This is a genomic window from Streptomyces sp. NPDC006487, from assembly GCF_042870555.1.
In the GTDB taxonomy this organism is placed as follows: Bacteria; Actinomycetota; Actinomycetes; order Streptomycetales; family Streptomycetaceae; genus Streptomyces.
In genome coordinates, this window is record NZ_JBIAHN010000008.1 from 1 (window position 1) to 55155 (window position 55155).

A 55155-nucleotide genomic window follows, 5' to 3' on the forward strand; every position below is an offset into this window, starting at 1 on the left:
CGCGAAGGCGGCCTCCACGGCGAGCGGGCCGCCGCCCAGCACCACGACGGCGCCGGCCGGTATCCGGGCCGCGTCGGGGGGCCCCCGCCGGGCCGCGCCCCCCCCCCGCGGCGCCGCCCCCGCCCCCCCCCCCCGCGGCGGGCGGCGCGGGGGCGCCGCCGGGGGCCCCCCCCCCCCCCCCGGGGGGGCGCGGCGCCCCCGCCCGACGGGGGGGGGGGGCCCGGGGGCGCGGGGGCCCGGGGGGGGGGGGGTTTTTGTCCCACCCCCCCCCCCCCCCCGCCCCCGCACGGGTCAACTCACCTCGGCTCAGGCGTCGGACGTCAGACCTCAGACGCCGATGTTCTTGCCGTCCTTGCGCCAGACCGAGACGACCGCCGGGCGGACGATCTTGCCGGGACCATCGGGCCACACGGACTGCGGCTTCTCGACGGACGCGCCGTCGATCTCGCCCGGGTGCTGCACGGAGACCAGGACGCGCTTGTCCTGGATGAGCGGGCCGCAGGTCTCGGCACCGCGCGGGACGGTCAGGAACTGCTTCAGCTCACCGCGGCGGTCACCGGCGGTCGCGACACCGAACAGGCCGTCGTGCGAGCCGAGCTGGTTGCCGTCCGTGGAGATCCACAGGTTGCCGTGCGGGTCGAACGCGACGTTGTCCGGGCAGGAGATCGGGCTGACCTTGTCCTTCGGGAAGCCCGCGAAGTAGGTCGCCGGGTCGTTCGGGTCACCCGCGACCAGGAAGAGGCGCCAGGCGAAGCCGTCGCCGGCCGGGTCGTCGAAGTTCTCGGCGAGCTCAAGGATCTGGCCGTGCTTGTTCAGGTTGCGCGGGTTGGCCTCGGTGGCGCCTTCCTTGCCCGGCTTGCCGCGGTCGGTGTTGTTCGTCAGCGCGATGTAGACGCGGCCGGTGCGCGGGGACGGCTCGACGTCCTCGGGACGGTCCATCTTGGTCGCGCCGACCTTGTCACCCGCGAGGCGCGTGAAGACGGACACCTCTTCGGCGGTCATGCCCTCGACGTGCGAGACGTTCCCGGCGGGAGAGGAGGTGAGGAGCTTGATCCAGACGCCGGAACCGTCGAACTCGCCGTCGGAGGGGAGCTTGCCGGTGCCGTCGAACTCGGCGACCGGGGTGTCGCCGGTGAGCTTGGCGACGTAGAGGGTGCCCTCGTCGAGCAGCGTGAGGTTGTGCTCCTTCGCCGCGCGCGAGGCGCCCTTCTTCATCTGCTTCGAGGAGACGAACTTGTAGAAGTAGTCGAAGCGCTCGTCGTCGCCCATGTAGACGACCGGGCGGCCGTCCTCGGTCAGGCGGGGCTGCGCGGCCTCGTGCTTGAAGCGGCCGAGCGCGGTGCGCTTGCGCGGGACGGAGTTCACGTCGTACGGGTCCAGCTCGACGACCCAGCCGAAGCGGTGCGACTCGTTGGGCTCCTGCGCGACGTCGAAGCGCTTGTCGAACCGCTCCCACTTGCGCTCGGTGGCGCCGGCCGTCACGCCGTAGCGCTTCAGGCGGGCCGCCTGGGTGGGGTCGGTGACCAGTCCGGCGTTGCCGAAGTACTGGTTGAAGTTCTCCTCGCCGTGGAGGGTGGTGCCCCACGGGGTGGTGCCGCCGGCGCAGTTGTTGAGGGTGCCGAGCACCTTGGTACCGGTGGCGTCGACCGAGGTCTTCACCAGGTCGGTGCCGGCGGCCGGACCGGTCAGCTTGAACTCGCTGGTGGCGGTCAGACGGCGGTTGAGGCGGTGGCGGCTGACGGCCGTCAGCTTGCCGCTGCGGTGGTCCTCCTGGACCGCGACCACGGACAGGCCGTGCGCGGCCCAGGCGATCTCGACCTGCTCGCGGGTCGGGTTGGCCGCGTCGTACGCCTTGAACATGAGCTGCTCGTCCGTGTACTCGTGGTTGGCCACGAGCAGCTGCTGGCGCTCGTAGTCGCCGCCGAGCGGGAGCAGGCTCAGGAAGTCGTTGTTGTAGCCGAACTGGCCGGCCTGGGCGGCGGCGGTCTGCTTGTCCGGGTTGAAGCCCGGCGCACCCTTGACGATCGGGTCGCCCCAGCGGATGACCACGTTCTGCTCGTGGCCCTCCGGGACGGTGACCTGGTCGACGGTGTTCGGCGCGACCGGCTTGAAGCGCAGACCGCGGGCACCCTCCGCGTTGACCCCGGCGGCGCCGGCGCGCTGCGCCTCGACCGTCGGGTCCGCGGAGGCGGAGGAGCCGTTGCCGCTCAGGGTGATGGCCGTACCGGCGGCCGAGGCGACCGTGACGACGGCGGCGGAGCGGAGCATCGCGCGGCGGGAGTAGGCGCGGGCTATGACATCACCGGCGTACTCGTTGTCGCTGGTGTTCGGCACCTCGTGGAAGCAGGCGTCGCCGCAGCGGTAGCGGCAGGTGAGAGCGGAACGGCCGCCCCCGTGAGAAGTGCCGATGAGCGGCAGGAGCTTGCGCACGAGTGTCCTCCGTAGATGCACGGTCCCCGACAACGTGTCGGAACAATCCGTCGGTGACGCTATGGGCGGGTTGCGCCGAAGCGGCGGCCGATGGGTGAACGCCGGGTGAATCCGGCACGTCGGGGCGGCAGTTCGGGGGCGGAACGGGTGTGTTTGCGCAGTGGGCGCCACGAAAGGTGCCCCTCCCGAAGTTCCAGCCAAGGGGCCGATAACCTTACGTGTCCACTCTGGGCAGGGATCTACCGCGCCTCACGGACAAATGACGCACGCACTCATGCGAAAGGCCTGGCCCATGGGTATTCGGAGCTTGTTGCGCAAGGTGTTCGGACGGACCTCTGAATCGGTTCCGGAGACGACCGGCACCCCTTCGGCGGCCCTCCCGAGCCAGACCGAACGCACCCCCCTGGACGCGGCGGCCGAGCTGGTCGCCGCCTCCTTCGACAACCCCACTGTTCCCCCGCAGTCCACCCCCCGGGACCTCGAACCGGGCACGGTGCTCACCGCCCCGGCCCCGGCGTCCAACCCGGACCCCACGGTCCCGGAGGCCCGCCGGTCCTCCACCGGGGGTTCGCCGGCAACCCCGGCGGCGCCGCCCACCACGACGGCCCCGGCCACCACCGAAGCGGAGCCCGTCTCCGCCGAAGCGGAACCGGCCGCGGAGGAGACCCCGATCGCCGCAGCCGAGGCTGTCACCGAAGCCGCAGCCGAGGCTGTGGCCGAGGCCGAGGCTGTGATCGAAGCCGAGGCCGAAGCCGAAGCGGAGGTTGTGGCCGAGGTCGAGGCCGAGGTCGAGGTCGAGGTCGAGGCCGAGGCCGAAGTCGAGCCCGAGGCTGTGGCCGAGGTCGAGGTCGAGGTCGAGCCCGAGGTTGTGGCCGAAGCCGAAGCCGAGGTTGTGGCCGAGGCCGAAGCCGAGCAGCTCGACGCTCCGGCGTCCGAAGCCGAAGCCGAAGCAGCCACCCCCGAGGGCGAGCCGGTCGCCGCCGAGGCCGAGCCGGCCCTGGCCGCAGTGCCCGAGGAGGAGCCCGCCGCCGAGGCGGACACCGAGCCGCAGGCCGACGTAGCGGCCCCGGAAGCGGACACCGAGACCGAGGCGGAGCCGCAGGCCGCCGCCGAGGCCGAGGCCGAGCCCGTGGCGGCCGACGCCGCCGCGCCGCAGGCGCAGGACACCGCCCAGGCGGAGCCTGCCGATACCCAGGAGGCCGAGGCCGAGCTCCTCCCCGCCGATGCCGCCGAAGGCGGCCCCGCGCACACCCTCGCCGCCCTCAAGCGGCAAGCGCCCCCGCTCGCGGCCGCGTACAAGGCCGCCGGACAGGTCCTGCGCACCAAGGGGAAGGCCGGCGCCCGCGCCACCGTGTTCCTCGTGCTCGACCGGTCGGGCTCGATGCGCCCGTTCTACAAGGACGGCAGCGTCCAGCGCCTCGCCGACCACACCCTCGCCCTCGCCGCTCACCTCGACGAAGAGGCCACCGTCCGTACGGTGTTCTTCTCCACCGAGCTGGACGGCACGGCCGACCTGTCCCTCGACGCCTACGACGCGGCCTGGGTCGAGGCCCGCCACGCGGAGCTCGGCCGGATGGGCCGCACCAGCTACCACGTCGCCGTGGAGGCCGTCGTGGAGCGCTACCAGAAGGACGGCGGCGAGGGTCCGGCCCTGGTCGTGTTCCAGACGGACGGCGCGCCCGACAACGTCCGCCCCGCCCGCCAGGCGATCGCCGACGCCGCCACCGCGGCCCCCGGCATCCACTGGCAGTTCGTCGCCTTCGGCGATCACGATGCCAAGGCCTTCGACTTCCTGCGCAAGCTGGACGCCGACAACGCCGGCTTCTTCCACGCCGGCCCCGCGCCGGCCGAACTGACCTCGGCGGCGCTCCTGAAGGGCCTGCTGGACCACATCTAGACCCAGCGGCTCAAGACAGCCGAATGAGACCGCCGCCCTCCATGGAGGGCGGCGGTCTCATTCACGGCCGTCAGGCCGGTGAGCACGTCACTGGTGGGGCTTGACCGCCTTGTCGACCGGCTCGGTCGTCTTCGTCTCCACCGGCTTGCGCAGCGCGATGTTCAGCTCGCGCAGGCGGGACTCCTCCAGGATGGTGGGCGCGCCCATCATCAGGTCCTGCGCGTTGCCGTTGAGCGGGAAGGCGATGGTCTCGCGGATGTTCGGCTCGTCGGCGAGCAGCATCACGATGCGGTCCACGCCCGGGGCGATGCCACCGTGCGGCGGGGCGCCGAGGCGGAAGGCGCGCAGCATGCCCGCGAACTCGCGCTCGACGGTCTCGGCCTCGTAACCGGCGATCTCGAAGGCCTTCAGCATGACCTCGGGCTCGTGGTTGCGGATGGCGCCGGAGGACAGCTCGATGCCGTTGCAGACGATGTCGTACTGCCACGCCAGGATGTCGAGCGGGTCCTTCTCCTCCAGGTCCTTCATTCCGCCCTGCGGCATGGAGAACGGGTTGTGGGAGAAGTCGATCTTGCCGGTCTCCTCGTCCGCCTCGAACATCGGGAAGTCGACGATCCAGCAGAAGCGGAAGACGTCCTCCTCGAACTGTCCGGCGCGCTTGGAGGCCTCGACGCGGACGCCCGCCATGATCTTGGAGACCTCGTCGAACTCGCCCGCGCCGAAGAACACGGCGTGACCGGCGGCCAGGCCGAGGCGCTCGGTGAGGACCTTGACGTTCTCCTCGGTGAGGAACTTGGCGATCGGGCCGGTCAGGCCGCCGTCCTCGCCCACGCGGACCCAGGCCAGGCCCTTGGCGCCCAGCGAGATCGCGTACTCGCCGAGGCCGTCGAAGAACTTGCGCGGCTGGCCGGCGGTGTCCGGGACGGCCAGGGCGCGCACGTGCTTGCCGGCGAACGCCTTGAACTCGGAGCCCTCGAACACGTCGGTGATGTCGACGAGCTCCAGCTTGGAGCGCAGGTCGGGCTTGTCGTTGCCGTACTTCATCATCGACTCGCGGAAGGGGATCCGCGGGAACGGGGAAGTGACCGGGCGGCCCTTGCCGAACTCGGTGAAGATCTCCGTCATCAGCCGCTCGATGGGCTGGAAGACGTCCTCCTGCTCGACGAAGGACATCTCGACGTCGAGCTGGTAGAACTCGCCCGGCGAGCGGTCGGCGCGGGCGTCCTCGTCGCGGAAGCAGGGCGCGATCTGGAAGTACCGGTCGAAGCCGGAGATCATCAGCAGCTGCTTGAACTGCTGCGGCGCCTGCGGGAGCGCGTAGAACTTGCCCGGGTTCAGGCGGGACGGGACGACGAAGTCACGGGCGCCCTCGGGGGAGGTCGCGGTGAGGATCGGGGTCGCCATCTCGTTGAAGCCGAGGGCCACCATCTTGGAGCGGATGGAGGCGATGACGGCCGAGCGCAGCATGATGTTGCGGTGCATGCGCTCGCGGCGCAGGTCGAGGAAGCGGTACTCCAGGCGGCGCTCCTCGTTCACCCCGTCGTCCGTGTTGATGGTGAAGGGCAACGGGGCGGAGGCGCCGAGCACCTCGACCGCGGTGACCTCGACCTCGATGTCGCCGGTGGCGAGCTCGGGGTTGACGTTGTCCGCGCCGCGGGAGACGACCTTGCCGTCGATGCGGACGACGGTCTCCTTGGTGACGCTGCTGAGCGCCTCGTTCGCGGCGGTGCCGGGACGGGCGACGAGCTGCGTGATGCCGTAGTGATCACGCAGATCGATGAAGAGGATGCCGCCCAGGTCGCGCCGATTGTGCAGCCAGCCGCTCAGCCGGACGTCGGAGGCGACGTCGGAGGCACGAAGCTCGCCGCACGTGTGGGACCTGTACCGATGCATCAGTCATCCAGTTCTACGTGATACCAGGGTGGATTCAACCGTCCCAAGGTTACCGTCCGGGACGCGAGCCCGTGCGGGGCCGCCCGACGGGGTGGTGAACAGGCACGTCAGGCGGATGACCTGTAAAGATGACCGGGTGCGCACAGAGGACGTCCTGGCCGCCATCGCGACCGGTTTGTGGCGATGGGACAACGCGTCCGGGACGGTCACCCTCGACAGCGAGGCCGCCCGGCTGCTCGGGCTGCCCGCCGAGCCCGTCGCGCTGCCCGAGGTCGCCGTGCGCTCGCGCTTCCACCCGGTGGACTGGAACGAGATCAACGGCATCGTGAACCTCGCGGTCGCCGAGGGCACCCTCGCCGAGGCCCGGCTGCGGATCATGGACGAGGACGGACGGGTGCTGCGGACGGTGCGCAGCCGCTCGAAGCCGCTGGAGAACCGTGGCGCGGACGGCCGCCTCGACTACGAGCTGATCGGCACGATCCAGGAAATAGCCGAAGCCCAGCCCGGCACCACCGCCGTGCACACCCCCATCACCGGCGACTGGCGCCGCTCGCGCGAGGCGTTCCTGCTCGACGCCGGGCGGGCGCTGGCCGAGGCCCGCTCCACCGCCGAGGTCCTGCGGGTGGCGGCCTCGCTGTCCATGCCCGGGTTCATCCCCGACGGTCTGGCCGTCTTCGGTGTGTCCGGCGACCGGCTGTCGATCATCGGGCACCACGGGCACGATCCCGGGGACGAGGGCCCCTTCGCGGACATGCCGCTGCAGACCGACTACCCGGCCGCGGAGGTCGTCCGTACCGGGCGGGCGATCTACCTCCCGAGCCCCGACGACTACAAGCGGCGCTTCCCGGCCACCTGGCCGCTCGCCCAGCGCTTCGACCGGATCTCCTGGGCCTTCCTGCCGCTGATCGTCGCCGGCCGGACCATGGGCGCCTGGATGGCCGCGTTCAAGCACCCGGTGTCCTTCTCCCCCGACGAGCGCTCCGTCCTGACGACGGTGGCCCGGATGCTCGCGCAGGCGCTCCAGCGCGCCGGAGTGGCCGAGTCCGAGCGGGAGCTCACCACGGGCCTCCAGCGCTCGATGATGCCCCAGCTGGGCCCCGAGATCCCCGGGATGACCCTCGCCGCGCGCTACGTGCCGACCGGCGGCGGGCTCCAGGTCGGCGGGGACTGGTACGACATGATCCCGCTGCCTTCGGGACGGTTCGCGCTGGTCATCGGCGATGTCCAGGGCCACGACGTCCGGGCGGCCGGGCTCATGGGCCAGCTCCGGATCGCGGTGCGCGCGTACGCCTCCGAGGGCCACCGGCCCGACGCGGTGCTCTCGCGCGCCTCCCGCTTCCTGGCGGGCCTGTGCTCGGAGCAGGACACGGGGCCCAGCACGGGGCCGGGCATCGTCGGGGAGACGGGCGGGTACTCCGATTTCCAGAGCCCGCGCTTCGCGACCTGCCTCTACGTGGAGTGCGATCCGCGGACCGGCCTGCTCGAGGTGGCCCGCGCCGGGCATCCCGACCCGGCCGTGCGGATGGCCGACGGCACGGTCCTGATGCGGCCCACGGCGGGCGGGCTGCCACTCGGCATCGTGCCGGACACCGACTACCCGACGACGCGGTTCACCCTGGAACCCGGCGAGACGATGATGCTGTGCACCGACGGGCTCATCGAGACGGGCGGGCACGACCTCGACACGGGCTGGGCCCGGCTGCGGGCCATCCTGGAATCGCAGACCCCGTACGCCGCGCAGGACGCGGACCCGGAGCCCCGCCACCTGGAGCGGCTGGCCGACCTGCTGGTCCAGGCGGTGCACGGCCCGTCCTCGCACCACACCACCGGCCCGCTGGCCGACCGGCGCGAGGACGACATCGCCGTGGTCCTGCTCTGCCGCGAGGGCGAGGGCTGCGGCTGCGAGACCCCGCTGCTGCACCCGTCGCGGCCGGCCCGGCGCACCATGACGACCGTCGCCCAGGCGGAGCCGGAGCGGGTCGCCGGGGTCCGCCAGCAGATCCGGGAGCTGCTGCACGACTGGGCGGACCCGGAGCAGGTCGACGCGGCGGTGCTGATGGTCTCCGAGATGCTGACGAACGTACTGGTCCACACGGACGGGGACGCCGCGCTGGTCGCCGAGGCCGTGGGCGAGCTCGGCTCGCGCCGGCTGCGGGTGGAGGTGGCGGACGCCTCCGACGAGCTGCCGCACAAGCGGCACCCGGGAGAGATGGCGTCGAGCGGGCGGGGCGTCCTGCTGCTGGAGATGCTGGCGGACGACTGGGGCGTCGACCCGCGCGGCGAGGGCAAGTCCACGTGGTTCGTGCTCCTCGAACAGTCCAAGCCCGCCGAGGCGGGGAGCGACTCCTAGTACAACCATCCGGTGGCGTGAGCGGTCCCTTCACCGGTCGGTCCAGTGACCGGCCGATGAACGGATCCCCGGGGGGACACATGAACAAGCGCATCAGCGCCGTGCTCTGCACGGCAATCGCCACGGCGGCCGTACTGGCCGCGCCCACGACCGCCCAGGCGGCCGATCCCCATCCGACGTTCTTCGTCATCTCGGCCGACTCGGGCATCCTGCTCAAGTTCCCCACCCCGGAGCAGCCCAAGGGCCTCAAGGTGCACCTGCGCCCGAAGGGCACGTCCACGCCGGCCGCCACCCTCACGAGCTTCTCCGAGACGGAGCGCTGCGAGTCGATGTGCGACTCGGACATGCCCGAAATGACGAAGTACCTCACGACCGGCCCGCTGCGCCTCGCCGACCTCGGGCAGTACGCCGTCGACGTGGAGTACGTGGGAACCGAGGGCGAGCCCGTCCTCCACAAGGACCGCTCGGCCCTGAGCTACGTCCCGCGGCCGGTGTTCGAGAAGGTGAACTACTCGAACGGGGTGTCGCTGGCGAAGCGGGACGCGGTCGTGTCCGGTGACATCAAGATCTACGACCCCCGCGACAGCTCGCTGAAGCCGTTCGCGGGCGGCACGGTCACCCGCCGGATCGGCACCGTCGCGACGCCGGTCACCGCGGACGCGCAGGGACACTTCGAGTCCAAGGTCGTGATCACCGGTTCCGAGCCCGTTCACGAGGACCACATCGATTACGGCTGGTACCACGTGCACGTGGACCTCGCGACCGAGCTGAACGGCGCCAAGGAAGCGACGCACACGGAAGTCAACGTGAACTCGGTGAGGGCCCGCATCACCCTGGACTCCCCGACGCAGACCGGCGCCTACGCGACCCGGGGCAAGGTCGGCGGAACCGTCGCCTGGGAGTCTTCTGACGGCACGTACAAGCCGGCACCCGCGGGCATCGCGGTCAAGGTCGGCGCGGAGAGCGTCAACACCGACGGCTCGGGTCGCTTCACCGCGTCCCCGAAGTTCCTCGACGACAAGCCGTGGACGGTCGTCGAGAACTCTCCCTGGCTGTACGGAAGCGGCCCGCAGGTGAAGGTGAACACCACCGCCGGCACCCTGTTCACCGGCTTCACGGCCGCGGTGGACAAGAACAAGACCGTCACGGTGAAGGCCCAGTTCGACCGCGGTGAGATCCCGGCCGGCACCACCTCCCTGAAGGTGGAGGTCCAGCACTCGGCGGACGGCAGGACCGGCTGGACCACCCGCAAGAGCGTGGACGTCACCACCAGGCCCGGCGCCAACACCCCCGCGTACATCGAGTCGACGCTGCCCTACCCGGGCGCCGGCTACGTCCGGCTGCGGTACGCGGGCACGAAGGCCATCCACGGCTGGGCCACCCCCGCCGTCAAGGTGGCCCGGACCATGACGGCCATCCCGGACTTCAACGCCTCGCCCGAACCGGTCAGGAAGGGCCGGACGATCACCGTCACCGGCAAGCTCACCCACGCCGACCCCACGTGGAAGCCCCTCGCCGGCCAGAAGGTCCAGTACTACTTCCGTCCTGCCGGAAGCACCACGTGGCGTTTCCTGACCTGGGACATCACCGAAGCCGACGGCACCTTCAGCCAGACCTTCGGCGCCGAGGTGACCGGTTCCTGGATGGCCCGCTACGAAGAGACCGACGCGACCCACTTCTTCGCCGAGAGCCGCGTCGACGAGGTCATCGTCAAGCCGTGACACCCGCTCCCCGGGGCCGCGCTCCCCGGCGGGGCGCGCCCGGGGGCGGCCCCCCGGCCGTGTATGGATGAGCCGTGCCGACAACTCCCCTGCTGCCCGCGCCCGTACGCCGCCTCGCCGCCTGGTGCGTCGTCGTCCTCCTCGCCGCCGCCGTCCTCGCCCTCGTGGTGTGGCTGTGCGCCGTCTTCCGGACGGTGGTCACGCCCGTACTGCTCGCCGTGCTCGGCACGGCCCTGCTCGGGCCGATGCACCGGCGGCTGGTCCGCATGAAGGTCAACCGCTCGCTCGCCGCGGCCCTCACCTGCCTGACCGTGGCCACCGTGGTCGGCGGGGCCGGCTACATCGTCGTCCTCGCGCTCATCGAGACCGGCGACCAGATCATCGACTCCCTGCGGAAGGCCGGCGCGGACCTCGCGCAGCATTTCGGGGCGCTCGGCACCTCCCTGGAGGACGTGGCCGAGAACTCCAAGGACCTGCTCGCCAAGTTCGGCGGGACGGCCGCCTCCGGCGTGGTCACCGGGCTCAGCGTGGTCGCGACGATGCTCGCGACGGCCCTGCTGGCCATGGTGCTGATCTTCTTCTTCCTCCGCGACTCCGACCGGGCCGTGGGCACCCTGCGCTCGATGGTGCCGAGCGGCTCGGGCGACCTGATGGAGGCGATGGGGCGGCGCGCGTACGGGGCCGTCGAGGGCTTCATGCGCGGGACCACCTTCGTGGCCCTGGTCGACGCCGTGCTCATCGGCGCGGGTCTGCTGATCCTGCGGGTCCCCGGCGCCGTGGGGCTGGCCGCCCTGGTGTTCGTGACCGCCTACATCCCCTACCTCGGCGCCTTCCTCTCCGGCGCCGTCGCGGTCCTCGTCGCCCTCGCCGACCGCGGCTGGGTGATCGGCCTGTGGGCGCTTGGCGTGGTGCTGGCGGTCCAGATGATCGAGGGGTACATCCTCCAGCCCATGGTGCAGAGCCGCACCGTGCAGATGCACCCGGCGGTGGTCATGCTGGCCATCACGGCCGGAGCGAGCGTCGCCGGCATCCTCGGGATGCTGCTGGCCGTACCGCTGACCGCGGCCTTCTTCGGGGTGGTCTCGGAGCTGAGGTCCCGGTACGCGGCCGAAGCCGCCTGATCAGTACGCCATCCCCATCGCGGCGCGGACCTCGGCCAGGGTGGTCTCGGCGACCGCGTTCGCGCGTTCGTTGCCGGCGCGCAGGACTTCGCGCACGTGGCCGCGGTCGGCCGCCAGCTCCGTACGGCGTGCCCGCAGGGGTGCGAAGTGTTCGTTGACGGCCTCGGTGACGACCTTCTTCAACTGGGCCGCGCCGCCGTCGCCGATCTCCTGCGCGACCGCGTCCGGGTCCCGGTCCTGGCACAGCGCGGCGAGCAGGACGAGGCTGGAGACCTCGGGGCGGGCGGCCGGGTCGTAGGTGATGCGGCGGACCGCGTCGGTCTTGGCGCCCTTCAGCAGCCGGGCCGTCTCGTCGGCGGTCGCCGACAGGGTGATCGCGTTGCCCCGGGACTTGCTCATCTTGGTGCCGTCCGTGCCGAGCAGCAGCGGAGCCGCGGACAGCAGGGCCTCCGGCTCGGGGAAGACCGGCCCGTCGGCCCCGTAACGCTCGTTGAAGCGGCGGGCGATGGTGCGGGTGACCTCCAGGTGCGGGAGCTGGTCCTGGCCCACGGGCACCACCCCGGCCTTGCAGAAGAGGATGTCGGCGGCCTGGTGCACCGGATAGGTGAACATCAGCCCGCTCACCGAAGCCTGCCGGGAGTGCGCGATCTCGTCCTTGACCGTGGGGTTGCGGCCCAGTTCCGCCACCGACACCAGGGAGAGGAAGGGCAGCAGGAGCTGGTTGAGCGCGGGCAGCGCGCTGTGCGCGAAGACCGTGGAGCGTTCGGGGTCGATCCCGGCCGCCAGGTAGTCCAGCACGAGCTCCTCGACGTGCTCGCCGAGACGTTCGGCCACGTCCCGGTCGGTGAGCACCTGGTAGTCGGCCACGATCACGAAGGTGTCCACCCCCAGGTCCTGGAGCCGTACCCGGCCCTGCAGCGTCCCGAAGTAGTGCCCCAGGTGCAGCCGCCCGGTCGGCCGGTCCCCGGTCAGCACCCGGAACCCACCCGGACCGGCGGCGATCCGCTCCTCCAACTCGGCGCTGCGCCGCCGGGCCACCGACAGGTCGTACGTAGTCACGGGCTGCTCCTGTTCTCTGCTGGGGGGACCTGATCATCGTGGCCACTCCGGCGGCCCCGGGCCGGGACCGACGGGGTCTCAGTCGTTCGTGGCGTCGCCCTGCGACGGCTCCGAGGGTCACACCAGATACGGACCGGATGATTCAGGTATAGCCGACAAACAAGGGCAATTAATAAAAGAGGTGCAATAAAGGGAAAATCGGCGGACGGATTGCCGACCAAAGACCCGCGGGGTACGGGCGCTCAAGACCCGGGCGAGCCCCACCCAGGGGGGCGTACCACGCCGGTGGGACCCGGGTTGCGGGTTCCTCCCAAACTCCGACGGCCCCCCTTCCGGCTCCTACGGTGAACGACAGGAAACCCGAGCACGCTCGTCCGGCACCCGGGCGAGAACTCAGCGAGAGGCAGGACATCGATGGATGCCACGGACCACCTCACGGCAGGCGCAGGCCAGGGCGCGATGGTGATCGTCGCCGGGGTCGGAATGCTGTTCCTGACCGCGTTGTTCGCACCCAGCGAGTACAGCGAGCGGGCCTTCCGGCTGATGGACTACTGCCGGAAGCCCAGCCCCGATCCGGCCCGGCCCCGCGGCCCGAAGCGAGGGCACTGACGGGCCTCGGAGCGGCTCAGGAGGCGTACGAGGAGACGAGGCGCGCGAGGTGCCGGCCCGCCAGGACGAGGGGGTCCTGTCCCGGGTGACCTGGGAGGTCATCTCGGCGCCCTCCAAGGTGTTGATCACGGTGACCGCCAGGTCGCGCGCCTCCGGCGCCGGGTGGCCGCAGGCCAGGAGCTTCGCGGCGACGAGCCGCTGCCAGTTCGCGAAGGCCCGGGCGCAGGCCGCCTGCAGCTCCGGCAGGCGGCCGACCGACTCCAGGGCCGTGGCCGTCACCGGGCCATGGCCAACCTGTCCTCCGACGTACCCGACAAGGCCCGGGCTGCGGCCCGCTGGGCGCAGGAGCGCGGGGCCTCCTACCCTCACGGGCGGGGTCAACGTCCCGCCGGCCGGCATCGGCCAGGAGGACTCGTCCGTCTTCGTCAGCGGACCCGAGGACGTCTACGCGGCCCACCGCGCGGCGCTCGACGTGCTCGCCGCCACCGACTACCGGGGCGCCGACGCCGGATACGCGCAGCTCTACTACCAGCTCAACATGATCATGTTCTGGACCGCGTACACCGGCTGGTACCAGGCCCTCGCCGTGGCGCAGGCCAACGGCCTGACGGCCGCGGACATCGTGCCGTACGCCGGCTACACCGCCGACACCCGGGAGGCGGCGCCGGCCGCCTGAGGGCGGGCGCGGGGCCGGGCGCGGGGCCGAGCCCCCGACGGGGTCCGCGCCGGCCTACGCCTCGGGGTCGGCCCCGCCCGTGCCGCCGACGTCCGGGAGCCCGATCCGGAACCTGCCGAACCGTGCGCCGTCCCGGGCGGCGAAGAACCGCTCCAGCAGGCCCTCCTGCGCGAACGCCCCGCTCAGCCGCTCCCGGACCTTCCGCAGCACCTCCTGCGGGTCCTCCTGATTCCCGAAGCGCAGCAGCTCGGCGCACATCGCTTCGTCCTCGCGGAGCTGCTCCAGCAGCCAACGGACCAGGTCCATGCCGGTGGTGCAGGGGACCGAGCCGGTGATGTGGAGCGACGGGCCCTCCTCGGTCACCGGGTCGTGCCAGAAGCCCCGCGGCAGGAAGAGCACGTCGCCGGGCGAGAGCACCAGCTCGTCGATGACCTCGGTGGGCGGCGTGCCCATGGCCGAGTCCGCCGGGTGCATGGAGAACTCGTTGCGCCCGAAGATGCGCCACCGCTTCCTGCCCTGGAGCTGGATGACGAAGACGTCGTGGTTGTCCCAGTGGACGTTGAAGCTGCCGGTGGGCGCCCAGGCAGCGTAGAGGTTGAATTCGAAGTCGCCGTGCAGCCTGCGCTCGAACGCCTCGGAGAGCTGCGACACCCCGGGGTGGATCTCGTCCAGGTACCTCATCGCGAGCGTGTGGCCCGCGCCGAGCGCCGCGCGCAGCTTCACCGGGTCGAGGCGGACGCGATGGCGACCGCGACGGACGGTACGCGATTCCATGTACGCGGCTTCGGCCAGCGCTTTGCCGTCCCGCGCCAACCGCATCTGCGGGGACCGGAGCTGATGCGTTTCCAGGAGCTCGTTCAGGTCGTCCCAGCCGAAGACGTCCCTGATCTTCTCCGCGGCCCCGGGGAACACGCGGTGTTCGCGGTGATAGGTCTTCGACAGGAAGTCGCCGGCCGTCAACGTGGAGACGAAGTCCTCCATCGCGCACGAGAGATCTCTTGTGTATTCCATGATTCCTCCGTGATTCTCCAATGATGACTGCCCGGGAGCTTCTCCCGACGGCCTTCGCCGGACAAGAGCCGAAGGTGCTCATGAAGTGACGTTGCAGGAGGCTGAGGGCGGCCAGTACCAGCCGGGCCCGTTGCCCTCCGCTTCCTGCAACGTCACTTCATGCTCCACTGCCGTCATTGCCGCGCCGCCGCCCCCTGGGCAATTCTTGTTTCAGCAGGCAGGCAGATGCTTCGGAACGACCGGGGGAAACCTTCGGAAAACTCCGGCTCGACCCTGCCGAATCAAATGAACAGGGGAGTCGGCGGACTCCCCTCCCACGAAAGGAATAATCATGGACTCCCAGGACACGAAGAACATCGAGCTCGTCGAGGAGAAGTCGGTGCTCGAGGACATCGAGATGCTGGCGTGGCCGCGCAACCTGGCCGTTGTTCCCGCGGATGTCCTCGACCTGGTCTAACACAGGGACGAGGGGCGGGCCGGCGCACCCATCGGGCCGTCGGCCCGCCCCGCCTCTGAAGCGTGACAACGCGACGGCATCGCAGGAAGACATCCCCCATGAAGATCACCATTAGAACTCCGCACCTCACCGTGGTGGATGACTTTCTCGGCGAGGCCGAATTCGCATCGCTGGCCACCTCACTGCAGTTCCTGTCCTACCGCCCCATGCATTCCAAGGAATGGGTCAAGGCGTACGGACTGTCAGCGGCCCCGGTCTTTCAGAGCGAACTGGCCACCCGCGGTCGGGTGGACTCCACTCCGCCGGGGATGAGCCGGGTGGGCGAACTCGTCGAACGCATCGCCCGGCCGGACGAACCACTCCAGGACAGCTACCCGCAGGGGATCACCGGCAAGGGGTCCACCGTCACCGGCCGCACGGTGCTGTCGGGGGTGGGAGCAGGTCTGAACTGGCACAACGACGCCGAGAGCCTGCTGGGTGCCTACGTCTTCTACGGGCATCCGCGCTGGGGTTCCTCGTGGGGCGGCGAGCTGTTCGTCCTTGCCGAGGACGAAGCGGGTGGCCGGGACGGAACCGGGGATCCCGAAGGCCGGCCCCGGGAGATCAACGGCGACTTGGGGCCCGACTTCATGCTCGACGTGCGTGCCGAGCAGTACAGGAACGACATCGGGCACGGCATCTTCGTCTCTGCCCGCCCCAACCGTCTGGTCCTGCTCACCTCCCAGGTCCACCACCGGGTCGCGCCGGTGACGCCCAGCGCGGGAGACCAGCCCCGGACGGCTGTCGTCGGCTTCTTCGTATCGGACCCGGGTCCCTCCTGAGGAACCCCGCCACTTCGCCCCAACTCCCAGCTCGGATTCGTGATGCAGTGACACCGAAAGCGATGATTCAAGGCGCCCTCGACCAGGCGATCGTGGAGGCAGGAACCAGCGGAAACATCGTGGTGCTCCTCGTCGACAAGGGGCGCGAAACCTTGGTCGAGTGGGGACCGGGACAGGCCGGCGTGACACCGGCGGACCAGTACTACCAGCTGGGTTCGATCTCGAAGTTCATCACCGCGGCAGCATGTCTCGTTCTGGACGCACAGGGTGATCTGAGTGTGGACGAGCCGATGCGGTTCGTCGATCAGCTGATTCCCCGCTATCAGGGTCAGCAGGTTGCCCTCACGCCCCGGCAGGTCCTCCATCACATCACGGGCCTCAACGTACGCAGCATTCCCGGGTACGCGCGCGATGAGAAGGTGCCGACCGTAACGGAGATCATCGCCGGTGAGGGACGGTCGCCGGCACTGGCCTTCACCGGGATACCGACGGGGCGCGTCGCCTACTGCAGCGGCGCCTTCGCCCTTCTTCAGACAGAACTCGGACAGGGACGTGACCTCGCCGGACTCCTCCCGGAGGCGATCCGCCGGATTTCCCCCGGTGCGGCCGTGCTGGCCGATTCGCTCGAAGGACCGGCGAACCCCCTCCTGGCAAAAGGCTTCATCAATCCGGCGATACCCGTTCCGCACGGCTCCCTGCACTACCCCGAGACATGCGCCGGGGGTCTCTGGGCGCGTCCGGGGGACCTCATGACGCTGCTCGTCGACATCGCGGCCCACCTGCGGGGTGCGGGCGGGAACGGCACCGTGGGCGGCCGGATCCGTGGAGAACTGCTCTCTCGTCATCTCCATCCGAAGATGGCGATGTCCGTCCTGGTCGACGAGGACAAAGAAGGACGGACGTACTACCACCACCAAGGGGCCAGCGCCGGATTCACCACCGAATTCGCGAGCTACCCCCAGGAGGACGTCCACATCGTCGCCGCGGCGACGGCCGCGGTCACTCCGCCCGAGCTGCGCACGGTGGTCAAGCAGGCGCTCGCCACCACCTCGGTGGGCACTCCGGCAGCATCCGCAGGGGGGTTGCTGCCGACGGAGAGTGCGACGTCGGCGGACGGCCGCACCGAGGACACCGGGATCTACGCCGGCGACTCCCTCGGAGCCGAGGTGACGGCGGACGTGGCCACCGTGCGCACGCGGAGCGGGTTCGAGCTCGCGCTGCGCAGGACGGCCGCCCACGTCTACGCGGTACCCGGAGAGCAGTACCCCAGATGTGTGATCGACGGAGACCGGATGCGGTTCAGCGACGGCTCCCGCCTGTACAGGCTCAGCCGCTCCTCGAGCTCCGGATCCTGAGAAAGATCGGTGACTTCGGTGCCAGAACTTCTTGTGCTGACCAGAATCCAGAGCGGCTGGGACCTCTTCCAGACCAGCTACGTCGAGGCTGCCCGGACGTTGCGGAGAAACCCCGGACAGCTTGCGGACCTCTGGGCCGCACGCCGTCGTGCGGTGGGCGTGCACCCGCTCTCCGACGACCTGCGGGAGCTCTACGGCGCCCAGATCGAGCGGAGCCGTACCGCCATGGCACGGCTGGCTCCCCCTCTGCTGCAGAGCTACGCCGACCGCTCCGTACCGCTGATCGAACATTCCTGGCTGCGGGCCATTGCCTTGCGGAGCAGCGCGGTCGAAGCGGCCCGGGTCGTGCTGAAGGAGCTCTCGCTCCCGGACGAGGAAGCACTGGCCACGGTCACCAGTCCGCCGGGCGGCGGTCCAGCCGGCCGGACCGCCAAGACGGCCACCGGCTTTCGCATCCTGGCCACCGACGACGGCACCACATCGTCCCTCGCGGTGCTCCTCCACGAGCTGGGGCACTTCCTCTACGAAGCCGATCCCGGGCCGGGGCCGACCGAGGGCATCGTGCACTACGTCGAATCCGAGGCCGCAGCGCTGGCGCTCGGACGGGTGGGGTTCGACAGGTACCTCGCCGCACTCCCGGACGCCGGCGAGAGGCGGCGGCTCTGGGCCTCGTACTGCCACACCGAAGCCTGGCTGAACCACTTCTACTTCTTGACGGAGGCCGCCGAGCTGGGCCTCTGCGAGCCGCCTCCGGGCACGCTGGACATGCTCTACCTCCGGGACACCTACAGCAGCACGGTCGGATACCAGTTCGTGTACGCCGCGGCATCGAGCCTCATGGCCGATCACCCGGAGCAGCTCGTCGCCCAGCTCGCCCCGGCGAGCGGCCCGGGCGGGGCCCGTGGACCTTTCACCCCGCCCGACTATCCGGGATTCGACCCGGCACACCGCCGCCACCACCGAACAGGAGAGGAGACGACCTCCACATGGTGATCGATCACGTAGGACAGGACCCCCAGGACGAGGTCGCGGCGCGCTTCGCCGGCAAGATCGACCGGAGCAAGGTCGTCCAGCAGACCGGCGAAGGAGTCTGGTTGGTCCTCGGCCATCCGGAAGCAGTACAGCTCCTGAGGGACCGCACCGTGAGCAGCATGACCAGGAATCCCGGGCTCGGCATCTGGGAGCAGGTCTCCTCGCGCTTCTTCATGTTCAAGGACGCCCAGCAGCACATGCGGCTGCGGCGCATGGTCGGCGACTGCTTCACGCCCGCCCGTCTGGCGGAGCTGAAGGCCGGCATCCGCCAGGCGACCTGCGACCGCTTGGACCGGCTGGACGGGGCCGGCCCGGCGGGGGACCGGCAGACCGACATCATGGCGGCGGTGGCCTACCCGGTCGCGTCGGATGCCATCTGCCGTCTGCTGGGCGTGTCCCCGGTCGAGGGCGCCTTCCTCGGTCAGTGGGCCGTCTCCCTGTCCCGGCACACCAGTGACGAGCAGTTCAACCGCAGTGCCGATGACATCCTCGGCTTCTTCCGGGAACAGCTGTCCGCGCACCGCAGGGCCCCCGGGGGATCGGGGCTGTTGCCGATCATGGCCGAACGGGCCGTTGCCGCGGGCATCGACGACGACGAACTCCTCGCCACCTGCATCCTGCTGGTGGTCGCGGGCTTCGAGACGAGCGCCAACTTCTTCGGGAACATGCTCCTGTCGCTGCTGTGGCGCCGTGAGCGGTTCGAGCGGCTGGTAGCGGACGAGACGCTGGTCGCTCCGGCGATCGAGGAGCTCCTGCGGCTGCACAGCCCGGCGCACGTGGTGATGCGCAGGACGACCGAAGACACCGTCGTGGGAGACACGGTCATACCGGCCGGGGCCCAGGTCGCCGTACTTCTGGGGCTGTGCAACCGGGATCCGCGGGTCTTCGACGATCCGGACGCGTACCGCCTCGACCGCGCCTCCAATCCCCACCTCAGCTTCTCCCAGGGTCCGCACTACTGCGTGGGCGCGTCACTGGCCCGGGTCGAGCTGGAAGCGATGCTGCGCGCGGTCCTCGACCGTCTCCCCCTGCTGTCCCTCCACACGGAGCAGCCGCTGCGCTGGTCGGGCCGCTTCCTGGGCAGGGGCCTTGACCGACTGGAGGTCCTCGCGTCATGAGTGCACTGAACGACGTCACCCCCGGAAACCCGTCCCCGGTGGAACCCGCCTTGTCGTGGGGGCCCCTGCGACTGGGCCTGGGTGGCAACCGCTTGGCCGGACCCGACTCCTTCGGCCCGCCGCGGGACGAGAACGAGAGCCGCAGGGTCGTCCACCTCGCCTGTGACAGCGGGGTGGCCGTCATCGACACCGCCGACTGCTACGGCCCCTACTGGTCCGAGCGCATCATCGGCGAGGCGCTGAGCCGGCGTGACTCCCGGCCGCTCGTGGCCACCAAGGTGGGTGTGGTGCGTGACGCGAACGCAGGCTGGGCCGTCGACGCGGATCCGGCGGGCCTGGCCCGGGCCGCCGAAGGCAGTCTGCGCAGGCTGAAGCTCGAAGCGGTCGACGTGCTGCAGCTGCATCACCCCTCCACCAGGATTCCCCTGGAGGACCAGGTCGGCGCCCTGCAGGACATGCGGCGCCGCGGCCTGGCCCGTCACATCGGACTGTGCAACGTGACGCTCGAGCAGCTTCGGCGTGCCGAGCGCGAAGGGCCGATCGCCAGCGTGCAGAACCATCTGCACGCCCTGCGCATCACGCCGGACGACCTGCGCCTGATCGCGTACTGCAAGGAGCGGGGCATCACCGTCATGGCCTACCAGCCCTTCGCCGAAGGTGCCCTGCTGACCGAGCCGCGGGTGCTGCGAGCGGCCGAACGCAGGGCCGTTCCCGCTGCCCAGGTGGCGCTCGGTGTACTGCTCGACCTCGGTGACCACGTGGTGCCGATTCCCGGATCCGGCTCAACTCGCCACGTGCAGTCCAATGTCGACGCCGTCGTGAACCACCTCGGCCCGGCAGATCGCGTCTCCCGGCCGGCATCGACCGATGCGGAGCAGCTGTGATGCGCCTGCCCGAACGCCCGGGGCCGCGGCCTGCCACCAGTGCCACCGTGCCGCACCAGCAGTTCACCCAGAACTCCCCCTACCACGTACAACGGCGGCTCCTGCACCGGTGCGAGGAGCTCGCCGGCGTCGAGGTGTCCGCCACCAGGGTGTCCGTCCCGGGCGCCGTCGGCCTTCACCTCACGGAGGCGGGGGAACACGGCCGGCCGCTCGAGTTCGCGCACGCCCACCCTTCGTACGACGGCTCGTGGCACGTCAGCCTGCCGCCGGCCGAGGCGGCCTCGGTCGTCGAGGCGGGATGGGGCGAGTACCACCCGCTCGCCGGCGACCGGCTCCCCCGGGGCACCGTCCTGCTGTTCGCACCGAGGGACGCCGAAGAATCCGACGTCTGCTTCGACGTCCTGAAGAGCGCGCACGCTCTCGCTTGCCGCACTCTGGGGGGATCCCGTGACTGACGACACCTACGGTTCCGTGTGCGTGCTGGGCGCCGGCCGTTTCGGAACGGCGCTCGCCCTGCGGCTGATGGACCACGGAGTCGGCACGCGGGTCGCGACACGCCGCACCGATGCCGGGACGCCCGGCCACCCGGGCCCCCTGCTGGACCGGGGTGCCGTGCGGCCCACGCTCGAAGCGCTCGACGGAGCGGACATCGTGGTCCTCGCGCTCCCCTTCGCCGCTGCCCTGAACCTGGCGGAGAAGTTCCCCGGGTTCGCCGAGGGCCGGATCGTCGTGGATGCCACGAACCCCCTGACCGCAGAGGGCGATGGCATCGTCCTGCCTCCCGACACCAGTGGAGCGGTCGAAATCGCCCGGCGCATCCCGTACGCACGTCTGGTCAAGGCCTTCAGCACCTGCACGACGGAGGACCTCGCCTCGGACGGCACGGGGGCGCTCAACCTGGTGGCGGGGGACGACGAGCAGGCGAAGCAGACCGTGCTGCGGCTGTCCCGCCACCTCGGTCTCGCAGCGCTCGACGCCGGCGTACTGGCCCACTGCGGTGTCCTGGAAGGGATGGCGCTCCTGCGCGAGGAGATCCGTCGTCGCAACCCGGCCACCGCTGCTGCCCGGAGCCTGACGGGAGCCCTGCTCTCGCACGGTACCGAGGTGGAGTTCCCGTGCTGAACTGGGGATTCATCGGGGCCGGGCGTGCGGCAAGGGTCGCCATGGCACCGGCTGTGCACCAGGCCCGGCGGGCCACCCTGCGGATCGCGGCCGCCAGGGAACTGGGGCGGGCCGAGGCCCTCTCCCCCCACAAGGCGACCACCGACTACGAGGACGTGCTGGCGGACGACGCCGTGGACGTCGTCTACATCAGCCTGAGCAACGAGAGCCACCTGGCCTGGTGCGTCAAGGCGCTCGAGGCGGGGAAGCACGTGCTGTGCGAAAAGCCGCTCGCCCTGTCCGCCGCGCAGGTGGACCGGATCGCAGAGGCCGCCGACCGTGCCGGGCGCACCGTCTCGGAGGCCATGTGGTACCGGTGGCACCCCCGGATGCGTGCGGCAGAACGGATCGCCGCGTCCTTCGGGCACGGAGCGCACGTCGATGCGACCTTCGCCGTGCACCGGGCGGACCACGACAACTACCGGTGGGACCCGGCGCGGGGCGGCGGCGCACTCTACGACCTGGGGGGCTACGTCCTGAGCGCGGTGCTGGCAGTGAACGGCTGGCAGGTGCCCCGGGTCGTATCGAGTTCCATGACCACCGGCCCGACCGGAATCGACACGAGCACGACGGCGACACTGGCATGGGACAACGGCGCGACGGCCGCGATCCACGTGTCGTTCACGGCAGAACGGCCGCGTGAGGTCTTCGACCTGCGCGGAGCCGGAGAGCAGCTCTCGCTGCCCGACTGGCCGTTCTCCGCGGTGGCCCGGGACACCGTGCACCTGGTCCACCGCGACGCATCCGGCCGGGAGACGGTGACGGAGTACTCCGACGTCAACTCCTACCGGCTGATGGTGGACGAGTTCAATCGCGCGGTGGGCGGCGAGAGCGGCGGGCGCGACTGGACGATGCCGCTGGCCGAGTCCCGTGCCATAGCCGCGCTGTCCGAAGCCGTGGCTCGTGAAGCCTCATTCAAGGAGAACTGACCATGGACCCCACACCCGGCAGAAAGCCCTTCCAGAAGCTGTGGGCAGCCACCGCCACATCGAACCTTTCGGACGGGGTAAGCCTGGCCGCAGCACCTCTGCTCGCGGCCACCGTGACCCACGACCCGGCGCTGATCGCCGGCATCACCGTGGCGCAGAGGGCCCCGTGGCTGGTCCTCGCCTTCATATCCGGAGCCCTCGCGGACCGGCTGGACCGCAAGCGTGTCGCACAGGCGGCGAACTGGATCCGCGTCGCCGGATTCGCGGCTCTCGCCGTGGCCGTCCTGGGCGACGCCGTCTCCATGCCGCTGCTCTACGCGGTCTTCTTCGCCATCGGGACGGCCGAGACGCTCTATGACAGTGCGTCGTCCGCGTGGCTTCCGACCCTGGTGGCCCCGGACGACCTGGGCCGGGCCAACGGACGGCTGCAGACGACGTTCGTCGTCTGCAACGAGTTCGTCGGACCGCCGATGGGCGGATTCCTCTTCGCCTCCGCGGCCGCGGCCCCGTTCGTGCTCGGAGCCGGCGGCTATCTGGCCGCCGTAGGCCTGCTGGCACTGATCCCCTCGGCCACCCGGAACCGGCAGGAGCCGTCCGCGGAGCCCCTGACGGTGCAGGGCATCGCCTCGGACATCGCCGTCGGCGCGCGGTGGTACTGGTCATCGCCGACGCTGCGGTCGCTGAGTGTCGTCGCAGCGATGGGCAACGCCGTCAGCGCCGCCACGTACGGCATCCTCGTGCTGCTCGCCACGGACGTGCTGGGTGTCACCTCCAGCTGGTACGGCGTGCTGCTCGCGGCCGGTGCCATCGGCGCGGTCATCGGCGGCCTCGTGGCCGGCAAGGTCGGCGAGTGGCTGCCGATGGGCACGCTGATCCTGGTGACGAACCTGTTGTCGGCCGGATCCGCCATCGGCATGGGGCTGGCGATCAGCCCGGCGGCCACCGTCGGCTTCATGGCGCTGGACGGCTTCGTCGTCCTGATCCAGACCATCCAGGTCGTCACCCTCCGCCAGCAGATCGTGCCCAACGAACTGATGGGCCGCGTCACCGCGGCCTACCGTTCCGTCGCCGTGGGCGCTTTCACCGTCGGAGGAATAGCGGGCGGTCTGGTGGCGAAGTTCTTCGGAATCCAGGCCGCCTTCTACGTCGGCGGTACCGCCATGGCGCTCACCGCCTTCGCGGTCCTGCCCGTGCTGAACAACAAGCGCCTCGCCCAGGTGAAAAAAGAGGCAGCAGATCCGGAAGAGGCTTCCGACACCCATTCGATGAAGGAGGAGGAAAGTGAAGGAATTTACTCTCGATGACCTGGTACGCATCCTGCGGGAATGCGCCGACCAAGACGTCTGGAGCGAAATCGAGCTGGGCGGAGACATCGCGGACGCGGACTTCGACAGCCTCGGTTACGACTCGCTGTCGCTGTTCAACACGCTGACGCGTATCGAGAACGAATTCGGGGTCGAGCTTTCGTTCGACATCGTCTACACGGCCGCAACCCCAGGGACCCTGGTGAAGGTGGTCAACGAAGCTCTTCCGAACAACGCGCAATAAGAGAGGGGATCGGGGAAATGTGCGGAATCGCCGGGTGGGTGGACTTCGGACGCGACGTGTCGCCTCGGCACGAAGAGATCCGGAACATGACCGACACGCTGGCTTGCCGCGGCCCGGATGCGGAAGGGATGTGGACGGCTCCCCACGTGGCTCTGGGCCACCGCCGGCTCGCCGTCATCGACCTCGACGGCGGTCGGCAGCCGATGACGGACGGGCATTCCGGCCGTGACCGCGTGGCGCTCACATTCTGCGGAGAGGTCTACAACTTCTCCGAGCTCCGAACCGAGCTGATCGGCCACGGCCATGCGTTCCGCACGCGCAGCGATACCGAAGTGGTCCTCCGCGCCTATATCCAGTGGGGCCCCACATTCGCCGAACGCCTGAACGGAATGTTCGCGCTGGCGATCTGGGACGGCCGGAGCGAGGAACTGACCCTCGTCCGCGACCGTATGGGCGTCAAACCCCTGTATTACTTCCCCACCCCGGACGGTGTGCTCTTCGGGTCCGAACCGAAAGCCATACTGGCCCACCCGACGGTGTCCGCCCGCGTGAATTCCGATGGACTGCGCGAAGTCCTCGACATGGTGAAGACGCCGGAAGCGGCCGTCTACTCGGGCATGTACGAGGTCCGGCCCGGGCACCTCTTGCGGGTGAGCCGGAAGGGGCTGACCAAGCACCGCTACTGGGCGCTGGAAGCCCGCGAGCACACCGACGACCTCGGTATGACGATCCGGACGGTCCGGGAGCTCCTGGAAGACACGGTCCAGCGCCAGATGGTGTCGGACGTCCCCCTGTCCTCGCTGCTCTCCGGGGGCCTGGACTCGTCCGCCATCACCGCTCTGGCAGCCCGGACACTGGGATCGGACCGGCTGCGGTCCTTCTCCGTCGACTTCGCCGAGGCCGCCGCCGGGTTCCAGCCCGATGCGGTGCGCGGCGCCGCCGATGCCCCCTACGCACGCGAGCTGGCCCGGCACGTGGATGCCGACCACACCGAAATCATCCTGGACAGCAGCGAGTTGCTCAACCCCGCCGTGCGCGCTGCCGTCCTGCGGGCCACGGACCTGCCGCCGGCCTACTGGGGTGACATGTGGCCGTCGCTCTACCTGTTGTTCAAGGCGGTGAAGCAGCACACCACCGTGGCCCTGTCAGGGGAATCGGCGGACGAACTCTTCGGCGGATACCGGTGGTTCCACAATCCGGGGGCCGTACGCGCGGACACCTTCCCGTGGCTCACTTCGGGTTCGGCCCGCTATTTCGGCGGGCTTCAACTGCTCGACCGGGGGCTGGTGGAAAAGCTCGACATTCCCGGATACCGCCAGGCCCGATATCACGAGGCCCTTGCCGAAGTTCCCGTACTGCCGGGCGAGGCGCCGGGCGAACGCCGGATGAGGGAAATGAGCTATCTCAACCTCACCCGATTCGTCCAGACCCTGCTGGACCGCAAGGACCGGATGAGCATGGCGGTCGGCCTGGAGGTCCGGGTCCCCTTCTGCGACCACCGGCTGGTCGACTACGTGTTCAACACCCCCTGGGCAATGAAGGCGTTCGACGGCCGGGAGAAGAGCCTGCTCCGCGCCGCCACGGCCGATCTGCTGCCCTCGTCCATCCTGGAACGCGTCAAGACTCCGTACCCGACCACTCAGGATCCGGCGTACGAGAGCGGTCTGCGCACCGAGATGGCCGAGATCCTCCGCGACGGCAACGCCCCGGTCCGGTCCCTGCTCGACGTGGAGAAGGTGCGGGCGGTCCTGGACCGGCCGCAGGGCGCGACCAGCCGGTCCTATGACCGGGGCAGTCTTGAAATGACGATCTGGCTGAACAGGTGGCTCGGCTCCTACGACGTCACTCTGGATCTGTGACGCCGGAGTCGCCGAGGAGGTCCGAGGTGGCCAGCAGATAGCCGAGCTGTGCCCGGTTCGTGCTGCCCAGCTGCTCGGCGATCTTCGCGATGTGCGCACGGCAGGTCCGCACGCTCATGCCCACGCGCCGGGCGATGGCTTCATCGACGTAGCCGGAGATGAGGAGCTGGCAGATGGTCCGGCGGATGCCCGGGATCACGCTGGGTTCCTCCCGGCTCCGACTGCTGGACGTCAGGGGGGTCCCGCGCTGCCAGGCACGCTCGTAGACGTCCACGAGAAAGGCGATGAGAGCCTTGTTGCGGACTTCGAGAGCGCTCTGCCGGTCGCTGCGCGCCGGGATGAACGCCACCTCACGATCGAAGATGATCATCCGCTCGAAAAGCTCGTCCAGGGTCCGGACCTGCGCCGCTGCACCGGCCTCGGTGATCTGGTGGATGTAGTCCATCGTTGCCGGGTTGTAGCGCACGGTGTGCTGGTATAGCGTCCGCAGCCGGACACCGCGGCCGAGCAGGTCCCGGCTCCGCTGCAGGGCCTCGGACAGGACCGTCGAGGAGCGGCCGCCGCCGGGCTGGGCGGTCAGCAGCTCGGTGTCGCACCGCTGGGTGGCATCGTCGATGGCGGCGTTGATGGCCGGCAGGCCCTCGAGCATCACCAGGTCCGCGGTGGGGCGCTGCTGGGCGTTGTAGAGGGCCTCGATCGGGTCCAGGGCCCGCTGCAGTCCCTGGGTGACCGCCTGACGCTGGTGGATCTCCTCCTCGATGGGGCGCACGAGCATGGCGAGGGCGTAGGACGGGCGGATGGGCGTCATCGACTGCTCGTCGCCGGGCGCGGACTGGAGGAGCTGCATCCGCAGGAGGCAGACGGGCGCGGAAGACTGGTCGGCGCGCCCGGTACGGACGGCGTCCATGTAGTACGCGACGCCCCGCTCACAGAGGGCGCCGCCACTATCGCACCCATTGCCCGATTCACACGCTTCGTTCATGTTCAGCCTCCTGCAATGTCACTTCATGAGCACCTTCAACTCTTGTACGGCTGAAGCTGTCGGGAGAAGCTCTCATCCATCGCGGGTAAGGCTCCCGCGAATGAGGGGGGAAATGATGAAGCTTCTTCACAAGGCTACCGGGCTGTCGATCGCGCTCATTGCGCTCATCGCGGTCCTTGCAACCACCGGCTCTACCGATACCAATTCGACAGGCACCGAGACTCACGTATCTGCCAGTGCCACCGGTCCCGCCAAGGCTCCGGATCCCGGATGGGATTAATCACTCCGCTGGGGGACTCGGGCCGGGCACGGCACCAATGAACCGGAAAAGCATGCGACACCTGCCGCCACCATACGAACCGCCGCAAAGCCCTGGTGACCTCACCCGGCGCCTGGAATCGCTCCTCGACGCGGACGTTCCGGCCGTCTGCCCCGTGTACGTGGGGCTGGCGCTCCCCGTGCCCTGTTCACCGAAGCACGCGATCGCCACCCACGCCATTGCCGAGCATTTGGCACGGCGCGATGTCGAGGAGCTTCCCGCCTTCGGCGAAATACCGCCCCGTCGGCTGCGCGCCCTTACCGCGGCCAGTTGGGGACGCGCGGACGCGGTGGGGTCGGAGGTCGACCATCTTCCGGCGGATCTGGCGACCGGACTGTGGCGGAGAATCGCCGAACTCTGCAAACATTCCGAGGACTTGACGCCGCTCGAACGCGACACGGCCGGCACTTTGATGCTGCGGCTGGGATACCCCGAGCAGGCGGCACGGCTGCTCGGAATCACCGACGTGCTGGCGGGCATGCCGGCCTTCCCGGGGGACGTTCGGCCGGAGCACGCGCTCGCCCGGGCGGCCGTCTCCCTGCAGTTGCATCCCAGACCCGCCCTCGTGGTGACGCAGGCTCTCCGAGCGGTGGCCGATCCCGGCCTGTCCGTGCTGACCCGCCTGACACTGGCGGGCTTCGCGATGCCGCTCGCAGCGAGCCGTGAGGCCGGATCCGGGGCCCTGTACGAGACCGTCCGCCTGGCCGAACAAGCGCTGACGCGGCTGATCGACGTGGCTCCGGAGCACCGGTGGGTCGAGCGCAAGGTCCTTCGGTCGCTCGCCGGCACCGCCGTCCTGAGAGGGGAACCCGAAGCCGCGTCCGCCTATCTGGACCGGGCCGCATTGGGCGTGATGGGCGTGCGACCGCACGGCAGGCTGCAGCGACTGGCCTGGGAGGAAGAAGTACTCGCCCTCCTCGCATCCCAGGGGGGTACGTGTCGGAGCAACAACGACGCCGAGGGCGCCGTGACCGCCACGTCCCGCATGCCGGGCATCGCTCCGTACGACCCGGACGCCTGGGCCGCCCACGGGTACGCGTTGCTGGCCTCGGGCCGGCTGGACGAATCGCTCCACGCGTACGAGGAGATGCTCCCCCTGGGCGGACATCCGGTGGCCGCGGCCGCGTTCCACCTCGGCTGGATCCACGAGAGCCGCGGAGACCGGAGACGTGCCCAGGACGCATACGCGTACTCGCACTCGGTCGATCCCACGGTTCCCGCCGTCAAGGAGAGGCTGTCCTCCTTCCGCTGACGGCGCTCCCGGTCAGCTCCGGTGGGGACTGCAACGCCCCCGCTGAACAACCAACCAAGAAAGACGTCTGATGTTCGAGGCTCACCACCACGCACGCATGCTCGCCGACGCCACGCGGCTGACCGCGTTCCACGACGCCATGGCGGAGGTGATCGCAGACGACGACCGGGTCCTCGATGCCGGAACGGGTACGGGCATCCTCGCGGCCATGGCCTCGCAGCTGACCGCGGGAACGGTCGTCGCGGTCGAGTACCTCGAAGACACCGCTTCCTTCGCGAAGCAGGCCCTGCGGGCCTCGAACCTCGACCGTGTCGAAGTCGTCCAGGGCAACGCGGTCCAGGTCGACATCGGCACGCCGCCCGACGTCGTCGTCTCGGAAACGATCGGATCCCTCGGACCCGAGGAGAACATCGTGGGCCTGACCCACGCCCTGCGGCAGCGCCACCCCGGCATACGGGCCTTCATCCCGTCACGGCTGCGCGTTCTGGCGGAGCCGGTCGTCTCGCCGGAGGCGGACGCCCTTCGCGCGAGCGTCATCGGGGCCTACACCCGGGAACAGCCCGGCGGGATGTCGTTCGCCACCGTACTGCCGCAGGCGGAGCACGCCCTGGGCAGCCAGATCATCACCGCGAGGCTGACCGACGCCACCTCGGCCGGACCTGCCCGGCCGCTCGTCGAATACGACCTGGGCACCACGCCGGAGGCCGACTTCAGCCGGACGCTGTCCTTCGGCGACTCCCCGGCCAATGCCGTGCACCTCTACTTCGAGGCGCCCCTGTCCCCGTCCGTGACCCTCAGCAGCCACCGCACCGCGGCGTTCACGCACTGGGGCCATTCGTACGTCGTCCGCCCGCCCCGCGCCTCCGCGGTCACGATCGGCTACCGCAACGCCGACCGGCGCTTCACCTGCCGCTGGGACGGCGCCCCCGCGTCCGACTGACCCCCGCGTCCTGCTGACAGGTGTGACGGGGGTCGTCGGCGGGGACGTCACGACCGGTCGTCGGCCTCGCCCGTGCCGCGGTGGCCGAGGCCGGTGCGGGCGGTGGTGGGGATGCGGCCCAGCCGGCCCGCCTGGAAGTCGTCGAACGCCTGCTGCAGCTCGTGCTTGCTGTTCATCACGAACGGCCCGTAGTGCGCCATCGGCTCCCGGATCGGCTGCCCGCCGAGCAGGACGATCTCCAGCGCGGGGGCGTTGGAGTCCTGGCCCTCGTCGGCCCGCAGGGTCAGCGAGCCGCCCTCGCCGAAGACCACGGTCTGCCCGGTGTGGACGGGCCGCCGGTCCTCGCCGACCGAGCCGCGCCCGGCCAGTACGTACGCCAGGGCGTTGAAGTCCTCGCGCCACGGGAGGGTGATCTGCGCGCCGGGTGCGACCGTCGCGTGGATCATCGTGATCGGGGTGTGGGTGATGCCGGGGCCCTGGTGGCCGTCCAGCTCGCCGGCGATCACACGGAGCAGGGCGCCGCCGTCCGGCGTGGACAGCAGCTGGACCTGGCCGCCGCCGATGTCCTGGTAGCGCGGGGGCATCATCTTGTCGGAGGCGGGGAGGTTCACCCACAGCTGGAGGCCGTGGAAGAGACCGCCGGACACCACGAGCGACTCCGGCGGTGCCTCGATGTGCAGCAGGCCGCTGCCCGCCGTCATCCACTGGGTGTCGCCGCCGTTGATGACTCCGCCGCCGCCGTTGCTGTCCTGGTGGACGAAGGTTCCGTCGATCAGGTAGGTGACGGTCTCGAAGCCGCGGTGGGGGTGCCAGGGGGTGCCCTTGGGCTCACCCGGGGCGTACTCCACCTCGCCCATCTGGTCCATCATGATGAACGGGTCGAGGTACTGGTAGTTGATCCCGGCGAACGCACGGCGCACCGGGAATCCCTCACCCTCGAAGCCACCCGGGGCGGTCGTGACAGCCAGCACCTTGCGGGCGGTCGTCTCCTGGGCCGGCTCCCCGACGCGCGGGAGCGTCAACGGGTTCTCCACAGTCACTGCAGGCATGGTCGGAACCTCCTTCTGGCGTCGAGTTTAGTTGAAACCCGAACTTTCTGCCACCCGACAGAACAGAAGGAGCCCCGGGGGAATTCCCCCGGGGCCCGTTGCTCAGTGTGCGCCGGTCGCTCAGCCGCTGCAGGACGGAGCGGGGTAGCGGCACAGCTGGGCCGTGGCGGCCTCGGCCGGGGCCGCGGCGAGAACGCCCACGCCCACCGCCAGGGCCACCGTGGCCAGCACGGCGCCCGCCCTCGTGCGGAGCGCCTTGCGGGTGGTGGAAGTCGTACGAGTCATCACTGGCTCCTCAGGTCGAGATCCGGACTCGACATCCGGATCGGATCGGGATCGATCGGGATCGGGTGGGGTTGTGGGGGACCCCCCGTGCATCCCCCGCAGCACCCGCGTTCGGGAGTCACGGCCGCCGCCGTGACCCTTCGGGACAGGGCCGAGCGGCCTACGGCTCGATCGGGACCGAGTGGGTCGCCGCGTGCGCCGGCGATGCCGCCAAGACCCCCGTACCCAGCGCCATCACCCCCCTGGCCGCTCCTGCCGCGAGCTTCGTGCGCAAGGACGCACGTGACATCACAGTCCCCCCTGTCCGTAGGAGCGGGATCGTCCCCGCAGCACTGATATTCGGGACTCGCGGCCGCCGCCGCGATGGTTTCGGTGGTGGCCGAAAGGTCAGGCGCCGCTGTGGAGCAGGTCCACGCCCAGCGCGGTCGCCGAGTGCAGCACCGCCTTGCCGTCCCGCGCCGTGGTGATCAGGCCCGCCGCGCGCAGGGTGCGGGTGTGTTCCGAGACGGACGGGAGGCTGATGTCGAGGTCGCGGGCCAGCTCGGAGGTGGTCCGCTGCTCGATCAGCAGCTGGAGCACGGCCGCCCGGGTCCGCCCCAGCAGCGCGTCCAGCGCGCCGTCCGCCCGGTCCGGGGACACCAGCGGCAGAGGGGTCAGCGCCGGGTACAGGAGTACGTAGGACCCGTCCGGCTGGTCGACCAGCAGCGGGCGGCCGGTCCAGAACGGCGAGGGCATCAGCACCAGCCCGCGCCCGCCGAGCCGCACCTCGTAGTCCGGCGGCCGGCCCACTTCGAAGACGAGGCCCGACCAGTCGGCCTCCGGATGGGTGCTCGCCAGGCAGGCCTTGATCCCGTGCGCGGCCAGCAGCCGGGTCCGCCAGGCCACGTCGGCCTGGAAGGACTGCCGGATCCGCGGCCAGTGCGGGGCTATGAGGACGTCGTGCGCCGACCGGATCGCGGCATCGAGCTGGTCCCAGGCCTGCCGGTCCCGGCCCCACAGGGCGCGCAGCCAGGACGGGGAGCCGGGCGCGCGGGCGGCGGCGCGGGCGAGCCCCTCCGGCGTGAGGAAGGAGGCCCCGTCCCGGACGACGGCGAGGCCCTCCTCGAGGCTCCGTACGTACGGCTCCACGAACTGCGGGTTGTCCCCGTCGGGACGGAGCAGGTCGAACAGCGGCCGCACCCGCCCCGGCAGCTCCCGCGCGGCAAGGTTCCGCCAGCGTCCGAAAACCGCCTGCTGGTCCGTGCGCTGCGCGGCGACGAGCGCGAGGGCCAGCTCCACCAGGGGCAGCGGCTCGCTCGCGAACGTGACGTTGAGCAGGTCCTCGGCCTCGAAGTGCACGCGCAGCATGTCCGCCCCCGGCCGCTCGGTGGTTAGCCGTACATGCGGCGCATGGCGAAGTCGACCATCTGCTCGACGGCCTTCGCGTCGAAGACCATCCGGTGGTCGCCCTCCATGTCGAGGACGAAGCCGTAGCCGGTGGGCAGCAGGTCGATCACCTCGGCGCCGGTGATCACGAAGTACTTGGACTCCTTGCCGGCGTACCGGCGGAGCTCCTTGAGGGTGGTGAACATCGGGATGACCGGCTGCTGCGTGTTGTGCAGTGCCAGGAAGCCCGGGGTGTCGCCGCGCGGGCAGTAGACCTTCGAGGAGGCGAAGATCTGCTGGAAGTCCTCTGCGGACAGCGACCCGGTCGTGAAGGCCCGCACCGCGTCCGCGAGGGAGGGCGGCGAGGGCTCGGGGTACAGCGGCTGCTGAGGCTGCTGCTGCGCGTAGCCCTGCTGGGGCTGGGCGTAGCCGCCCTGCTGCCCCGCGCTCACGTTCTGGTCATAGCCGTACATGGCCCGAAGCCTACCGAGGCGGCGGGCCGCCGGGACGTCGAGTTCCGGTCAGTGGGACTTCAGCCCCGTGACGAAGCCGCTCCACGCGGTGGCAGAGAGTACGAGGACGGGCCCGCCCTGCACTTTGGAATCCCGGACGGGGACGATGCCGGTCAGGCCGTCGGCCACCTCGACGCAGTCACCGCCGGTGCCGTTGCTGAAGCTGCTCTTGCGCCAGCAGGCGGACGTCAAGTCAATCGCGGTGCTTGCCATTTCTGAAGTCCTCTGCAGCTGCGTCGATCCTCGCCAGGGACGCCTCAGGTGACAGCGCGACAGCCCTGAGCAGATCGTACGACCTGCGGTAGTCCTTCACGAGGGCAGGAAAGTCGATGAGTTGTCCGCTGTGCAGGCTCTCGGTGTACACGACGGGCGGCGCATCCACGAAGGTCATCACCTTGGCCATGCCCATCATGAACGGATGGGCCGCAGCGTTTTCCGGAACGATCTGCAGAATGGAACGAGTGGTTCTGACCACGTTCGCGATGTGGGCCAGCAACTCGACCATCCCGCCCGCAGGAACCACCCGCCGCCGGATCAGCGACTCGTCCATTACCACCCAGTAGGCCGGCGGCGACTCACCCTTGAACAGCTGGGCCCGCGCGACTCGGGCCTGCACCTTCTCCTCGACCTCGCTGTCGAGGGCCCGGGGCATCGCCGCCCGCGTGAGCGCCCGCGCATAGGCGGGTGTCTGCAACAGGCCGGGGACGAGCATCGGAGCCCACTCCTCGATGGTCTCCGCGTACGGCTCCATCTCCGCGACGTCTGCGAAGTACTCCGCATGCCCGGACTGCCTCGCCTTGCGCGCATCTTCACAGCGCCGCTCGAAAAACCCGTCCGTGCCCAGCTTCCCGTCCACGTGCCGGGCCAGATCCAGCGGCATGCGCCGCTCGCCGTGCTCGATCTGACTCAGGAACGGCACCCCCCGGAAGCTCCCCTCCGCCAACTGTTCCAGCGTGAGCCCCGCGGATTCCCGTTTGTAGCGCAGCTCAGCGCCATAGAAGGACGGCACATTCGCCGAAGCGTCGGGGTCCTTACGAGCGGGCACAACCCACCACCGCCATTTGCCACTTGTCCAGCGGAACTCGAAACTCTTCCCACGCTACGCCGGGCCGCGCCACGCTGTGAGCAGTTCGTCACTCCCCGCTGCGAAAGGCCGGCTCCGCCATGAGCGACCACCCCCACGACCACGAGGCGACCCAGGCCCTGGAGAACCTCCGCTCCGCACTCGAAACGCACGGGATCACCCTCCCCTCCCTCGACCTCCACCTCCTCTCCTACGCCGGGCGGTACGCCAGCCCGCCCCTCATCGCCCTCGGCAACTGCAACCCCGCCACCGCGCAGCGCCTCGCCGACGCCCTGGGCACGCGGTGACCCTCGTGCTGCGGCTGCTCGCCACCCCCGGGGCCGTCCCCCTGGCCCGGCACGCCGTGCGCGAGCACACCCGCAGCCACGACGCCGAGCTCTGCGTGAGCGAGATGCTCACCAACGCCCTCACCCACCTCGGCGAAGGCACGCCGGTCACGCTCAGGGTCACCGGAAGGGCAACCCGCACCCGGGTCGAGCTCACCGACCCCGACCCGCGCGCATGGCCCGTACTGCGAGACGTCACGGAAGACCGGGAATCCGGGCGGGGTCTAGCCCTGCTCGACGCGGTGGCGCTGCAATGGGGCGTCATCCAGGGGCCCGGGAGCAAGACCGTCTGGGCCGAGCTCGCGCAGCCGTAGGCGGGCTTCGTACCGGTCCTGCGCCTCGAGCACGTCGTCCGCGTACTGCGCGGCCCAGGTCCCCATCGCCCGCATCGGCGTGAGCAGGGCCGTACCGGCCGCGGTCAGGGCGTAGTCCACCCGCGGCGGGGCCTCGGCGTACGCCCGGCGCTCCACGAGGCCGTTGCGCTCCAGCCGCCGCAGCGCCTCGTTCAGCGCCTTCGGGCTGATCCCGCCGATCCGCGCGACCAGCGCCCTCGGCCGCATCGGCCGGCCCGCCGCGCCGAGCGTGAACACCACGACGCTGTCCCAGCGGTGCGCGAGCACCTCGAAGGCGACGCGCGCCCGGCAGTCCGCCGTGTACGTGAGGTCCGGCAGCCCCTCGGCCGGTTCGGGCAGCTTCTCCACGCGCCCCATCCTGCCTCCGCCGATGGACACCGGTCGGTGTGCATCGCCCTCCGTAGCTTCGGCCACCGGAGAACGACAACTACGACAGCAACGACAGGAAGAGGTGACGGCGATGCGGATCGGCGTGATGGGAACGGGAGCCATGGCGGAGGCCCTCGGCGGGGCCTGGGTGCGGGCCGGGCACGAGGTGTTCGCCGGCGGGCGCGACGGGGCGGCGGCCCGGGCGCTGGCCCGGCGGATCGGGGCGGCGGGGCACGGGAGCCTCGCGCGGGCGGCGGAGTACGGGGAGCTCGCGCTGCTCGCCGTACCGGCCGGGGCGGCTCCGGCGCTGACGGCGGAGCACGCGGCGGCGCTGGCCGGGCGGACGGTCGTGGACTGCACGAACCCGCTGGCTCCGGGGCCGGGCGGGGTGATGCTGACCACAGGCGACGGGCCGAGCACGGCCGCCCTCGTCCAGGCGGCCGCGCCCGGGGCACACGTGGTGAAGGCCTTCAACCTGGCCCACGCGAGCGTGTGGGGGCTGCCGGTCGCCGCCTTCGGCGGGACCCGGCCCGCGGTGCCGTACTGCGCCGACGACGCGGGGGCCGCCGAGCGCGTCGCGCAGCTGGTCACCGGGATGGGCTGGATCCCGATGCCGGCCGGAGGGCTGGACCGGGCCGGGTACGTGGAGGCCACGGCCGCCTTCGTGATCGGCGTGTGGTGGGCGGGCGGCTCACCCCGGCTGGCCTTCCCGGAGCCGGTGGCGGCGGAACAGGCCGTCGCCCACGGCCCCCGCCCGTGACCGCGGCGCCGCCCCTCGAGTGAGACCGGGGCGGGACTGAGGCCGGGCTGAAGCCGGACTGAGGGGGATCTCGGGACAGTCGTCGGAGGGGTTCCGAGAGATTCCGAGAGATCTGAGGGGTCTGAGGGATCCGAGAGAGAGGTCACAGTCCCGCCGGTAGGGGTTGCAGTTTATTACCGACGGGTAGCATCATTACGTTACCGATTGGTATGCACGAGGAACCACTCTCACCGAGCCTTAACGGAGCCGTCGCCATGGGGCACTACAAGTCGAATCTCCGCGACATCGAGTTCAACCTCTTCGAGGTACTCGGCCGCGACAACGTGTACGGCACTGGCCCGTTCGGTGAGATGGACACCGAGACCGCCAAGACGATCATCGGCGAGATCGCCAAGCTCTCCGAGAACGAGCTAGCCGCCTCCTTCGAGGACGCCGACCGCAACCCGCCGGTCTTCGACCCGGCCACGAACACCGCGCCCGTCCCGGCGTCCTTCAAGAAGAGCTACAAGGCCTTCATGGACTCCGAGTACTGGCGCCTGGGCCTGCCCGAGGAGATCGGCGGCACCACCTCGCCCCGCTCCCTGATCTGGGCGTTCGCCGAGACGATCCTGGGCGCGAACCCGGCCGTCTGGATGTACTCCTCCGGCCCGGCGTTCGCCGGCGTCCTCTTCGAAGAGGGCAACGAGGTCCAGAAGAAGATCGCCGCGCTCGCCGTCGAGAAGCGCTGGGGCTCCACCATGGTCCTCACCGAGCCGGACGCCGGCTCGGACGTCGGCGCCGGCCGCACCAAGGCGGTCCAGCAGGACGACGGCTCCTGGCACATCGAGGGCGTGAAGCGCTTCATCACCTCCGGCGAGCACGACATGGAGGAGAACATCCTCCACTACGTCCTCGCGCGCCCCGAGGGCCACGGCCCGGGCACGAAGGGCCTCTCCCTCTTCCTGGTCCCGAAGTTCCACTTCGACTGGGAGACCGGCGAGCTGGGCGAGCGCAACGGCGTCTACGCGACGAACGTCGAGCACAAGATGGGCCTCAAGGCCTCCAACACGTGCGAGATGACCTTCGGCGACCAGCACCCCGCCAAGGGCTGGCTGATCGGTGACAAGCACGACGGCATCCGCCAGATGTTCATGATCATCGAGTTCGCCCGGATGATGGTCGGCACGAAGGCCATCGCGACCCTGTCGACCGGCTACCTGAACGCGCTGGAGTACGCCAAGGAGCGCGTGCAGGGTCCGGACCTCGCCGAGTTCATGGACAAGGCGGCCCCCAAGGTCACCATCACGCACCACCCCGACGTGCGCCGCTCGCTCATGACGCAGAAGGCGTACGCCGAGGGCATGCGCGCCCTGGTCCTCTACACCGCCTCGATCCAGGACGAGATCCAGGTCAAGCAGGCCGCCGGCGAGGACACCGCGTCCCTCGTGGGCCTCAACGACCTGCTCCTGCCGATCGTGAAGGGCTACGGCTCGGAGAAGTCCTACGAGCAGCTCGCGCAGTCGCTCCAGACCTTCGGCGGCTCGGGCTACCTGCAGGAATACCCGATCGAGCAGTACATCCGCGACGCCAAGATCGACACCCTCTACGAGGGCACCACGGCCATCCAGGGCCAGGACTTCTTCTTCCGGAAGATCGTCCGCGACCAGGGCGCTTCCCTCAACGTCCTCTCCGAGACGATGAAGAAGTTCCTGGCCGAGGGCCCCGGCGGCGAGGACCTCGCCCCGGCCCGCGACGCGCTCGCCAAGGCGGCCGTCGACCTGGAGGCCATCGTCGGCCAGATGATCGTCGACCTCACCGCCACCGGCGAGGACGTCAAGAACATCTACAAGGTCGGCCAGAACACCACCCGGCTGCTCATGGCCTCCGGTGACGTGGTCGTCGGCTACCTGCTCCTCAAGGGCGCGGCCGTGGCCGCCGAGAAGCTGCCGTCCGCCTCCGCCAAGGACGTGCCGTTCTACACCGGCAAGATCGCGGCGGCGAAGTTCTTCGCCGCCCAGATCCTGCCGGGCGTCTCGGTGGCCCGCGCGCTCGCCGAGTCCGTCGACAACACCCTGATGGAGCTCGACGAGGCCGCCTTCTAGGCCCCGCCGGCCGGTACCGGGAAACTCCATCCCCCAGCTGTACGCGGTGTACGTACGCGCAGACGGCCGGGTCCTCCGCACGGGGGCCCGGCCGTCGGCGTGCGCGCGGGCCGCGTCGCCCGCCGGCTTCTCCGGGGCCCCGCACGGCCCGTGGGCTGCGGGGTTCCCGGGATGTCGGTGGTTCGTGCGACGCTCGTGGGTATGAGTCCACAGGAGCAGCAGCGCGGCAGCAGGGGGTACTCCGTCCCGACCGGGCGGCCCTATGCCCTGAAGGAGCTGCAGTCCGCCGTGGGCAGCCTCGGCGACCACCTCAAGGAGCTCTACGAGGGCGCCCACCCCACCGAGTACGAATCGGTGGCCGACGCCCTCTACACCGCCTTCCAGACCGCCGCAGGGCTCGCGCCCGCCAAGAGCTACACCGGCTGTCCGGAGCACCCCAACGGCGCCCTCGACCCCGAGGCGCCCGACGGCTGGGGGCGCTGCCTCATCTGCAACGACCGGCGCCGCCTCGGACTGCGCGCGCAGGGCGCCCGGGCCGCGTCCGCCGCCCCGCCCGCCGGGGAGCAGCGCCGGCTCGGATACCCGGTGCCCGAGCCCCCGTACACCCTCCAGGCACTGCACGGCTGCCTGCGCACGGTCGAGGAACGGCGCTTCCACCTGAGCCTTTCCTCGCCCCCCGACGACTTCGTCGCGATGGCCGACGACCTGCACCGCGCCTTCATCGTGGCCCGGGAGCTGTCCCGGCCGCGCAACGCCTCGGGCTGCTCCGAGCACCCCGGCGCACCCATCGATCCCGACGCCCCTCCCGGTGAGGCCTGTATCTTCTGCGCCGGACGCAAGAGGCGCGCGCAGCGCTCCGCGCAGACCCCGGAAATGCTCCCGCGCATCCGCCGGGGCGAGCGCAGACAGTTGCAGCGCCGCTTCGACCGTCCGCCGGGCTGACAAGCACCGGGAGCCCGGGACACACGCCCCGCGGCCCTTCCTCCGGCTATCCGCCGCAGTCCGGCCATGACGAACACGACCGTCGTTAAGGTGAACCACATGAGCTCTCCCGCCGCCCGCTTCGACCGCGGCCACACCGACGACCTGATGACCTTCCTGGCGGCGAGTCCGTCGCAGTACCACGCCGTGGCCAACGCGGCCGAGCGGCTGGAGAAGGCCGGATTCAGGCAGTTGGCCGAGACCGACGCTTGGGACGCGAGCACGGGAGGCAAGTTCGTACTCCGCGGGGGCGCGATCATCGCCTGGTACGTGCCCGAAGGCGCTGCCGCGCACACCCCGTTCCGGATCATCGGCGCGCACACCGACTCCCCCAACCTCCGCGTCAAGCCGCTGCCCGACACCGGCGCCCAGGGCTGGCGGCAGATCGCCGTGGAGATCTACGGCGGCACCCTGCTCAACACCTGGCTCGACCGCGACCTGGGCCTGGCCGGACGGCTGACCCTGCTCGACGGCACCGAACGGCTCGTCAACATCGACCGTGCGCTGATGCGCGTACCCCAACTCGCCGTGCACCTGGACCGGTCGGTGAACACCGACGGGCTCAAGCTGGACAAGCAGCGGCACATGCAGCCGATCTGGGGCCTCGGCGACGTCCACGAAGGCGACCTGATCGCCTTCCTGGAGGACGAGGAAGGCCTCGAGCGCGGCTCCGTGGCCGGCTGGGACCTGATGGTCCATTCGATCGAGCCCCCGGCCTACCTGGGCCGCGACCGCGAACTGCTGGCCGGCCCGCGCATGGACAACCTGCTGTCGGTCCACGCCGGCGTCGCGGCCCTCGCCGCGGCCTCCACCGCGGGCACGCTCGACCACATCCCGGTCCTGGCCGCCTTCGACCACGAGGAAAACGGCTCCCAGTCGGACACCGGCGCGGACGGGCCCCTGCTGGGCAACGTGCTGGAACGTTCAGTCTTCTCGCGCGGCGGCTCCTACGAGGACCGCGCGCGGGCCTTCGCCGGCGCGATCTGCCTCTCCTCGGACACCGGCCACGCCGTGCACCCCAACTACGCCGAGCGGCACGACCCCTCGCACCACCCGCGCGCCAACGGCGGCCCGATCCTGAAGGTCAACGTCAACCAGCGGTACGCGACCGACGGCAGCGGCCGCGCGGTGTTCGTGAACGCCTGCGAGCGCGCCGGCGTCCCGTGGCAGACCTTCGTCTCCAACAACTCGATGCCGTGCGGCACGACGATCGGCCCGATCACCGCCGCCCGCCACGGCATCCAGACGGTCGACATCGGCGTGGCCATCCTGTCGATGCACAGCGCCCGCGAACTGTGCGGCGCGGACGACCCGTACCTCCTGGCCAACGTCATGCTGGCGTTCCTGGAGAACTGAGCCCGCGTCATCACGCGCTCATGACCGTGCCCGCCGGGGGGTTTCCCCCGGCGGGCACGGTGGTGACGGTGGCTCAGTCGTCCATCCCCGCCAGCACCAGGGGCAGCCGGGTCGCGCCGCCGGGAGCGATGCTCACCGGCACCCCCCAGTCCTGCTGGTGGACGTGACAGGCGGGGTACTCGTTCTCGGGGTCGTCGTCGCAGGACGCGGCCATCGCGGAGACGTGGAGGACGCCCTCGGTCATTTCCGGGTTCAGCGCGAGCTCCCGGAACAGGTCGGTCCCGGCCCCCTCCCCCGCCGTCAGCAGCTCGGGCGGCGTCGAGGAGACCAGCAGGCGGGTCGAGGGCCCGTAGCGGGTGTCGAGCTTCTGCCCGGACGGTGCCCGGAAGACGATGTCGAGCCGCAGCGTGCCCGGGGCCACCTCGGTGGCGGCCCGCTGCGTGCGGTGGGCGACCGCGTCGACCCGTACGGCCTCCTCGGGAAGGCGCAGCCGGGTCAGCCGGTGCCGGGCCGACTCCACGACCACGATGTCGTCCCCGACGAGCACGGCGTCGCTGGGCTCGCGCAGATCGGTGGCCAGGGTGGTGACCTGCCCGGTGGCGGGGTCGTAGCGCCGCAGGGCGTGGTTGTACGTATCGCACACCGCGACGGACCCGTCGGGCAGCGCGGTGACGCCGAGCGGGTGCTGGAGCAGCGCCTGGGCGGCGTCGCCGTCCCGGTGCCCGAAGTCGAAGAGCCCGCTGCCGACGGCGGTGCGGATGGCATGGCCGCCGCCGTCGACCACCTCCACGTACCTCAGTGCGCTCGTCTCGGAGTCGGCGATCCACAGCCGGTCCTCGGTGGCCGCGAGCCCGGACGGCTGCGCGAACCAGGCCTCGGCGGCCGGTCCGTCGTGCAGCCCCTCGTTGGTCGTCCCGGCGGCCACGGCCACCGAGTCGCTCTCCGGATCCCACGTCCACAGCTGGTGAACGCCCGCCATGGCGATCCAGACCTTGCCCTGCCACCAGGCCACGTCCCACGGCGAGGACAGGTCGACCTCGAGGGCCGGTCCCGAGGCCGGGGACCCCTGCCACCACTGCCGCCCGGTCCCGGCGACCGTCTCCACGGCCCCGGTCGCGGGGTCGAACCGCCGCAGCGCGTGATTGACGGTGTCCGCGACGACCACGGTCCCGTCGGGCAGCAGCGCCAGCCCCTGGGGCTCGCTGAAGGCCTCCGGCCCGAACCCCCGCTCCCCGCCCCCGATGCGCCGTACGACGCTCTCCCCGTCGGGGGCCAGCTCCACCAGCTGGTGCCGGGTCGTATCGGAGACGAGCAGGTTCCCGGAGGGCAGCACGAGCGCCTTCCCCGGGAACCGCAGGTCCCCCGCCACCGGCTCGGGCGCCACGTACGGCCCGTCCCCGCGCCGCAGCGTCCCCTTCGCCTCGTGCTCGGCCTCCAGCTCCTCCACGAGCTTCGCGATGGCGTGCGCGTGCCCCTCCCCCGCGTGCTGCGCGACGACGTACCCCTCGGGGTCGATCACCACGAGCGTGGGCCAGGCACGGACGGCGTACTGCTTCCAGGTCGCGAGCTCGGGATCGTCGAGCACGGGGTGGTGCACCCCGTACCGCTCCACGGCGTCGACGACGGCGGAGTGCTCGGCCTCGTGCACGAACTTCGGCGAGTGCACCCCGACGATCACCACGGTGTCGCGGTGCTTCTCCTCCAGCTCGCGCAGCTCATCGAGCACGTGCAGGCAGTTCACACAGCAGAAGGTCCAAAAATCGAGGATCGTGATCCGCCCTCGCAGGTCGGCGAGGGTCAGATCCTTCCCACCGGTGTTGAGCCAGCCGCCCTTGCCGATCAGCTCGGGGGCACGGACTCGGGCACGGCGGGGCGCGGGCGCGGGGGTGGGCGCCGGGGCAGCATCGTTCATCCTTCAAGCTTGCCATCCGAGTATGAACCCCGGATCACACCCGTACGGCGGGAGACCGGTGCCCGGCGGTGCACGGCTCAGCGCCCTGATCAACGCCGCGGCGATCCGGGCCCTGCTCCGCTACGCGGCGCGGCCGCGCGGCACCCGGGGTGCGCGGCTCTAGGGGGCGTCTTGCCGACTCAGGCCGGATCAGGCTCCGAAGTCGTGCAGGGAGCGGACCAGGGCGGTGACGAAGGTGTTCTGGACCTCCGGCGGGAGGAGGTCCAGGGAGAGGTACGGGTTGAGGTCCTCCAGCTCCACCAGGAGGAGGTCGCCCGAGGGGGCGCGGCAGGCGTCCACGCGCTGGATGCCGTGGGTGAGGGTGTTCCAGGCGATGAAGGTGCGGGCGAAGGACAGGTCCGCCGGGGTCGGGTCGTAGGGGATCAGCTCCCAGCGGCGGTCCGGGTCGGGGGCGTAGAGGGCGTACTGGAAGGTGTCGTCGACGAAGTAGAAGGACACCTCGTACGCGAAGTCGATGCGCGGCTGGATCAGGAACTCCCCCGGGGCGCAGTCCGGGTGCGGGGTGAAGGCCAGGCCTATCGAGTCCGCTCCCTGTTTCGGCTTCACCGCGTAGGTGGGGGACGCGGGGAGGAGCGACAAGTGCGCCGGGTCGTCGACCGTCGGGATGACCGGGTGGCCGGAGGCGGTCAGGTCGACGAGGTACTGCTTGCCCGCCATGTCGCCCCGGCCCGTCAGGGGGTTGTAGACGCGGGTGCCGGCGGCGAGGGCGGCCGCGCGGAAGGAGTCGTAGGCCTCCTGGTGGTGCAGGACCGGGCCACTGTTGCGGACGACCACGGTGTCGAAGGCCGGGAGGAGGGCCTCGGCGTCCAGGGGGTGGCACAGGGCGAGGGGGAAGTGCTCGCGCAGGCGTGCGGTGAGGAAGACGTCCTCGTCGCCGTAGCGGCGGCCGCGCGCCGGGTAGGCCAGGTCGGTCACGTAGAGAAGTGGCATGACCGGAACCTATCGCGGGCAGCGATGAGGGCGTGAAATACCTGGTACGGGACAAAATGCTGGCCATCGGGGACGACTACTGGATCGAGGACGAGGACGGCCGGCACGCCTTCCTCGTGGACGGGAAGGCCCTGCGGTTCCGCGACACCCTGGAGCTGAAGGATCCCGACGGGCGGATCCTCATCACGCTGCGGGAGAAGCTCTTCGCCCTGCGCGACGCGATGACGCTGGAGCGCGACGAGCGGCGGCTGGCGGTGATCCGGAAGAAGCGGTTCTCGCTGCTGCGCAACCACTACTCGGTGGTGCTCAACGAGGGCACCGAGCTCGATGTCAGCGGGCGGATCCTGGACCGGGAGTTCAAGGTCGAGTACGACGGGGAGCTGCTGGCGCTGATTTCCCGCCAGTGGTACCGGATCCGCGAGACGTACGCCGTCGACGTGGTCCGCGAGGACGCCGACGCCTCGCTGCTGATCGCCGTCGCGGTGTGCGTGATCCGGATGGCGGAGAAGGAGCGGGAGGGCCCGGGCGACGAGCCGTAGGCCCGCTCGGTCTCAGCCCCGCTCGGTCTCAGCCCCGCTCAGTCACAGCCGAGCCGGCCGCAGGGCTTGACCGGGCCGGCGCCGGGGAGGGCGGAGAGGAACTCGCGCAGGGCGGCCCGTTCGGCCTCGGTGAGGTTCTCGTCGTACGTGACCTTCACCCGGGTCCTGGTCCCGGATCCGGCGCCGTGCGACCCGATGCCGGTGACTCCGTAGGGCTGGAGTTCCGGCATCCAATCACCGCTGCCGTAGACGTCGTCCGGAACCTCCACGGAGTAGCTGTGCACGGGCTTGAGGAGGTCCTTGGCCACCGGGACCGCCACGTACACCACCCCGACGGTGGCGGCTGCGGTGACGGCGACCGCGATGCCGGCGTGGACGCGGGCGAGCACCGGGCGGCGGCGCGGGTCCGCGGACGCGGCCAGCAGGAGGATCACCGCGGAAGGGATCACCACGAACATGCCGAAGCAGGTCAGGAGCACACCGAACAGGGTCAGGACGATGCCGACGCCGTGGCACGTGGCGCGGAACGACGCCCGGTCCCGGAGGAAGAGGAGCCAGGCGACGGCAGCGAACGGGAGGAGGAAGACCAGCCCCATCGGGTTCAGCAGGGCACATGCCACGGGGACGGCGGCGAGGAAGGCGGCGGCCCCGGCCATCGACCGCTGGAGCCAGTGGACGGAGTCCGGTTCGACCGGTTCGGCCGGTTCGGCCGGTTCGGCCGGGCCGACCGGGCCGACCGGGCCGACCGGTTCGAGCTGCCCGTCCGCTATGTCCCCGTTCTCCATGCCCCGCACGCACCCTTTACTTCACGCTGACTTCGCACAAGTAAACCCCATCCGGTCAGAGGCCGAGGCGGCGGTCCTTCAGGGCCGGGAACTGCTCGCGGGTTTCGGCGACCTTCTTCGGGTCGAGGTCCACCGTCAGGACCTCCTCCCCCGGGCCCGCCTCCGCGAGGACCTCGCCCCACGGGTCCACGACCAGGCTGTGGCCGGCCTGTTCCACGCCGCCGTTGGTGCCGGCCGTCCCGCAGGCGAGGACGTACGACTGGTCCTCGACGGCGCGGGCCCGGTTCAGCAGCGTCCAGTGGCCCCGGCGGCGGGCCGGCCAGCCCGCGGAGACGACCAGCGTCGTCGCCCCGGCGTCGACCAGGCCGCGGAACAGTTCCGGGAAGCGCAGGTCGTAGCAGGTGGCGAGGCCGAGGGTCTGTTCCGGAAGGGCGACCGTGGTCAGGGACTCGCCCGCGGACATCAGGACGGCCTCGCCCTGGTCGAAGCCGAAGCGGTGGATCTTGCGGTACGTGGCGGCGAGCTCGCCCGTCGGGGAGAGGACGAGCGCGGTGTTGTAGAGCGAGCCGTCGCCCGCGCGCTCCACGAACGAGCCGGCGTGCAGCCAGACCCCGGCATCGCGGGCGGCCGCGGCCATGGCCCCGTAGGTCGGGCCGTCCAGCGGCTCGGCCTCTGTCTCGAACTGCTCGTAGGCGAAGGCGCCCACGGTCCACAGTTCGGGCAGGACGACGAGGTCCGAGCCGGACTGTTCGCGCACGAGGTCTGCGGCACGGGAGCGGCGGGAAACCACCGACTCCCCCTCATTCACTGCGATTTGGATCAGGGAAGCGCGCACAGTACCACCGTCCTGGCTTTCAAGCCGTCAACTCGGGCCTACGATCGTCACACGAAAGCACTGCCGGGGTGCTCACCGGCAGCGTAGTTTTGAAGCCATTGCACAAGCTTCCAGAACGCGCCAATGCGCCAATGAACAGCACGCGAGGGGTCCCGTTGACCGTCCATCCGCATCCCAGCCTTCAGCCCTATGCCGACGCGTGGACCCACTCCATCGAGGCGATATCCGAGCTGGTCCTTCCGCTGACGGAAGGCGAGTGGAGCCGGGCGACGCCCTGCCCGAACTGGTCCGTGCGCGATGTCGTCTCCCACGTCATCGGCATCGAGTGCGAGCAGTTGGGCGACCCGCGGCCGATCCACACGCTGCCGCGGGACCTGCGGCACGTGGTCGACGAGTTCTCCCGGTACATGGAAGTGCAGGTCGACGTGCGGCGGCACCACACCGCGCCCGAGATGACCTCCGAGCTGGAGTACACGATCATCCGCCGCTCCCGGCAGCTGCGGAACGAGAAGCGGGAACCGGACACGATGATCCGCGGCCCGCTGGGCGAGCCGGCGACGCTGGAGCACTCGCTGCGGCTGCGCGCGTTCGACGTGTGGATCCACGAGCAGGACCTGCGGGCGGCCCTGGGCGCACCGGGGAACTGGGACTCGCCGGGGGCCTACGTGGCCAGGGACGTCCTGCTCTCCGGGCTGCCGAAGGTGGTCGCGAAGAAGGCGGGCGCGCCCGCGAACTCGGCCGTCGTCATCGATGTGCACGGGGCACTGGAGTTCATGCGGACCGTACGGGTCGACGCAGAGGGCCGCGGCACCATCGACAAGGCCCCCTCGCTGGGGCCCGCGGTGACGCTGACCCTGGACTGGGAGACGTACGTACGCCTCGCGGCCGGCCGGGTGCGGCCGCACACCGTGGCCGACCGGGTGAAGGTGGAGGGCGACCCGGCGCTGGCCGAGGCCATCCTGGCCCACTTCTCCGTGACTCCTTAGGTTCGGAGGACCCTTGGTGTGGTCGATGATGTCGTCCGCTGCCGTCCCGGCGGCGGACCGGTTCGATTGGTTCGCCGACGTGGTGGCGCAGGAGTTGGTGTCCACGTCGATCAAGAGTGAGCACGCCCTGGACTTCCGGGCGGAGGCTGCCGTGCTGGACCTGGGCTCCGTCCAGGTGAAGCAGCTCGGCTACGCCCCGCTGCACTCCCGGCGCACGGCGGCGCACGTGCGCAGCAGCGATCCCGAGCAGTACCAGCTGGGGCTGGTGACCAGTGGGACCACGTGGGTCGCGCAGAACCGGCACGACTCGGGGCCCTTCTCGGGGGACCTGGTGCTGTGGGACACCTCCCGCCCCTTCGAGTCGGGCGTCCTCGGCACCCAGCCGCTCCACGTCGTGCTCCTCTCGCTGCCCCGCACGGCGCTCCCCCTGCGGTCGGACCGGGTGGAGCGGCTGCTCGCCGAGCGGATCCCCGCCGACCGGGGGATGGGGGCGATCCTCGCGCAGTACATGCGCTCCCTGGCCGCGCACGGGGAGGAGTGCGGGCCCGGCGAGCTGGAGCAGCTCGGGGCCGTCGCCCTCGACCTGGCCGGGGCCTGCCTCGCCGGGCGGATCGGAGCCGAGGACGAACTGTCCGAGGAGAGCCGGACCCGGGCGCTGCTGGCGCGGATCGACGCCTTCATCGGGCACAACCTCGGCGATCCGGAGCTGAGCCCGTCCGTGGTCGCCGCCCGGCACAGCCTCTCGCTGCGCCGGCTCCAGCTCCTCTTCCGGGAGCGCGGGGAGAGCGTCGCGGCCACGATCCGCCGGCGCCGCCTGGAGCGGTGCCACGCCGACCTCGCCGATTGCGCACAGCTCGCCGTCCCCGTCCACACCGTGGCCCTGCGCTGGGGGTTCACCAACGCCTCCGTGTTCAGCCGGCTGTTCCGCGACACGTACGGGGTCAGCCCCAGCGAGTTCCGCCGCGCGGCGGCACGGCAGGCCGCGGCGGCCGGGGAGGGTCCGGCGCGCAAGGACTAGCAGGCCCCGGGCGCAGCCGGGGCCGCTGCGCGGATTGTCAACTGTCCCTGCGCGCAGTGCACACGCGGCCGCACGGAGCCCTCATAGGCTCGGCAACGCGTTGGCCGGAACCCGACCCGCGGAGCGGACGGACGGACGGGTGGGAGAGGACGGGGGTCTATCCCACTCGGGTCTCGTCCCGCTCGCGGTACGGGTGGCCCACGCGCACATCGGGCCGGCTCCGGACGTCACCGGGCCGGCTGCGGATCGGGGGGGCCGACGGGGGCGCCGGCCCCGGCCCCGGCGGCCGCCACGGCGGTGACGCCCGGGGCCGGGGCCGGGGCCTGCGGGGCGGCCACGGCCGTCCCCGCCGCGACTCCCGCTCCGGTTCCCGCTCCCACCCGCTCACGTTCGCGGGCCAGGGCGCGGCCGCGCAGGCGCAGGATCTGGGCGATGCCCAGGAGTTCCAGGACGAAGACCGAAGAGAACGCGATGCGGTAGTCGTCCCCGGTGGCGTCGAGCAGCAGGCCCACCACCAGGAGGGTCGTCATCGAGGCGATGAAACCGCCCATGTTGGTGATTCCGGAGGCGGTGCCCTGACGTTCCGCCGGGTTGGCGGGCCGGGCGAAGTCGAAGCCGATCATCGACGCGGGCCCGCACGTGCCCAGCACCAGGCAGAGCGCGATCAGCAGCCACATCGGCGCGTGGTCCCCGGGGTAGGCCAGGACCGAGCCCCACAGGAGGGCGGTCACGGCGACCGTGCCCAGGGCGAGCGGGATCCGGGAGGACTGCCTGCGGCCGATGATCTGGCCGTAGACCAGGCCGAGCGCCATGTTCGAGGCGACCACCAGGGTCAGCAGCCCGCCCGCGGTGGTCCGGGACAGACCCTGGGCCTCGACGAGGAAGGGCATCCCCCACAGCAGCAGGAACACCATCGCCGGGAACTGCGTCGTGAAGTGCACCCACAGGCCGAGCTTGGTGCCCGGCTCCCGCCAGGAGTCGGCGATCTGGCGCCGTACGAATCCCCGCGTGCCGGAGCCCGCCTGCGGCGCGGGCTCGTGCCCCTCGGGGTGGTCGCGCAGGAACAGCACGAGCGGGACCAACACGACCAGCCCCGCCACCGCGCTGCCCGCGAACGCGGGCACCCAGCCGACCCCGTGCAGCACGGGGGCCAGCACCAGCGTGGAGATCAGGTTGCCCGCCATCCCGACCAGGCCGGCCAGCTGCGCCATCAGCGGGGCCCGGCGGGCCGGGAACCAGCGGGTGCCGAGCCGCAGTACGGAGATGAAGGTCATGGCGTCCCCGCAGCCCAGCAGGGCGCGGGCCGCCAGGGCCATCCCGAAGGAGGGGGAGAGCGCGAAGCCGATCTGGCCGGCGGTGAAGAGCACGGCGCCGAGGGTGAGCACCTTCTTCGTACCGAGCCGGTCCACCATCAGGCCGACGGGTATCTGCATGCCCGCGTAGACCAGGAGCTGGAGCAGGGAGAAGGTGGACAGCGCCGAGGCGTTCACGTGGAAGCGGTCGGCGGCCTCCAGCCCGGCGACGCCGAGGCTGGTGCGGAAGATGACCGCCACGAAGTAGACGGCGACGCCGATCGACCAGACGAGCACCGCCTTGCGGCCGCCCGGCGGGTCCTTGAAAACAGTGGGGGAGGCGGCGGACGCGGAGCTCATCGGGCGGACCCCCGCACCAGTTCCCCGACCCGGCTCACGTGGGCCCGTACGGCCGCGGCGGCCGTGTCGGCGTCTCCCGCGCGCAGGGCGTCGAGGATCTCCCGGTGCTCGGCCAGCGTCCGCTCCACCCGCTCGGGGTGCGCGTGCAGCAGGGCCACGCCCATGCGGAGCTGGCGGTCGCGCAGTTGGTCGTAGAGGCGGCAGAGGATCTGGTTGCCGGCGCTGCGCACGATCTCCGCGTGGAAGGCCCGGTCGGCGGCCATCATCGCCCCGAGCTCGCCCGCGTCGCCGAGCCGGCGCTGCTCCTCGACCAGTTCCGCGAGCCGTTCCAGCAGCCCGGCGGGGGCGGGCACCGCCCGGCGGACGGTGAACTCCTCGACCAGCAGCCGGGTTTCGATGACGTCGGCGATCTCCTGGGCGGAGACCGCGAGGACGAGGGCGCCCTTCTTCGGGTAGAGCTTCAGCAGCCCCTCGGTCTCCAGCCGCAGCAGCGCCTCGCGGACCGGTGTGCGCGAGACCCCGACGGCGACCGCCAGCTCGCCCTCGGTCAGCAGCACCCCGCCCTCGTAGCGGCGGTCGAGCACGGCCTGCTTGACGTGTTGGTAGACGCGTTCGGCAGCGGTCACGGCGGTACCTGCGGTTCGGGCGGGTGGCATGCGCACAGCATAGATACAACAGAGGTGCAACCCGGGAGCCCGTCCACGATGTGGACCCTCACCGCACCGTGACGTCCAGTACGAACTCGTCGTACGCGGCCTCGTCCGGATACGGCGGACGGACCTGCGCGAAGCGGATCCGGGCCCGGCCCGCCACCAGCCCCCGTACGAGGTACAGCCGCTCCACCGTCGCCCCGGGCAGCGGCGGCTCCGGCACCCGCGGCGGCTCCGCGGCAGAGGCCGGGGGGCCCGACGGGCCCTCCGCCACCGAGACCGCGTCCGCGTCGCCCGTCACCCGCCAGGTCCACACGTAGCCGCGCGCACCGCGCCCGGTGAGCCGCAGCTCGTACGGCTCACCGGGCACGAGCACCACCTCGCGCACCTCCACGCGGACTCCTCTCCTGCGGAACTCCTGCGGCGACGGCCTACGCCGGGCCGATCACCGCCCCCTCGTGCCAGCCCGCGCCGTCGCGCCGGTAGTGCTGGAGCAGGCGGTCCGTGCGCAGGACGATCACCTCCAGGTTGAACCCGAAGCTGCCCTGGAGCATCCCGGTGACCGCCAGCACGTCGTGGCCGAAGACGGCGGAGCGCTGCCAGGCCGCGCCGCCCGCGTTGCCGCGCCACCAGTGCTCGACGCGGCCGCCCGCGCCCGTGACGCACAGCTCGTAGTTCCCGGCGGTGTCCTCGTCCGCCGCCCCGTACTGCGCCTCGATCAGGCAGGGCGCGGAGGTGATGCCGGAGCCGAAGATCTCGCCGGGGCGCCAGACGAAGCCGTTCGGGTCGTCGCGCCACCACAGCTGCATCCGGCCGTCGGTGCGGGTGGCGACCAGGTCGAGGTGGCGGGAGCGGGTCTGGACGAGGGCCGGACCGAAGTGCGCGATGCCGGAGGCGAAGCGGCCGCCGTCGTTCCAGGTCCAGGGAGCGCCGTTGATCCGCCACCAGTGGCCCAGGCGGCCGTCGGCGGTGCGGACGACCACCTCGAAGTTGCCGGGAGCCCCGTAGTCGCTCTGGATGAAGGCCGGGGTCGAGCCGACCGCCGCGTCGCCGGGGCCGAAGGCGCCGCCGTCGCGCCAGGCGCCGGCGAAGTGCTCGTAGTACCAGTGGCGGAGCCGGCCGCCCGTGGTGACGTGCAGGGACTCCATGTTCCGGTTGTACGTGGTCCCCGTGAACGCGGGCTGGCCCGAGGCGTCGGAGGCGAAGCTCTGGGCGCGGTTCCAGGCGAAGGGGGCGTCGCCCTCGCGCCACCAGTGGGTCAGGGAGCCCCCGCCGGGTCCGCCGAGGGCCGCCATCTCGAAGTTGCGGTGGGCCCGGCCGTTGCCGCTCTCGTAGACGTTGCCGGTGTGCAGGCGGCGCTTGCTCCACGGGTCGATGTTGGTGTCCTGCAGCCCGCACTTGGCCCAGTCGTCGATGCGCGCCTCGCCGTACGCGATACGGCCGTACCCGCCCACGTGGTAGCCGGTCCCCCAGGAATTCTTGAACAGCCAGCAGCCCGCCGCGTCGTCGTAGCCGGTGATCAGGACGCAGTGGCCGCCCGCCAGCCGGTCGCCGGTGCGGTGGTAGACGCCGGAGCCGAGGCCGAAGAAGTCCTCGTACACGTCGAAGCAGGCGGTCAGCGGGCCCACCGTGTCCAGCCAGACCTTCTGCTGCTCCACGTCGCCGAGCAGGACGTGCCCGGTGATGCGGACGGTCCGGCCCGAACGGTCCCAGCTCGGGGTGTACTCGGCCCGCCAGGCCTCCCGGCGGTCGACCGGGGTACCGGGCGGCGGCGGCGAGTACGGCCAGCAGCCCGGGTCCGCGAGTCCGCCGTTGGTGCGGATCCAGTCGAGGGCGGCCTCGGGGCTGCCCGTCTGCCCGCAGGGGGCCTTCATCCCGTCGTGCACGTCCCCCTCGGACCGCTCGGCCCACACGTGGTGCTCGATGCGGGCCATCGACTCCACCAGGCCGGCCGCTCCGAACGCCCATGAGGCGCTGCACGGGTCCTGGTCCTTCACCTTGGTGAGCCAGGGCCATCCCCACCGGCTCCGCCAGTCCACGGCGGAGGGGCGGGCGGGGGCCCCGGTTCCCGTGGCGGTGGCCGTGCCGGGGCCGGGGCCGGGGCCGGTGCCGGTGCCGGGGAGCAGCCCGTGCGCCGCCCTGCGCCGGGTGAGGTGCGGATTGCCGCTGACCCGGCCCACGAGGCTCCGCAGGTCCACCGGCGGCGCGGCTCCGGCGGGCGTCAGCTCCGCTGCCGCCGCCGTGCTCGCGCCCAGGCCCAGCGCGCGCTTCGGTACGGGATCCCCGTCGGCGAGGTGCTCGCTCACGGACCACCGCGCCCCGCGCGCCGCGAGCAGGGCCCGCAGCTCCCCCGCCGTCTGGACACGCCCCTCCGACTGCTCCGGCATACCGGCCCCCCAACGCACCGTACGGATCCGCGCCCCGGGAGCGTCCACCGGCGCGGGGGGCGCGTCAAGGGGGTCCGTGCGGTCGCGCGGCGGCACGCGGGGGCGCTGCCGCTGATGGGCGGGGAGCGCGGGGGCCGGGAGTGGCCGTATCTCTTCGGTCAGGGGGAACCGGGCTGCGCCCATGGGATGCCGTTCAGGTCAGTGGCTTGTCCCGGATGCCCACACCGAGATCTCCGCGGCGCCCCGACGGACCGATTCCTCCCGGTCCTGGGCAAGCTTTCCGCAGGCCTCGACTACGTCCGGCACCCCGTCCGGCGCCACGCGTGCGTCGTGCACCCCGGTCCGCAGCCAGTCGGACCGGCTGTCGTCGGCCTCGACAAGCGCGAGAGCCATGAGCCGCACCGCGGCCGTCGTCCCCGTGCGGGCCAGGGCCTCCGCCGTCCGGCGCGTCACCGCGGTGTCCTCGGCATCCAGCAGCAGCCTCAACAGGACTTCCGCGGCTTCGGGAACATCGGCGGAGGAAGCGAGGTCCCGCCCGGCGCGAGCACGTCGCGTCCACGAAGGGGACGACGCCTCGGCCAGGGCCGACTCCAACCCACCCGTCATCTCTGTCACGGCCAGACCGTCTCATGCCCCGCGAAGCGGGCAACAGGGGGGCCGCGACCGACCCGGCGGGGCGCTGCCGCCGGTGGGCTGGCAGCGCCGGGGCCGGGGTGCGGCAGGTGCGGTCTTACTGGACGGGCAGCGGGACCGGGAGCGGCGGGGCCGGTACCGGGAGCGGGGGCAGGCCCGGGAGGCCGAGGCCGGTGAGCAGCGCGACCAGGGCCGCGACCAGGTCGGTCACCACGTCCGTGGCCTTGGCCTTGGCGTCGGTGGAGCAACCGCAGGGACCGGCGGCCTTGGTGAGGCCGTCGACGGAGCCCTTGAGCTTGTCGATGGCGCCCGTGGCCAGGTCGAGCGGGCCTGCGGCGGGCCTGGCGGCCGCCTTGTGGGCGGAGGCGGCCAGCGCCACGGGCAGCGCGGGCGCCGCCACCGGGAGCTTCGGGGCCTCGACAGGCAGCTTCGGAGCCTCGACGGGCAGCGCCGGGGCCTCGACCGGGAGCTTCGGGGCCTCGACCGGGAGTGCCGGGGCCTCAACGGGGAGCTTCGGCGGGTCCACCGGGAGGTTCGGAGCGGCCACCGGCGGGACCGGTACCGGCAGGGCCGGTGCGGCGGGCAGGCTCTTCTTCAGGTCCTCGATCGCGGCGGCGATCTTCTCCTTGAAGGCGGCCAGGTCCGCCTCCGGGATCTTGCCGTCGGGGGACTTCAGGATGGCCGCCAGCAGATCGGTGATGGGTTTGAGCAGCCCGCCGACCCCGCCCAGCGACTGCACCTGCCCGAGCAGGGCCTCGGTACCGGGGATCGCCTTCCCGGCCGGCGCGGCCGCACCGAACGCGGCGGCGGCCTGCGGCTTCGCGGACGATTCCGCCGCCGCCGATGCCAGACCGGGGGACGCGGTCAGCAGGGTCAGGCAGAGGGCGGCGGGGACGGTGTAGCGAGTGATGCGGCGCAACGGATCTCTCCTGTCGAGGAGCCCCGACATGGGACGTGCCGGGACGTGACGTGATGTGGGACGCGACATGGGACGTGTCCCAGCCCACTCACCGACACCCCGTCAGCCCCCGCAACCCGAGCCCCCGCACCGCCCGCGCGGACACGCCGCGCAACCGGCCTACGTACGCCCTTGACCTGCGCGTACACCGTCACCCTCGGGCAATGCCCCGTCAGGCGGTCCCCTCCCAGCGGATCTCGCCGTCCTCGACCCGGTCCGTGGCGGCGAGTCCGACCCGCTCGGCGACGGCCGCGGACGCGGTGTGGTCGGGGTGCACGTGCGCGATGACGGTGCGCACCCCGGCCTGCGTCCCGAGCCACCCGACCACCGCCCGGGCCGCCTCGACGGCGATGCCGCGGCGCTGCCAGGGCGTACCGATGACCCAGGCGATCTCCGCGGCCTCCCCGGTCACGGTCGCCTGGACCGTGCCGGTCAGGCAGTCCTCGGCGTCGAGCCGGACCACCCAGTTGCACCAGGTGACGGCGGGGTCCGGCGAACCGGCGACCAGCCGTTCGTAGCGCGTGCGCAGCTCCGGCTCGGAGAGCGGCTCGCCACCGATGAATCCGTGCAGCTCCGGATCGCCCAGCACGGCGGCCATCTCCTCGGCGTGCGCGACCTCCAGGGGCAACAGGGTCAGCCGCCCGGTCCGGATCGTCATGCGGCCTGCGACGCCGCGAAGTCGGCCCACGCGGTGGCGGTGACCCGGATGACCGGCCCGTCGCCCTGCTTGCTGTCCCGGACGGCGACGATTCCGACCACGTTGGTGGCCACCTCGACACACTCCGAGTTGACCTGGCCCTCGCTGTAACTGGACTTCTTGAATTTGAAGTTGTTCATGTGTCTACGTACCTTTACTGATCGCTTCGATCAGGTCGATGGAAGCCTGCGGAGCGAGACTCATGCGTGTCAGGCGCTCGAACGTCCGGGTGTACTTCTCGCTGGCTTCCGCCCCCTCTGCCCACACAGTAGACGCGATGCCTTCGGCATAGCCCACGTCCAGCGCCCCGGGTTCGGCGAACGACAGGACGTTGAACGCACCGCCGGCAGCGTGATGCGCCCCTGCGCGGAAGGGCAGGACCTGAACGTGAACGTGGGGCAGTCTTGCCATCTCCACGAGGTGGTCGAGTTGTGCTCGCATGACGTCGGGGCCACCGATCTGCTGACGCAGAGCGGCCTCCCAGAGCACCGCGTGGAACCCGGCCGGCTTCTCACCCCATAGCCGTGCTTGCCGCTTCAGCCTCGACTGCACCAGCACCTCGATCTCGTCGGGGTTCGTCCAGTCGGATGTGACACCGAGAGCCCGGACATAGTCCGCGGTCTGCAGGAGCCCTGGAATCAAAGCCAGTTGCCACGTGCGGATGTAGGTCGCCACCTCCTCCATCGCCACATACTCGCCGAGGCCGCCCACCCGGGGGACCTGGTGCCACCAGCCCTTGACCTTCCTGCGTTCACGGTCGAGACGGGCCAAGTCCAGCAGGCCGCTCACGGACTCCGTGTCCGTCACTCCGTAGAACTCGCAAAGCACTCGGATGTCCGGGTCCCGCATGGGCACCCAACCGCTCTCCATCTTCACGATCTTCGTCGGCGTCGCGGTGATCTCCGCAGCCGCTTGGGCCTGGGTTCGGCCTGCTGCCATGCGCAGCTTGTGCAGCTCGCCACCCAGCCTGCGCCCCAACACCGTTGACACCCGGTTGCCCTCGGGCTCTCGCATTCCACGGTTCACGGCGTCAGTCTCGCGCCACCGTCCGACCGAAGTCGACCCCGTCACCTATTCGGGGACCATATTCCCCGAACCACTTGCACCTGGAACACGCGCCACCCTACGTTCGGTAACGAACCACTCACCGCACAGAGTCAGTTGGCGG

General features: G+C 71.0%; 55 protein-coding genes and 1 pseudogene. 30 read left to right on the top strand and 26 right to left on the bottom strand.

All coding sequences use genetic code 11. From position 1 onward, the window contains the following. Positions 1 to 327: 327 nt before the first annotated feature. On the bottom strand, positions 328 to 2430 hold the full coding sequence (locus ACFYM0_RS15010; protein ID WP_388501022.1) for a PhoX family protein: 2103 nt from the start codon (positions 2428 to 2430) through the stop codon (positions 328 to 330). Positions 2431 to 2722: 292 nt separating this feature from the next. Here ACFYM0_RS15010 and ACFYM0_RS15015 point away from each other — a divergent pair, with 292 nt between their 5' ends. Further along, a complete protein-coding gene (locus ACFYM0_RS15015) occupies positions 2723 to 4327 on the top strand; it encodes a VWA domain-containing protein (RefSeq protein WP_388501025.1) in 1605 nt (534 codons plus the stop codon). Positions 4328 to 4414: 87 nt separating this feature from the next. Here the strand turns inward: ACFYM0_RS15015 and aspS are convergent, their stop codons facing one another. After that, positions 4415 to 6220 carry an aspartate--tRNA ligase gene (aspS, locus tag ACFYM0_RS15020; RefSeq protein ID WP_388501028.1) on the bottom strand — a complete coding sequence of 602 codons (1806 nt, stop codon included), beginning with the start codon at positions 6218 to 6220 and terminating at the stop codon, positions 4415 to 4417. 136 nt (positions 6221 to 6356) lie between these two features. Between aspS and ACFYM0_RS15025 the strand changes: the two genes are divergently transcribed. The 3 genes from ACFYM0_RS15025 to ACFYM0_RS15035 all read left to right on the top strand — a co-directional run bounded on the left by ACFYM0_RS15025 (position 6357) and on the right by ACFYM0_RS15035 (position 11412). Continuing rightward, positions 6357 to 8570: a SpoIIE family protein phosphatase gene (locus ACFYM0_RS15025; protein WP_388501031.1), complete on the top strand. Its 2214-nt coding sequence runs from the start codon at positions 6357 to 6359 to the stop codon at positions 8568 to 8570. A gap of 80 nt (positions 8571 to 8650) precedes the next feature. Further along, positions 8651 to 10291, top strand: coding sequence for a hypothetical protein (locus ACFYM0_RS15030; protein WP_388501033.1), 1641 nt, complete (start codon positions 8651 to 8653; stop codon positions 10289 to 10291). A 74-nt stretch (positions 10292 to 10365) separates the two neighbouring features. Then, entirely contained in the window at positions 10366 to 11412 is a 1047-nt protein-coding gene (locus tag ACFYM0_RS15035) for an AI-2E family transporter (RefSeq protein ID WP_388501036.1), read from the top strand. Here ACFYM0_RS15035 and trpS read toward each other — a convergent pair whose 3' ends face one another. Continuing rightward, entirely contained in the window at positions 11413 to 12471 is a 1059-nt protein-coding gene (trpS, locus tag ACFYM0_RS15040) for a tryptophan--tRNA ligase (protein WP_388501038.1), read from the bottom strand. Positions 12472 to 12885: 414 nt separating this feature from the next. Between trpS and ACFYM0_RS15045 the strand changes: the two genes are divergently transcribed. Further along, positions 12886 to 13080, top strand: coding sequence for a hypothetical protein (locus tag ACFYM0_RS15045; RefSeq protein ID WP_388501763.1), 195 nt, complete (start codon positions 12886 to 12888; stop codon positions 13078 to 13080). 129 nt (positions 13081 to 13209) lie between these two features. Here the strand turns inward: ACFYM0_RS15045 and ACFYM0_RS15050 are convergent. Continuing rightward, positions 13210 to 13479, bottom strand: a pseudogene (locus ACFYM0_RS15050) (hypothetical protein); the annotation flags it as partial. Between the two features lie 73 nt (positions 13480 to 13552). Between ACFYM0_RS15050 and ACFYM0_RS15055 the strand changes: the two are divergent. After that, positions 13553 to 13756 carry a hypothetical protein gene (locus ACFYM0_RS15055; protein WP_388501039.1) on the top strand — a complete coding sequence of 68 codons (204 nt, stop codon included), beginning with the start codon at positions 13553 to 13555 and terminating at the stop codon, positions 13754 to 13756. Between the two features lie 54 nt (positions 13757 to 13810). Here ACFYM0_RS15055 and ACFYM0_RS15060 read toward each other — a convergent pair whose 3' ends face one another. Beyond that, complete coding sequence (locus tag ACFYM0_RS15060; RefSeq protein ID WP_388501041.1) at positions 13811 to 14767, bottom strand: cupin domain-containing protein; 957 nt, start codon at positions 14765 to 14767, stop codon at positions 13811 to 13813. A gap of 331 nt (positions 14768 to 15098) precedes the next feature. Between ACFYM0_RS15060 and ACFYM0_RS15065 the strand changes: the two genes are divergently transcribed. The 12 genes from ACFYM0_RS15065 (at position 15099) to asnB (ending at position 25931) form a co-directional block, all read left to right on the top strand. Then, a complete protein-coding gene (locus tag ACFYM0_RS15065; protein ID WP_268254146.1) occupies positions 15099 to 15224 on the top strand; it encodes a hypothetical protein in 126 nt (41 codons plus the stop codon). A gap of 98 nt (positions 15225 to 15322) precedes the next feature. Continuing rightward, positions 15323 to 16045, top strand: coding sequence for a hypothetical protein (locus ACFYM0_RS15070; RefSeq protein WP_388501044.1), 723 nt, complete (start codon positions 15323 to 15325; stop codon positions 16043 to 16045). Positions 16046 to 16107: 62 nt separating this feature from the next. Continuing rightward, positions 16108 to 17400: a serine hydrolase gene (locus ACFYM0_RS15075; protein ID WP_388501046.1), complete on the top strand. Its 1293-nt coding sequence runs from the start codon at positions 16108 to 16110 to the stop codon at positions 17398 to 17400. An 18-nt stretch (positions 17401 to 17418) separates the two neighbouring features. Continuing rightward, on the top strand, positions 17419 to 18393 hold the full coding sequence (locus ACFYM0_RS15080; RefSeq protein WP_388501048.1) for a hypothetical protein: 975 nt from the start codon (positions 17419 to 17421) through the stop codon (positions 18391 to 18393). Beyond that, the gene (locus ACFYM0_RS15085) at positions 18387 to 19550 is read left to right on the top strand and encodes a cytochrome P450 (RefSeq protein ID WP_388501050.1); all 1164 of its coding nucleotides are present in this window, start codon (positions 18387 to 18389) and stop codon (positions 19548 to 19550) included. Before ACFYM0_RS15080 ends, ACFYM0_RS15085 begins: the two co-directional genes overlap by 7 nt. Next, positions 19547 to 20434 carry an aldo/keto reductase gene (locus ACFYM0_RS15090; protein WP_388501053.1) on the top strand — a complete coding sequence of 296 codons (888 nt, stop codon included), beginning with the start codon at positions 19547 to 19549 and terminating at the stop codon, positions 20432 to 20434. Before ACFYM0_RS15085 ends, ACFYM0_RS15090 begins: the two co-directional genes overlap by 4 nt. Continuing rightward, positions 20434 to 20889: a phospholipase gene (locus ACFYM0_RS15095; protein ID WP_388501055.1), complete on the top strand. Its 456-nt coding sequence runs from the start codon at positions 20434 to 20436 to the stop codon at positions 20887 to 20889. The genes ACFYM0_RS15090 and ACFYM0_RS15095 overlap by 1 nt, the downstream gene beginning before the upstream one ends. After that, positions 20882 to 21556 (top strand): NADPH-dependent F420 reductase, encoded by a 675-nt coding sequence (locus ACFYM0_RS15100; RefSeq protein ID WP_388501058.1) that lies wholly within the window; start codon positions 20882 to 20884, stop codon positions 21554 to 21556. Before ACFYM0_RS15095 ends, ACFYM0_RS15100 begins: the two co-directional genes overlap by 8 nt. Positions 21557 to 21597: 41 nt before the next feature. After that, complete coding sequence (locus tag ACFYM0_RS15105; RefSeq protein ID WP_388501060.1) at positions 21598 to 22524, top strand: Gfo/Idh/MocA family protein; 927 nt, start codon at positions 21598 to 21600, stop codon at positions 22522 to 22524. A 2-nt stretch (positions 22525 to 22526) separates the two neighbouring features. Then, a complete protein-coding gene (locus ACFYM0_RS15110; protein WP_388501063.1) occupies positions 22527 to 23828 on the top strand; it encodes an MFS transporter in 1302 nt (433 codons plus the stop codon). After that, positions 23806 to 24072 carry an acyl carrier protein gene (locus ACFYM0_RS15115; RefSeq protein WP_388501066.1) on the top strand — a complete coding sequence of 89 codons (267 nt, stop codon included), beginning with the start codon at positions 23806 to 23808 and terminating at the stop codon, positions 24070 to 24072. The genes ACFYM0_RS15110 and ACFYM0_RS15115 overlap by 23 nt, the downstream gene beginning before the upstream one ends. A gap of 17 nt (positions 24073 to 24089) precedes the next feature. Then, a complete protein-coding gene (gene asnB / locus ACFYM0_RS15120; RefSeq protein WP_388501068.1) occupies positions 24090 to 25931 on the top strand; it encodes an asparagine synthase (glutamine-hydrolyzing) in 1842 nt (613 codons plus the stop codon). Here the strand turns inward: asnB and ACFYM0_RS15125 are convergent. After that, entirely contained in the window at positions 25915 to 26838 is a 924-nt protein-coding gene (locus ACFYM0_RS15125; RefSeq protein ID WP_388501071.1) for a helix-turn-helix transcriptional regulator, read from the bottom strand. The two genes, asnB and ACFYM0_RS15125, sit on opposite strands and share 17 nt — an antisense overlap. A gap of 407 nt (positions 26839 to 27245) precedes the next feature. On the opposite strand from ACFYM0_RS15125, the gene ACFYM0_RS15130 reads away from it, so the two are divergent. After that, positions 27246 to 28484, top strand: coding sequence for a tetratricopeptide repeat protein (locus ACFYM0_RS15130; RefSeq protein ID WP_388501072.1), 1239 nt, complete (start codon positions 27246 to 27248; stop codon positions 28482 to 28484). Positions 28485 to 28554: 70 nt separating this feature from the next. Beyond that, on the top strand, positions 28555 to 29424 hold the full coding sequence (locus ACFYM0_RS15135) for a methyltransferase domain-containing protein (RefSeq protein ID WP_388501075.1): 870 nt from the start codon (positions 28555 to 28557) through the stop codon (positions 29422 to 29424). A gap of 47 nt (positions 29425 to 29471) precedes the next feature. On the opposite strand, the gene ACFYM0_RS15140 is transcribed toward ACFYM0_RS15135, so the two are convergent. The 6 genes from ACFYM0_RS15140 to ACFYM0_RS15165 form a co-directional block, all read right to left on the bottom strand. After that, positions 29472 to 30473, bottom strand: coding sequence for a pirin family protein (locus ACFYM0_RS15140; RefSeq protein WP_388501078.1), 1002 nt, complete (start codon positions 30471 to 30473; stop codon positions 29472 to 29474). 120 nt (positions 30474 to 30593) lie between these two features. After that, complete coding sequence (locus ACFYM0_RS15145) at positions 30594 to 30758, bottom strand: hypothetical protein (protein WP_388501080.1); 165 nt, start codon at positions 30756 to 30758, stop codon at positions 30594 to 30596. Positions 30759 to 31145: 387 nt separating this feature from the next. After that, positions 31146 to 32105 (bottom strand): helix-turn-helix domain-containing protein, encoded by a 960-nt coding sequence (locus ACFYM0_RS15150; RefSeq protein ID WP_388501081.1) that lies wholly within the window; start codon positions 32103 to 32105, stop codon positions 31146 to 31148. Between the two features lie 23 nt (positions 32106 to 32128). After that, positions 32129 to 32596, bottom strand: a complete 468-nt coding sequence (locus tag ACFYM0_RS15155) for an SseB family protein (RefSeq protein ID WP_243330916.1) — start codon at positions 32594 to 32596, stop codon at positions 32129 to 32131. Positions 32597 to 32644: 48 nt separating this feature from the next. Next, positions 32645 to 32848, bottom strand: coding sequence for a DUF397 domain-containing protein (locus ACFYM0_RS15160; protein ID WP_388501084.1), 204 nt, complete (start codon positions 32846 to 32848; stop codon positions 32645 to 32647). Next, positions 32829 to 33680: a helix-turn-helix transcriptional regulator gene (locus ACFYM0_RS15165; protein ID WP_266956576.1), complete on the bottom strand. Its 852-nt coding sequence runs from the start codon at positions 33678 to 33680 to the stop codon at positions 32829 to 32831. Before ACFYM0_RS15165 ends, ACFYM0_RS15160 begins: the two co-directional genes overlap by 20 nt. Before the next feature lie 119 nt (positions 33681 to 33799). On the opposite strand from ACFYM0_RS15165, the gene ACFYM0_RS15170 reads away from it, so the two are divergent. Both ACFYM0_RS15170 and ACFYM0_RS15175 read left to right on the top strand, forming a co-directional pair. After that, positions 33800 to 34006 (top strand): hypothetical protein, encoded by a 207-nt coding sequence (locus tag ACFYM0_RS15170; protein WP_388501086.1) that lies wholly within the window; start codon positions 33800 to 33802, stop codon positions 34004 to 34006. Beyond that, positions 34003 to 34359 carry an ATP-binding protein gene (locus tag ACFYM0_RS15175; RefSeq protein WP_388501088.1) on the top strand — a complete coding sequence of 119 codons (357 nt, stop codon included), beginning with the start codon at positions 34003 to 34005 and terminating at the stop codon, positions 34357 to 34359. The genes ACFYM0_RS15170 and ACFYM0_RS15175 overlap by 4 nt, the downstream gene beginning before the upstream one ends. Here the strand turns inward: ACFYM0_RS15175 and ACFYM0_RS15180 are convergent. Then, the gene (locus tag ACFYM0_RS15180) at positions 34270 to 34746 is read right to left on the bottom strand and encodes a winged helix-turn-helix transcriptional regulator (RefSeq protein ID WP_388501090.1); all 477 of its coding nucleotides are present in this window, start codon (positions 34744 to 34746) and stop codon (positions 34270 to 34272) included. The two genes, ACFYM0_RS15175 and ACFYM0_RS15180, sit on opposite strands and share 90 nt — an antisense overlap. 112 nt (positions 34747 to 34858) lie before the next feature. On the opposite strand from ACFYM0_RS15180, the gene ACFYM0_RS15185 reads away from it, so the two are divergent. The 4 genes from ACFYM0_RS15185 to ACFYM0_RS15200 all read left to right on the top strand — a co-directional run bounded on the left by ACFYM0_RS15185 (position 34859) and on the right by ACFYM0_RS15200 (position 39945). Further along, entirely contained in the window at positions 34859 to 35527 is a 669-nt protein-coding gene (locus ACFYM0_RS15185; RefSeq protein WP_388501091.1) for an NADPH-dependent F420 reductase, read from the top strand. Between the two features lie 254 nt (positions 35528 to 35781). Next, positions 35782 to 37608: an acyl-CoA dehydrogenase gene (locus ACFYM0_RS15190; protein WP_388501714.1), complete on the top strand. Its 1827-nt coding sequence runs from the start codon at positions 35782 to 35784 to the stop codon at positions 37606 to 37608. 201 nt (positions 37609 to 37809) lie between these two features. Next, entirely contained in the window at positions 37810 to 38550 is a 741-nt protein-coding gene (locus ACFYM0_RS15195; protein WP_388501093.1) for a hypothetical protein, read from the top strand. A 99-nt stretch (positions 38551 to 38649) separates the two neighbouring features. Further along, positions 38650 to 39945, top strand: a complete 1296-nt coding sequence (locus tag ACFYM0_RS15200) for a M18 family aminopeptidase (protein ID WP_327253992.1) — start codon at positions 38650 to 38652, stop codon at positions 39943 to 39945. A gap of 73 nt (positions 39946 to 40018) precedes the next feature. Here ACFYM0_RS15200 and ACFYM0_RS15205 read toward each other — a convergent pair whose 3' ends face one another. Next, positions 40019 to 41857: an NHL domain-containing thioredoxin family protein gene (locus ACFYM0_RS15205; protein WP_388501095.1), complete on the bottom strand. Its 1839-nt coding sequence runs from the start codon at positions 41855 to 41857 to the stop codon at positions 40019 to 40021. Positions 41858 to 41879: 22 nt separating this feature from the next. Here ACFYM0_RS15205 and ACFYM0_RS15210 point away from each other — a divergent pair, with 22 nt between their 5' ends. After that, the gene (locus ACFYM0_RS15210; RefSeq protein ID WP_388501096.1) at positions 41880 to 42020 is read left to right on the top strand and encodes a hypothetical protein; all 141 of its coding nucleotides are present in this window, start codon (positions 41880 to 41882) and stop codon (positions 42018 to 42020) included. Between the two features lie 26 nt (positions 42021 to 42046). Here the strand turns inward: ACFYM0_RS15210 and ACFYM0_RS15215 are convergent, their stop codons facing one another. Next, positions 42047 to 42847 carry a hypothetical protein gene (locus ACFYM0_RS15215; RefSeq protein WP_388501098.1) on the bottom strand — a complete coding sequence of 267 codons (801 nt, stop codon included), beginning with the start codon at positions 42845 to 42847 and terminating at the stop codon, positions 42047 to 42049. A gap of 32 nt (positions 42848 to 42879) precedes the next feature. On the opposite strand from ACFYM0_RS15215, the gene ACFYM0_RS15220 reads away from it, so the two are divergent. Further along, on the top strand, positions 42880 to 43386 hold the full coding sequence (locus ACFYM0_RS15220) for an LURP-one-related family protein (protein ID WP_327253988.1): 507 nt from the start codon (positions 42880 to 42882) through the stop codon (positions 43384 to 43386). Positions 43387 to 43424: 38 nt separating this feature from the next. Here ACFYM0_RS15220 and ACFYM0_RS15225 read toward each other — a convergent pair whose 3' ends face one another. Continuing rightward, a complete protein-coding gene (locus ACFYM0_RS15225; protein ID WP_388501100.1) occupies positions 43425 to 44171 on the bottom strand; it encodes a hypothetical protein in 747 nt (248 codons plus the stop codon). Positions 44172 to 44226: 55 nt separating this feature from the next. Beyond that, positions 44227 to 45006, bottom strand: a complete 780-nt coding sequence (locus tag ACFYM0_RS15230; RefSeq protein WP_388501101.1) for a carbon-nitrogen family hydrolase — start codon at positions 45004 to 45006, stop codon at positions 44227 to 44229. A 131-nt stretch (positions 45007 to 45137) separates the two neighbouring features. Here ACFYM0_RS15230 and ACFYM0_RS15235 point away from each other — a divergent pair, with 131 nt between their 5' ends. Beyond that, positions 45138 to 45992 (top strand): maleylpyruvate isomerase family mycothiol-dependent enzyme, encoded by an 855-nt coding sequence (locus ACFYM0_RS15235; protein WP_388501102.1) that lies wholly within the window; start codon positions 45138 to 45140, stop codon positions 45990 to 45992. 25 nt (positions 45993 to 46017) lie between these two features. After that, the gene (locus ACFYM0_RS15240; protein ID WP_388501104.1) at positions 46018 to 47010 is read left to right on the top strand and encodes a helix-turn-helix domain-containing protein; all 993 of its coding nucleotides are present in this window, start codon (positions 46018 to 46020) and stop codon (positions 47008 to 47010) included. A gap of 227 nt (positions 47011 to 47237) precedes the next feature. Here the strand turns inward: ACFYM0_RS15240 and ACFYM0_RS15245 are convergent, their stop codons facing one another. From ACFYM0_RS15245 to ACFYM0_RS15285, 9 genes are all read right to left on the bottom strand, one after another. Then, positions 47238 to 48662 (bottom strand): nitrate/nitrite transporter, encoded by a 1425-nt coding sequence (locus ACFYM0_RS15245; protein ID WP_388501106.1) that lies wholly within the window; start codon positions 48660 to 48662, stop codon positions 47238 to 47240. After that, positions 48659 to 49318: a GntR family transcriptional regulator gene (locus tag ACFYM0_RS15250; RefSeq protein WP_388501109.1), complete on the bottom strand. Its 660-nt coding sequence runs from the start codon at positions 49316 to 49318 to the stop codon at positions 48659 to 48661. Before ACFYM0_RS15250 ends, ACFYM0_RS15245 begins: the two co-directional genes overlap by 4 nt. A gap of 58 nt (positions 49319 to 49376) precedes the next feature. Then, positions 49377 to 49706, bottom strand: coding sequence for a protease inhibitor I42 family protein (locus ACFYM0_RS15255; protein WP_388501112.1), 330 nt, complete (start codon positions 49704 to 49706; stop codon positions 49377 to 49379). Positions 49707 to 49743: 37 nt separating this feature from the next. Then, positions 49744 to 51699, bottom strand: coding sequence for a C1 family peptidase (locus tag ACFYM0_RS15260; RefSeq protein WP_388501115.1), 1956 nt, complete (start codon positions 51697 to 51699; stop codon positions 49744 to 49746). 198 nt (positions 51700 to 51897) lie between these two features. After that, the gene (locus ACFYM0_RS15265) at positions 51898 to 52305 is read right to left on the bottom strand and encodes a hypothetical protein (protein ID WP_388501716.1); all 408 of its coding nucleotides are present in this window, start codon (positions 52303 to 52305) and stop codon (positions 51898 to 51900) included. Between the two features lie 124 nt (positions 52306 to 52429). After that, on the bottom strand, positions 52430 to 53251 hold the full coding sequence (locus ACFYM0_RS15270; protein ID WP_388501116.1) for a hypothetical protein: 822 nt from the start codon (positions 53249 to 53251) through the stop codon (positions 52430 to 52432). A gap of 211 nt (positions 53252 to 53462) precedes the next feature. After that, a complete protein-coding gene (locus ACFYM0_RS15275) occupies positions 53463 to 53948 on the bottom strand; it encodes a GNAT family N-acetyltransferase (protein ID WP_388501118.1) in 486 nt (161 codons plus the stop codon). Next, positions 53945 to 54127: a DUF397 domain-containing protein gene (locus ACFYM0_RS15280; RefSeq protein WP_388501120.1), complete on the bottom strand. Its 183-nt coding sequence runs from the start codon at positions 54125 to 54127 to the stop codon at positions 53945 to 53947. The genes ACFYM0_RS15275 and ACFYM0_RS15280 overlap by 4 nt, the downstream gene beginning before the upstream one ends. A 4-nt stretch (positions 54128 to 54131) precedes the next feature. After that, entirely contained in the window at positions 54132 to 55001 is an 870-nt protein-coding gene (locus ACFYM0_RS15285; RefSeq protein ID WP_388501718.1) for a helix-turn-helix domain-containing protein, read from the bottom strand. Positions 55002 to 55155 lie beyond the last annotated feature (154 nt).

Excerpts from the sequence above, each read along its gene's own strand:
- ACFYM0_RS15205 (WP_388501095.1), bottom strand. The coding sequence starts at position 41,857 with ATGAACGATGCTGCCCCGGCGCCCACCCCCGCGCCCGCGCCCCGCCGT.
- ACFYM0_RS15245 (WP_388501106.1), bottom strand. The coding sequence starts at position 48,662 with ATGAGCTCCGCGTCCGCCGCCTCCCCCACTGTTTTCAAGGACCCGCCG.
- ACFYM0_RS15075 (WP_388501046.1), top strand. The coding sequence starts at position 16,108 with ATGATTCAAGGCGCCCTCGACCAGGCGATCGTGGAGGCAGGAACCAGC.
- ACFYM0_RS15210 (WP_388501096.1), top strand. The coding sequence starts at position 41,880 with ATGAACCCCGGATCACACCCGTACGGCGGGAGACCGGTGCCCGGCGGT.
- ACFYM0_RS15130 (WP_388501072.1), top strand. The coding sequence starts at position 27,246 with ATGCGACACCTGCCGCCACCATACGAACCGCCGCAAAGCCCTGGTGAC.
- ACFYM0_RS15280 (WP_388501120.1), bottom strand. The coding sequence starts at position 54,127 with ATGAACAACTTCAAATTCAAGAAGTCCAGTTACAGCGAGGGCCAGGTC.
- ACFYM0_RS15285 (WP_388501718.1), bottom strand. The coding sequence starts at position 55,001 with ATGCGAGAGCCCGAGGGCAACCGGGTGTCAACGGTGTTGGGGCGCAGG.
- ACFYM0_RS15145 (WP_388501080.1), bottom strand. The coding sequence starts at position 30,758 with ATGACTCGTACGACTTCCACCACCCGCAAGGCGCTCCGCACGAGGGCG.
- ACFYM0_RS15105 (WP_388501060.1), top strand. The coding sequence starts at position 21,598 with ATGGCACCGGCTGTGCACCAGGCCCGGCGGGCCACCCTGCGGATCGCG.
- asnB (WP_388501068.1), top strand. The coding sequence starts at position 24,090 with ATGTGCGGAATCGCCGGGTGGGTGGACTTCGGACGCGACGTGTCGCCT.
- ACFYM0_RS15015 (WP_388501025.1), top strand. The coding sequence starts at position 2,723 with ATGGGTATTCGGAGCTTGTTGCGCAAGGTGTTCGGACGGACCTCTGAA.
- ACFYM0_RS15060 (WP_388501041.1), bottom strand. The coding sequence starts at position 14,767 with ATGGAATACACAAGAGATCTCTCGTGCGCGATGGAGGACTTCGTCTCC.
- ACFYM0_RS15095 (WP_388501055.1), top strand. The coding sequence starts at position 20,434 with ATGCGCCTGCCCGAACGCCCGGGGCCGCGGCCTGCCACCAGTGCCACC.
- ACFYM0_RS15225 (WP_388501100.1), bottom strand. The coding sequence starts at position 44,171 with ATGGAGAACGGGGACATAGCGGACGGGCAGCTCGAACCGGTCGGCCCG.
- ACFYM0_RS15155 (WP_243330916.1), bottom strand. The coding sequence starts at position 32,596 with ATGTACGGCTATGACCAGAACGTGAGCGCGGGGCAGCAGGGCGGCTAC.
- ACFYM0_RS15215 (WP_388501098.1), bottom strand. The coding sequence starts at position 42,847 with ATGCCACTTCTCTACGTGACCGACCTGGCCTACCCGGCGCGCGGCCGC.
- ACFYM0_RS15170 (WP_388501086.1), top strand. The coding sequence starts at position 33,800 with ATGAGCGACCACCCCCACGACCACGAGGCGACCCAGGCCCTGGAGAAC.
- ACFYM0_RS15200 (WP_327253992.1), top strand. The coding sequence starts at position 38,650 with ATGAGCTCTCCCGCCGCCCGCTTCGACCGCGGCCACACCGACGACCTG.
- ACFYM0_RS15110 (WP_388501063.1), top strand. The coding sequence starts at position 22,527 with ATGGACCCCACACCCGGCAGAAAGCCCTTCCAGAAGCTGTGGGCAGCC.
- ACFYM0_RS15235 (WP_388501102.1), top strand. The coding sequence starts at position 45,138 with ATGAACAGCACGCGAGGGGTCCCGTTGACCGTCCATCCGCATCCCAGC.
- ACFYM0_RS15275 (WP_388501118.1), bottom strand. The coding sequence starts at position 53,948 with ATGACGATCCGGACCGGGCGGCTGACCCTGTTGCCCCTGGAGGTCGCG.
- ACFYM0_RS15070 (WP_388501044.1), top strand. The coding sequence starts at position 15,323 with ATGAAGATCACCATTAGAACTCCGCACCTCACCGTGGTGGATGACTTT.
- ACFYM0_RS15085 (WP_388501050.1), top strand. The coding sequence starts at position 18,387 with ATGGTGATCGATCACGTAGGACAGGACCCCCAGGACGAGGTCGCGGCG.
- ACFYM0_RS15140 (WP_388501078.1), bottom strand. The coding sequence starts at position 30,473 with ATGCCTGCAGTGACTGTGGAGAACCCGTTGACGCTCCCGCGCGTCGGG.
- ACFYM0_RS15135 (WP_388501075.1), top strand. The coding sequence starts at position 28,555 with ATGTTCGAGGCTCACCACCACGCACGCATGCTCGCCGACGCCACGCGG.
- ACFYM0_RS15125 (WP_388501071.1), bottom strand. The coding sequence starts at position 26,838 with ATGGACGCCGTCCGTACCGGGCGCGCCGACCAGTCTTCCGCGCCCGTC.
- ACFYM0_RS15185 (WP_388501091.1), top strand. The coding sequence starts at position 34,859 with ATGCGGATCGGCGTGATGGGAACGGGAGCCATGGCGGAGGCCCTCGGC.
- ACFYM0_RS15045 (WP_388501763.1), top strand. The coding sequence starts at position 12,886 with ATGGATGCCACGGACCACCTCACGGCAGGCGCAGGCCAGGGCGCGATG.
- ACFYM0_RS15065 (WP_268254146.1), top strand. The coding sequence starts at position 15,099 with ATGGACTCCCAGGACACGAAGAACATCGAGCTCGTCGAGGAGAAGTCG.
- ACFYM0_RS15240 (WP_388501104.1), top strand. The coding sequence starts at position 46,018 with ATGATGTCGTCCGCTGCCGTCCCGGCGGCGGACCGGTTCGATTGGTTC.
- ACFYM0_RS15090 (WP_388501053.1), top strand. The coding sequence starts at position 19,547 with ATGAGTGCACTGAACGACGTCACCCCCGGAAACCCGTCCCCGGTGGAA.
- ACFYM0_RS15260 (WP_388501115.1), bottom strand. The coding sequence starts at position 51,699 with ATGCCGGAGCAGTCGGAGGGGCGTGTCCAGACGGCGGGGGAGCTGCGG.
- ACFYM0_RS15190 (WP_388501714.1), top strand. The coding sequence starts at position 35,782 with ATGGGGCACTACAAGTCGAATCTCCGCGACATCGAGTTCAACCTCTTC.
- ACFYM0_RS15030 (WP_388501033.1), top strand. The coding sequence starts at position 8,651 with ATGAACAAGCGCATCAGCGCCGTGCTCTGCACGGCAATCGCCACGGCG.
- ACFYM0_RS15265 (WP_388501716.1), bottom strand. The coding sequence starts at position 52,305 with ATGACGGGTGGGTTGGAGTCGGCCCTGGCCGAGGCGTCGTCCCCTTCG.
- ACFYM0_RS15150 (WP_388501081.1), bottom strand. The coding sequence starts at position 32,105 with ATGCTGCGCGTGCACTTCGAGGCCGAGGACCTGCTCAACGTCACGTTC.
- ACFYM0_RS15250 (WP_388501109.1), bottom strand. The coding sequence starts at position 49,318 with ATGCCACCCGCCCGAACCGCAGGTACCGCCGTGACCGCTGCCGAACGC.
- ACFYM0_RS15160 (WP_388501084.1), bottom strand. The coding sequence starts at position 32,848 with ATGGCAAGCACCGCGATTGACTTGACGTCCGCCTGCTGGCGCAAGAGC.
- aspS (WP_388501028.1), bottom strand. The coding sequence starts at position 6,220 with ATGCATCGGTACAGGTCCCACACGTGCGGCGAGCTTCGTGCCTCCGAC.
- ACFYM0_RS15195 (WP_388501093.1), top strand. The coding sequence starts at position 37,810 with ATGAGTCCACAGGAGCAGCAGCGCGGCAGCAGGGGGTACTCCGTCCCG.